We start from the raw sequence: 47,494 nt of genomic DNA, 5'->3' as shown, positions 1-47,494 counted from the left end.
AATCTTCATATCGATCAGATTAAGCCAGCTGTCTGTGACACCGGCGTGATCTTGAAAAAAAGCTTTAATGTTGTCAGCGCCTTTACCTGAAAACTCACTGTCATCCAAGTCAGCCATTCCCTGAAAAGCTTTCCTGAGATTGATAAATTGTTCTCTAATCTGATCGTATTCTTTTGCTCGTTTCTCCGCTGCTGAAATGAACGAGGATGCTTCAAATACCTTCATTTACGTCTCCTTTCCGCTTCTTTCTGTCTAAATTTTACCATAGGATATAAGATTAGATGAATCTCTTGCATTTGTCGAACTGCTTTATTTAAGATCATAAAATTTCAAACAAAACCTTACACGAAGGAATCTGGGATCGGCAAAACAAAGCCAAATATAACATATGTTGAAAAATCTCTTGCATTTCCACACCCGCCATGCTATATTGATATAGCGATGAGCTGAATTGTGTAAGCCGATGCACATGCCCTTGCGGCACACACGAATGTGGCGTGTGGTGTATCGCCTCAATACGCAAAAGACGTTTGCTTCTGCAAACGTCTTTTTTTATTATCCGATTTTCGTTCCGTTCGGTACTGTCTGCTCTGGCGTAAGCAGGACAACATCTCCTTTTTCCGGGATGCCGCCGAGAACGAGAACTTCTGACTTAAATCCGGCGATCCGCCGCGGCGGAAAGTTGACAATAGCGGTAACCTGTCTGCCCGTCAGATCACCCGGTTCGTACCGTTTTGTAATCTGGGCGCTTGATTGTTTCATGCCGATCTCTTCGCCGAAATCTATTGTCATCTTAATGGCCGGCACCTTTGCTTCCGGGAATACTTCCGCTTTTACGACCGTTCCTATTCTAAGATCAAGCTTGATAAAATCTTCGATGACTGCCATATCAAAAACTCCTTTTTTACAATCATGATACCAAAAAAAGAAGCAGTTTATTTAACCGATTTTCAGGATTATTTATCAGATTGAAAGGTGTTTCGGAAGACGCGCGGCGTTATTCCCTTATGTCTGACAAACCATCTGGTAAAGGAAGACAAATTTTGAAAGCCGACCTCCTGACTGATGTCTGTCAGCCGGCATTTTGTTTCAATAAGCATTTGTTCCGCTTTCTTCATACGGAGCTCAGCAATATAAGCTTGCGGGCTTTTTCCCGTCTGCTTTTTAAACCAGTCGGAATAATACGCCGGGTGGTAATGTTCCATTGCGGCGAGCTCTTTAATTGTAAAAGTCTTTGAGAGATTTCGGCGGATATACGCAATTGAATCATTCGTACGGTTTTCTTGTATCTTTTCAGCAATATATTCTGCAAGCAGACTCAATGAATGAGCCGACTGCTGCTTTGTCTCTTCTGTCAGCAGAAACCGAATCGATGTCCAAAAAGGATCAAGCTTATTCAGAACGCCGGGGTCAAAGGAACCTTTGAAAAAAAATGCCGGTATGTCGAGAACAAGACATTCATTTCGCTCCAAAGAACGGAACCGATGTTCATGCCCGGGCGGAATATACAGCATTTGATCAGGTTTTAATCTGATTTCACGTCTTTCTGTCTCCAGGTCCAGCTGTCCTTCGAGCGGAAAGAGCATTTGGCAGTATGTGTGTGCATGAGAATCAAAAATATGTGAATAGGTGCGCCGCTCACAAATGATATGTTGTAATGAATCCATTTGTCCCTCCTTTTTATTTAGTTTACATAATAATATTATTGTTCCCTCTCCTGCAAACCTCTTAGGAACGCAACAACTGCAAACTTCCGGCTTTCCTTAATTGATTCGGTTAATTCAAATGCACTCTGTTTTCTCAACACGGCAAATCCGTGAAGAAGGCTCCTCAGTCCTCTCGCAGCATGAATCGCAGTGTCAGACTGTGCATAACCGTTCGCTGTCAGCTGCCTGACAACAAGCTCTACAAGCAGGCTTGACAGATTCTCAATCCGGCCGTCTTTTATCTTTTGAAATGTTGCGTCATATAATCCGGGATTGGCTTCGGCGAAATTGATATAGGCATCGGCAAGAGCAAGCAAAGCCGTTTCACCCGTCAGTCCTTCTGCAGAGGCCGCCATTCTTTCATATAACATAGTTAAACCGGAGACAGCCAGCTCTGTTTTAATTCCTTGAAGGCCATTGACAAAATTGTAAAGGGAAGGCGGTTTTACGTTTAAGGACTTTGCAACAGCCGCAAGCGTCACTTCGTTCAGCCCTTTTTCGTCAGCGATGCCTGCTGCGGCTCTCAATATCATGTCAAGGCTCATTCCGACTCTCGGTGACATTATGATCGGCCTCCCGGCAGGCTTCGTTCGGCTTCCTCAGCAGCCTCAGCCATCATTTCAACGGGATTGCAGAGAACATTTCCATGTCCGGCGGCCAGACTGCTTGGTTGATGAGCGATAAGCGTTCTTGCTGTTTTTACAGCTTCTTCTTTATTCCACGTAGCAAAAGCCGGAAACGGAAATTTCCATTTCAGCTTCCCAGAAACAGCAAGGCCTCCCCGTACTTGAAAGGCATCTCCGACGATCAGCATATCATTTCTCATATCTTTAAAAGCGAGGCTTCCCGGCGTATGACCGGGAGCGGGAATGACAAGTAAAGATCCGATCCGCTCGCCGCCTTTCAGCAGGCGATCAGGTTCGGTCTGAACATTTTTCGGCACTCCCCCCTTTATCGGCGTTTGTGCTTCATGCTCAAATAAAGAAGTGTCACCTTTCAGCAAGAAAGAATCCCGCTCAGAAATACAGACGGAAGCATCCGGAAATTCCGCAGCTAATGAGTCAAGCGAACCGATGTGATCCCCGTGCGCGTGGGTGAGTAATATGTCATTCAGCGGCTTCCCAAGCTGCCGCAATGCTTGTTTAATTCCTTTATGACTGTTAGGCAGTCCGGCGTCAATCAGGGTTACTCCTTCTTCTTCTTCAACCAAATAACAATTCACCGGGAAAAGCGCTGGAAAAAAAGTCAACTGCCAAACGGTTCCGTATTGTAAGATTCTCATCAACATCCCCCTAAAACTAATATCATTAGTTTCATTATAACTAATACCGTTAGTTTATCAAGAGTTTTCTGACTAAATCCTGAAAAAGGCGCGGGCGCTTCTCTTATGCAAAAAAAAGAAACGCGCATACTGTGATAAAAGATGCTTTCAGCCTGCGAATAAATCACACTACTAAAACCAGCCGGATAAGCATACACTACTCAACGGAGGGGGAGTTCCACACCATGCATATCACACTTCAAAGCATCTGCCCTGTCTTAATGATTGCCTTTTTCCTGTATAAAAAGGTGAAACGGTCTGTCGGCTTTCAGCCTTTGAAACCCCGCTGGCTTTATACCAGAATGATTTTGTTTTCATTGCTGGCCGCAGCTCTGGCGTTTTTCAGCATCACACACCCGGCTTTATACGGCCATCTTATATTCGGCACTTTTTGCGGCTGGCTTCTGGTCCTGTTTGCCAAACGGAACATTTCTTTTGAAGAACGCCGCGGAAAAATGTATTTTCGCACTCACCTATGGATTGAACTTATTCTATTAACGTTATTCCTATCGAGATTTGTTTATCGCGTTATTGAAATTTACCGGGTCACAGCGGACTTTACCCATCCGGAGGCATACAGCCAAACGGTCGGGGCCGATCCGCTGACCATCAGTATCTTTTATTTCATCGCAGTGTATTACAGCGGCTTCTCTTTTTATGTTTTAAAAACGAGCAGAGACCAAACCAATAACAGTCAGTACGGCTGACATCCCTGTCTAAAAAGCAGGGATGTTTTTTAATCGTGCCGCGTATGGTGAATCATTTGCTGAAGCACATCTAACACATGTTCATCCTCAGGAGAATAATAGATGGATGTTCCTTCTCTGCGTGATTTGACGAGGCGCAGATTTTTAAGAAAACGCAGCTGATGAGAAACGGTAGACTGCAGCAAATTCAGCTTTTCTGCGATATCATTTACCGCGTGCTCACCCTGTGACAGCAAATGGAGAATTCTGATTCTGGTCGGATCAGACAGCGCCTTAAAAGTCTGGGCAACCAAAAATAAAGTTTCCTCATCTAAATCGACAGCGGGGTCATTCGTGTTTCCGGATTCGTGAAATTCAGTCATATACCTCACCCTTCTTTTCTCAAGTAGCCCAATTATACCAAATGTCAATTGATGCAGATACATCCTGCGCCTGACAAAAGAACCGTTATTTTAAATTTATGTTTCAAATACGGGTTTCCGCTTGGTTTCGCGCATTCATCTGTGTCATAATGAAAAAGTCATAATGCTCCTGAAATTGAGGGTGAAACACAGTGGAGAAAAAGAAAAAAGGCTGTTTCGCTGCCGCGGGTCTTATGATGATATGTGTTTTTGTCATGGTTTCCTTCTTCCTCATTCTGTTATTTTCAAATAATGAATTGCTCAAAAGTCTTCCGTTTGATGTCAAACCGATCGTACTTGAACGGCTGACAGATTACAAACCGCTTGTTGAAGACGAGCTGGATGAAAAAGGACTCACCAAATATACATCCCTTGTACTCGGCATGATATATCAGGAGTCAAAAGGAAGAGGAAATGATCCCATGCAGTCTTCAGAATCTCTGGGTTTAAAGCGAAATGAGATTAAAAACCCTCAAACCAGTATCAAACAGGGAATCAAACAATTCACTCTCATGTACCAAACAGGCAAGAAAAAAGGCGTAGACTTGGATACGATTATACAAAGCTACAACATGGGAGCCGGCTATATTGATTTTGTGGCTGAACATGGAGGATCGCATACTGAGGAACTGGCAAAACAATACTCCGAGCAGCAGGTCAAAAAGAATCCGAAACTTTACACTTGCGGAGGGAACAAAGACAATTTCCGTTATCCCTACTGCTATGGTGATTACACGTACGCAGAAAAAGTAAAAGCAAAAACAAAAACCGTTGAACAATCCTTAAATGTAACAACACTTGAAACGCTTGAAGAGTAAAAGGCGCCCTGATGAGGCGCCTTTTTCAATCAATAGAAAAAAGCCGCGCAGAGCACGGCTTTTTTTAATAATACGGTGAGATCATTAAGTATACAATGACACCCGTCAGACTGACATACAGCCAGAGCGGCATCGTCCATCTGGCGATTTTTTTGTGGCGCTCCACCTGCATACTGAATCCTCTGATCAGCGTAAACAGCGCAAGCGGCACGATGATGAAGGAAAGGCAAATATGCGTAATTAAAATAAAGAAGTAAATCCCGCGCATGATGCCGTGGCCGCCGAATAAAGTATTCTCAGCTATCGAGTGGTACACGACATAGCAGATCAAAAACAGCAAAGTCGTCGTAAACGCCGCTAAAATAAAACGTTTATGCGCTTGAATGTTTTTTTGCTTAATCATAAAGAGCGCTGCCAGCAAAAAGATAAAAGTAAAGCTGTTAAAAATGGCATTTAACATCGGCAGAATATGAATATTGGCAATGCTGACCTGTCCCGATTTCGGCATAAAAAACAGCACCGCAATTAACCCGTTGATCAGAACGGTCAATGTCAGCACGATACCGGTATAACTTTTAGGTTTGTTTTCTGTCTGATTCATCTTATGACCTCTCTCAATTTTACTGACTATCCAAATGGTATGAGAATTCAGCTTTGATGTCAACGGTTTCGTCCGCTTCGTCAGAAATTAGACAAACTTAAGTCCTAAAAAGACCGGGTGTTTGAGACCCGGCCTTTCGTCATATTATGCTTCCTTCAACAGTTCTTCTATCACCTTATGTTCGTTTTCATTCAACAGATTTTTTGGAATGATCCGATCTATCGGTTTATTCATGTGCTGATCGAGAATATCGGCTGTTTCTTTGTCCCCTGCGATTACGAGACGCTCCCATTGGTGTGAAGCGGCCTTCTGATCAAGGTTCGAAGCCAATCGTTTATACAGCCTGTTTTGGTTTTCTTCGACGTGGGCTTTGGCGGCGTCCTCGTCCATCGATACGGAACTTCCGCTTACATCCTGCGGTTTCCACGATTCATTGATGACGTCGTATTGATAATGCTCCACCCCTTCAATTTTTCCGAGTACGGTTTCTATAATCTTCACTTCATTCTGCTGGGTGAGAATAAAAGCCGTGCTCGGAAATTGTTCACGGAGAAGTTCTAATTGATCAAGGACAGCCGTTTCTTCCCAATAAAATCGTGTTTCGACAGGCACCTGCAATTCAATCGTCTCCCAAATACCGCCTTCTCCCGATGCAAAAAATACGAGACTTCGCGGCATCTCTTTACCAAGCCCATCGATATATTGATAGACACGTTCCATGATGCGGACGAGAGATTTTTCTTCTTCCGGATCACTGGCAGACAGATACTCTTTTAATCTCCGAAAACCGGTTTTCAAGGCGATTTTCCACTCTCCCCCCTGCTGATCCGGATTTCTCATATCCGTATTTACATATAAGGAAAGCATTTTATCAGGAGATTCCGTCATTACGTACTTCAATTTGCCGATGAGTGAGTCAATTGCCATTATAGATTCCTCCTTTTTCCGCTGCTCACTGTTCCTTTCCCTATCCGCACCGCCTTAAAAACGTCAATCCACATATAAACGGCAGACTTTTCTAAAAAAGTTTTTACAAAACCCATTTACAAACCAAGACATCATTTACTACAATGGATACTTGTGTTTAACTAAGACTTTTACGCTGTGAAAGGAGTATGATTTTGTTTACTGCAGAAGAAAGAGATCAGAAAGAGCTGGAAAAAGAGCTTCATAAACTTGAATTTCAGATTTTCAGAATGCGGGAAAATCTGATAGATGTATCAAAAGACGCGCGAGTGCTTGGTATTGATCAATCGAACAATGACGATTGGATCATTGTTTCCTCGATTGATGATGGCCAAACATGTAAGATTATGCTGACTGATTGTGAATCAGCCTACCGGGGAAGAGGCTGTTTTTCACTGATCGCCTCTTATTATGACAATGCCATTCATATCGGAGACATTAAAGGCCCGCCGAACCACGGCTACGGCTCGATCTGCATGAAATTTTTAAAACATATCGCCAGAGAGCAGAATATCCCGAAAGTGACGGGCGACATCGCTAAGCGTGATTGGGATCATGTCGACAGACTCGTTCATTTTTATGAAAAGCATCACTTTGATGTCTGGATTGACAATGATACGCAATCAGGCGGCATTAAATGGGTCGACTTGTAAAAAAATAATAGAGAAACCCTCTTTTATATGGTGTAATAGATTAAACCATATAAGGAGGGTTTTTTTTGTATCCGGAAAAATTGAAAAAAGGTGACGGCATTCGTATTGTGTCTCCGGCCACAAGCATGTCCGTTATGTCAGATGAAAATATAAATGCCGCAAAGTCAAAATTGGAGGAGCTCGGCTTTCGTGTCTCTTTTTCAGAGCATGCGAAAGAAATAAATGAATTTGATTCATCATCCATTGAATCGCGTGTACAGGATCTGCACGAAGCTTTCGCTGATCCTGACATCAAAGCGATTTTGACGACACTCGGCGGGTTCCAATCAAATCAGCTGCTTCGCTATCTTGATTATGAAAACATCAAGCGGCATCCGAAAATCCTTTGCGGCTATTCAGATATTACCGCTCTCGGTCATGCCATATATCAAAAAACCGGCCTTATTACATATTCCGGTCCCCATTTTTCTTCATTTGCCATGAAAAAAGGGCTGGACTATACGATTAACTCTTTCTTGGCCTGCTGTGCTTCTGACAACCCGTATGAGATAAAGCCTTCATCCGAGTGGAGTGATGATAAATGGTATTTGAACCAGGAGGACAGACGTTTTTATCGGAATCCGGGACCGCTCGTTATTCAACCCGGATATGCGGAAGGAACACTGATCGGAGGAAATCTATGCACGCTGAATCTTCTGCAGGGCACCGAATACTTTCCGGAGATGGAACAAGTGATTCTGTTTATAGAAGATGATCATATGTCGGACATTCATATGTTTGACCGGGATTTGCAGTCACTCATCCACCTTCCCGCTTTTTCAGCTGTGAAGGGAATTGTCATCGGACGTTTCCAGCATGCTTCAAATGTGTCTGAGGAGGCTCTGCGTGCCGTCATCCGTACAAAAGAAGAACTGTCATCCATGCCTGTTATCGCAAATGCTGATTTCGGCCATACCTCCCCTTTGATGACATTCCCGATCGGAGGAACATGCAGAATAGAAGCCGGCTCAGAAGGCGTAAGGATATGGATCGATCGGCATTAATACATAAAGACGGGAAAACCGCCCCGTCTTTTTATTTTGATGCCTTATGCCGCGGCGTGCGCGGAGCGATCATAATTCGTCCGCCAGCCGCTGCCGTCACCCATACGGAAGCTCCTTCATAAAAACGGCTGATCTCTTCATTATATACGGCATGTGTCAGTTCACGTTTATCATGCGTTCCGTCTTGGTTTTTTACGTTTAAAATAAGCACAAGCTCGTGCCTGCCATTCTTCATCACACCAGTACGTCTCACCTTTTCAATAATGGCTGGCCTTCCTCTCCCTCTGTCAAGCGCCTGAAACAGCCTGACAGCCGGCATAGACAGTCCGATAACGATCACAATGGCCAAAGCGGTACAGATACATGCTTGAAACACCGGTGATTCTGTGAAGGCATTCCATAAACATATAAATTCCGGCTCCATCAGATTCATACACCCCTTCAGATTCCGTTTTCACATCCATTCCTTCTATATAATATATTAGAGAAACGCTTTTTCTTTTTCCGCATATAACGATTATATACAGTCAAAAAAGGGAAGAAAAAAAGAACACAAAGCATTTCGCCTTGTGTTCTTCATCTCTATATGAAACTAGTCTAATACTTTAACATTTACTGTTCTGACGCCCCAGTTGTTAGCGTCACTTTTCTTTGCAACAAATACGTCAATTTTATTTCCTTTAATTGCGCCGCCTGTATCTGCTGCTGTTGCCACTCCGTAACCTTCAACATAAACCTTAGAGCCAAGCGGAATGACACTAGGGTCTACCGCGATGACTTTTGCATCAGGGTTTTTGTTTAAGTCAACACCGGTTGCCGTTACACCGGAAATGCCGCCGTCGTTAGCAGAGTAAGCAGTTGCAGTCATTGTCAGCTGCTTTTTAGGCTCTTGTTGGTTTGTATTTGATTGAACAGGCTGCTGTTTTGCTTCGACAGCCTTCGCTTCTTGTTTAGGTTGTTGTTCTTGAACAGGTTCTTGTTTAGGCTGCTCGTTTTTAACAGCTTCTTGTTTCGGCTGTTCTGTCTCGGCAGCTGGTTTTTGTTCAGTTTGCGGCTGGCTGGCTTCTTGAGCCGGCTGTGCAGCCTGAGCCTGACCTTTCACATTTAACGTTGTGCCTGCGTAAATTATATCTGATTGCAAGTTATTCAAGCTTTTCAGATTGCCGACTGATGTTCCGAATTTCTGAGCAATTTTCCAGAGGCTGTCGCCCTGCTTCACTGTGTACTGCCCAGATGTGGTTGTTTCTACTGAAGAAATAGTCAGTTTCTCTCCTTCAATGATTAAATCAGAAGATAACTGATTCCATTCTTTTAAGTCCTTTAGGTTCACTCCGTTTTTTTGCGAGATCCCCCAGAGCGTGTCACCCTTTTGCACCGTGATTTCTTTAGCAGAAGCGTGAGCTCCGAATGCAGTTGTTGAAATTGCTGCAACTGCGACAAAGGACATAATCGTCTTCTTCATAAGTAAATCCTCCCTTGTTAGCTTTTTATTGGCGGCTAACAGGTGATATCGTAACATATGAAAATGTCAGTTCAATAACAAAACGATTTGAATTAGATTACAGTTCCTTTACATGAAACATTTCTCTCGCTTGGTAAGTCTTGCTGAAACCTTGATACAGCAAGGGTTTTCAAGCTTCTGATTTTTCCGGCGCCAATGAAAAACACAATGTGCAAATTTCTAAAAAAAACTTTTTTTCACTCTGTTTCTCTTACATAATTTCGGATTTCTTCTAAAAAAACCGCTCCGTATTTCAATCTTTTTTGTTCCCCGACCCCTTTTACGGAAAGAAGATCCTGATCTGTTTTCGGAAGTTTCGCCGACATTTCTTTTAACGTCTGATCCGAGAACACGACAAATGGAGGCACACCCTGTTCAGCTGCAATCTCTTTGCGGAGACGCCGGAGAAGCTCAAATAATTCATCATTTTCGGTAACGGCGGCGGCCTGTAAGGCTTCTTTTCTCGAGACTGCGCTTTTTCCAAGCAGAACGTCCCTGCCTTTTTGGGTGACCATAAGCGTCGGAAATGTGCCGTCCGCCATTCTGATATATTCATCTGAAATAAGGAATTCGATAAAATCACTGATTTCCGCTGCGGATTGATGCTTCATAATGCCGTAAGTGGACAGGCTGCTGAAGCTGTTTTCCAGCACTTTTTTATTTTTTGAGCCGCTAAGCACCTGCGCCACCATCGTTTTTCCGAAGCGCTCATTCATTCTGATGATGCATGATAATACCATCTGCGCTTCTTTTGTGACGTCATGGGCGGTCCTTGTATCAGTGCAATTGCCGCATGCTTCGCAAGCTTCCGCCTCATTCTCGCCGAAATACTTCAGAATAAACCGCTGCAGGCAATCTTCCGTATGACAGTAATCCACCATCTGTCTCAGTTTTTTGAGATCCTGCTTTTGTTTTTCTTCTCCGGCGGCCGATTGGTCTATTAAAAAACGCTGCACCATAATATCCTGCGGCGAAAATAAGAGCACACACTCGCTGTTAAGACCATCGCGCCCGGCCCGTCCGGCTTCCTGGTAATAGCTCTCCATATCTTTCGGAATCTGCGCGTGCAAAACGAACCTGATGTTGCTCTTATCGATTCCCATTCCGAAAGCGGACGTAGCTACCATCACTTGTATCTGATCGTTAAGAAACCGCTCCTGCTGGTCTTTTCTGTCATCATCCGCCAATCCGCCGTGATAACGGCCGGCATTGATGCCGCTGCGCTTTAATTTCTCATATAAACGGTCGGTTTCTTTTCTTGTCGCTGTATATATAATGCCGGCTTCGTGTTTATTTTTTTCCAGATACCGCTCGATAAACCGGTCTTTGTTTTCGCCCTTTACTACTTTAAACGTTAAATTCTCTCTGGCAAAACCGGTATATACAGTTTGTTCTTTCTTAATATGAAGCTGCTTGCAGATATCATCATGAACCTCAGGCGTAGCCGTCGCCGTTAATGCGATGATGACGGGCGGTTCTTTTAATTCATTAAAAAGGATTTCGATATTCCGGTAACTCGGCCTGAAATCATGTCCCCATTGCGATATACAGTGAGCTTCGTCAATGGCGACAAGAGGAACCGTAATATTCTGCAGGATGTGAATGAATTCAGAAGAAGTCAAACGCTCCGGTGTAATGTAAAAGAGCCGGTAAGCCCCTTGTTTCAAACCGGTCAGGCGCTCATGAATGTCACGGCTTGTCTGGGTGCTGTTAATATAAGCTGCCGCGATACCCGCTTCTTCAAGCGCGTCGACTTGATCTTTCATTAAGGAAATAAGAGGGGAAATAACGATTGTGGTTCCTTCAAACAGCAGTGCGGGAATCTGATAGCAGATTGATTTTCCGCCCCCCGTCGGCATAATGCAGACCGTGTTTTTTCTCTCCTCTGCAACTGATTGTATCGCCTGCTTTTGGCCCGCGCGTAGACTGTCGTAACCAAAATAATGCGCCAGAAGGGATTGGGCTTTATCCAGCATAAGTTGTAAAACCTCACTTTGTCTTTGATTCTTTCATTTTATCATACAGATAAAGTACGCTGCTCAAGGGCAATTCAAAATAAAAAGCCATCTCCGCAAGGGAAATGGCTTTCGCTACGTATGCCGTACGCAAGTAAGAAAGTTTTAAACCACCACTCCTCAAAGTGGGTGTTTGCAGAAGCGTTCCTGTCGTCCTCTGCAATGGAGGCATGACATTCCGGCTTCGATATAAAACTCCCTATTACAGCTTAAAGGTTAAAACTTAATTAACAATACGAACAATGTAGCTTCTCTTATATCCTACACCATCAGTCGTATTTTGGCAAGAGGGTTAATTCTTTTACAGAAAACCTTTTTTCTTTGTGAAAAATGCTTTATTCTACATAAAAATTGTTTTTTCGACAAAATATCAATATATCAATATAAGATCAGATCGAAAGCTGCCGCCAGTTTCTTCTATAATATAAAAAACTCTCACACCCTGTATGGGCGCAAGAGTTAATGGAAATTAGAATTTTGCAGCCAGATCTTTCGCTTCTTGCAGTCCTTTTTCAATGATCGCTTGAGCGTTATCCGGTGCAGCATTATGGCCTTCAACGACAACAGTATGAAGATCTTGGACACCCCAGAAACCGAGAACGGTTTTCATGAAGTTTAATGACATTTCAAGAGATGCCATCGGTCCTTCAGAATATACGCCGCCGCGTGCGTTTAAGAGCGCTACTTTTTTATCTCCCATCAGACCTTTAGGGCCTTCAGGCGTGTATGTGAAAGTAACTCCTGCGCGAGACAGGTAATCAACATAAGTATGAAGCACAGCAGGCACTGTGAAGTTCCAAAGTGGGAATGCAAACACGACTTTGTCAGCTTTGACGAATTGATTTAAGTAAATGTCAGCAGTTGACGCTTGTTTTTTCTCTTCGTCTGTCATTTCAATTCCTTTTGAAGCTTTGAATGTTCCGTTAATCATATCTCTTCCGAGGTAAGGAAGGTTTTCTTTATGAAGATCAAGTTCGATCACTTCATCATTCGGATTGTTTTCTTTATAAGCAGCCAGAAACGCTTCGTATAATTTTACGGATACGCCTTCTTCAGCCGTACGATCACTTGATTTTACAAATAATACTTGAGACATTCTAAATTCCTCCCGGTAATCTTTTAATATTTACTTACAAATAGTATGTTACTTTCTTTTTTATATAAAGTCAATGATTTTATTTCGATTCTGAGATTTTTTATGGAATAAAAAAACAGGTACATATGAATGTACCTGCTGCTATTATTGTGAATCCTGCTCGCGATCCAGGATTTCGTAAGTTTGTGAGCTTTTTTGATCAACGGTTTCTTTATTTGAGAGGTCTTTCACCTGCTCGTGAAATTCCCTTTCATATGACGGAGCGTCTGTTTTCACATCCCCTTCTGTTTCTCGCTGCGCTTCGACGGTCATTCTGGCGTACGGCACAGCTTCAAGTCTTTCATAAGGAATTTCTTTTCCCGTTTTCTCGCAAATCCCGTATGTTCCTTTATCCATTCGTTCAAGCGCGGCGTGCACCTCATCTAAAAGATTCTGATCGACACCGTCCAGCGTCTGATTCGTGACCCTGTCCAAATAAATGCTTCCGTGATCAGCTAAGTGATTATCTACTCCGTTCGACAGTTCTCCTGTGTCTTCGCTCATTGAATGATTTTCTTTTGATTCTCCCTGAAGACTTTCCTTTAAATCGATTAATTTATGATAAAGGCTGTCCTGCTGTTCTTTTGATAATGACATATTCATCATCTCCTTTTTCGTCTGTATTCTTCGCTGCATCTGTTAATACATACCCTCGAAAAAGGAGGCTGAAACAACGGGGTCAATGCTTTCTTCCCCTGATGGTGACATTGGGTGTCTGCTGCTTTGTCTGGCTTTTTTCTTTCGCAGCATCATTTTGCGGGTTGTCCCGACATTCTTCAGCGCAGGCTTGTTTAAGCCTGTGCACCGGTGTATGGTAAGTGGCGCCGATATTCAGCATACCGCTCAGCTCTTCTATACTCAGCTTTTCAAAATCAATATTGTATTCAACCTTGTCCACTTTGACGTGCTCAATATGGACATATGTTTTTTCCCCTTCAACCGTTTGCGGCTCAAAATGACACTTATCCTGAAGCTCATCAAGCTGTTGTTCCACTTTCTTAAGCCGGTCTAATTCTTCTTCACACACTTTTTTGAAAATCTCTTTCATTATTTTTTTCAAAGAAAATCACTTCTTTCCCCGTCACTCTTGGAAAGTTCTATGCGTCCCGCATTGCGAATATATAAACATGATATACAAAAAGGAGGCGAATCATGATGTTTTTTCCATCCGTTATCAACTTTGAGTATATAAAAATGAACGGAATCAGCGGCGGAGCAGCTTTTAACACCGGCTCTTCCGTTATGGTGAGAAACACAGCAGCCAATAAAAGAAATGAAGGGTACGGTGAACAAAACGGTGATTGCACCGTTGTCGTCATCCCTATCATGAGTATCGATGATTCAGATCTGATAGATGGCACAGCAAACAAGGTCAGCCTTCGATAATGATCTGGCTTGCCTCCCCCAGATGTTTAGCAATCGATATATATAAAATCCCGTCTTTGAATACCGCCTGCATTCCCTTCGTTCCCTGAGCGGAATGCGGAAGGTCGAGTTTTTTTTCAAAATCGCCGTATTTTCCGGTCTTCTGTTTAAAATCCTGTTCATTAAAAAAGGATTTTCTCGTGCCTTTTACGACGATATATTCTCCGTAGGACAGCAGCTGAACATCTTGTTTGCGGTAGCCGGGCAGATACAGTAAAAATTGGAGCTCATCATGGGTTTCCACAATATCTATAAGAGGAAAAGCATCCTCATTTCTTCTCATTTGCCCATCTCCCTGTTGAAAGGGAAAATGAGAATGGCCGTTTTGAAATGATTTCAGTTGTTCATCATCAAAAACGTTTTTCCAAAAGTCGCCGCCGGACATGTTTTGCGCCATTTCCATCCATTGCTTCATCTTATCGAAATCCATTTTTATCGCCCCCTGTCTAAGCATACGGTCATAACAGCCGGCATACACCTGTATTAAAGGAGGTTTGCCTGTGGTTCAACCAACTCCATATATCAATATTAATATTTTCATGTTGAAAATTAATTCCTTTGAAAATGCTTCAGCGGTGAATGTCGGACAAAATTTACTGGCGGAATGGCAGAATTCTGATAAAAAGAATCAGGGATACGGACAGAACTTCGGAGATGCAAGCGGCTTCATCGGCACGAACGGCAAAGTGGATGACCGGGATCAAATTGATTCTCCATCTACCTTTGAGTCTGCATGCGATAAAATTCCTGCCGGAAAAGGAGGCCCATTATGATGTTTTCGCCGGTTTTGGTAAATGTAGGGGGCTTTAAAGTAAATGCAGTCGACCGCGGTTCTTCCATTACGATCGGCCCGTATCAGCAAATCGATTATTTTTTATCCAATAAGATCAACTACGGATTCGGTGAAGAAAATGGTGATTTGGCGCCGATTTATATCCCCATCAGTTCTATTGCTGATCCGGATCTCATTGATTCGAACTCCGGAAAAACAAGCATTATATAATAAAAAGGCCATCCGCATGCATTCGGATGGCTTTTATGTGATATTTAACTGCATAAGTATTTTGTTAAGATGGCTTGAACCTCAGTCAAGTCCGTTTCTTTTGCAAATTCCAATTCGAAAGTTTTTCCCCTTGTCATTAATACAAGCCCGGTATCGGGATCAAACATCCCTGCTTCTTGAATGGCGAAGCTTTCAATTGTTTTATATGGAAGAAATACGCGCACTTTCTTTTTGGAGAACATTTTATTATCAAAGAAAATCACTCGTTTATTCGTAAAGCATATTTGGTCAACCCGCAGTTTATAAATCGTTTCGATCCGTTCTCCCTCAACGAGCAAAGCCTCCAGCTTTTTTGTGTCGGTTGATCTGCTGACAGAAAAAATTCCCAATGAAGAACCCCACTTTCTGCTTCTATACTATTGTTTTATTACAATCATAAAAAAATAAGTTCTTTATCCCTATATAAGAATACGACATAGACGGCATTTAAACCATTACGAACAGATTACATTTTTAGAACGTTCATCAAAAAAGCTCTTCGCGAAAGGTGCCGCTGTTATGAAGTAGTACGGTTCAGCGAAAGAAAAGGTTTCAATAAAACGGTGTTTTTTTCGAAAAGTCAGTTTTTTATTTTCGCCATAAAAAACCGCGGCTTCTTCAATGCCGCGGTTTCAACAAAACATCAACGATCCGTATCTTCAATTGTTCCTTCTTTATAGGTATCTGAAATTTGTTCCATCGTCGTGTCGGTGCCTTCTTCAGGTTGCACTTGCTGAAGCTGATCTGATGTTTTATTTTGTTTGTCTTGCTCTGTTTTTTTCATTTTGCAACCACCCTTTATATGTAGTCTTTTTTAGTATGGCTCAGGCAAAATAAATTCATTCAGCTTTAAACTTCTTCAAAATACTCTTTGTAGAAGCCTCCGACTTTGTTTGTATTGTCTACAACAAAAATGAATTCTTCTGTTTCATTTTTGACTTTATACTCTTTACCCGGCGTCAGCACATTTTTGACAATGTATTTTTTCGCATCTGTATGTACGCATTTGACCTTTTTGACGCTTTCTTTTGTCTGCCAATTATTATGAATCATTTATAAAACTCCTTTTCTTAATCGATAAGCTTATTGTAGCCGTTTTTTCTTGTGAATTGCAATAACGGTTATCGATTGATTTTACCGGAGGTGTTATTATAGAATGACTGTATGCGCTTACTTTGCGCGGACATCAAGATGCTCAAAACAGACCATAAAAAAATTTCGGGAGGTTTGTTACGAATGAGTTCTTTAACGATGCAGATCACAAAAAGGCTGGAAACATTTTTACAGGGCACGAAGAAGCTTTATATTGACGGAAAATTTGTTCCGAGCGCTTCAGGATCAACATTTGTCACACCGAATCCGGCAACCGGGGAAACGCTGATGACGCTTTACGAGGCACAGTCAGAAGACATTGACAGTGCAGTGAAAGCGGCACGCAAAGCCTTTGATCACGGCGAATGGCGCACTATGCCGGCCGCTTCCAGAAGCAGGCTGATGTATAAGCTTGCCGATTTAATGGAAGAGCACAAAACGGAACTCGCGCAGCTTGAAACACTTGATAATGGAAAACCGATTAATGAAACGACGAATGGGGATATCCCGCTCGCAATTGAGCATATGCGTTATTATGCCGGGTGGTCTACAAAGATAACCGGACAAACGATTCCGGTCGCCGGCTCATATTTTAATTACACCCGCCATGAGCCTGTCGGCGTCGTGGGGCAGATCATCCCTTGGAACTTCCCGCTCCTTATGGCGATGTGGAAAATGGGCGCCGCCCTTACCACAGGCTGCACAATCGTTTTGAAACCGGCGGAGCAGACACCGCTGACTGCCCTCTATTTAGCGGAATTAATAGATCAGGCGGGCTTCCCTGACGGCGTCATCAATATTGTCCCAGGGTTCGGCGAAACGGCCGGGGAAGCGCTGACCAACCATGACGATGTCGATAAACTCGCTTTTACCGGTTCTACACAAATCGGCAAAAAAATCATGGAAAAAGCCGCAAAAAAAATTAAACGCGTGACACTGGAGCTTGGCGGAAAGTCACCTAACATCATTTTGCCTGACGCCAATTTGAAGAAAGCCATTCCCGGCGCTTTAAACGGGGTCATGTTTAATCAGGGGCAGGTATGCTGTGCAGGCTCCCGTGTCTTCATTCACAAAGACAAATATGATGAGGTCGTCAGCGAAATGGTTTCATATGCGAAATCGCTTCAGCAAGGCGCCGGCCTTCACCAAGATACACAAATCGGCCCGCTCGTCAGTAAGGAACAGCATGAGCGCGTGCTTTCATATATTGAAAAAGGAAAAGCGGAAGGAGCCAAAGCTGTCGCGGGCGGCAGCTGCCCGTTTGAAGAAGGGTATTTTGTCTCCCCGACTGTATTTGCGGATGTGGATGACAGCATGACCATCGCAAAAGAAGAAATTTTCGGCCCGGTTTTAGCCGCCATTCCGTATGATACGGTAGATGAAGTGATTGAGCGGGCGAACCGCTCGGAATACGGCCTTGCAGCCGGACTTTGGACTGAGAATGTCAAAAACGCCCATTACATTGCTGACCGTCTCCAAGCCGGCACCGTTTGGGTCAACTGCTACAATGTTTTCGATGCGGCATCTCCTTTCGGCGGCTATAAGCAATCCGGCCTCGGGCGGGAAATGGGCTCTTACGCTCTGGATAATTATACAGAAGTGAAAAGCGTCTGGATCAATCTGGAAGATTAATCAAACAAGAAACTGCTGCCTGTCAGCAGTTTCTTTCTTTTGTCATGCGGCCTTTTACATATGAATATATATGCTTCTGAAGGAGTTGAGCGAGTGTGAGCACAATTCATGAAAACGTCAGAAGCCGCCAAAAGAAAACCATCTCCCTATTAAGAGAAACGCAAAATGCGGACGGCTCATGGTCATTTTGTTTTGAAGGACCGATTTTGACAAACGCCTTTCTGATCCTCCTCCTCACTTCTCTTGGAGACAATGATAAAGAACTGATCGCTGAGCTTGCAGAAGGCATTCGCGCTAAACAGCGCCCGGACGGAACTTTTGCCAACTATCCTGATGACCGGAAAGGAAATGTGACCGCCACTGTACAGGGCTATGCCGGCTTGCTGGCTTCCGGTTTATATAGCCGTTCTGAGGCGCATATGATTCAGGCCGAACGCTTTATCATCTCAAATGGCGGCTTGCGCAACGTACACTTCATGACAAAGTGGATGCTTGCGGCAAACGGCCTTTATCCATGGCCCGCGCTGCATCTGCCATTATCTTTCTTAGTCATTCCCCCATCCTTCCCGCTGCATTTTTACCAGTTCAGTACATACGCCCGTATTCATTTTGTACCGATGGCCGTGACGCTTAACAAAAGATTTTCGCTGAAAAATCCCAACGTTCCGTCTCTCGCGCATTTAGATCGGCATATGACTAAAAATCCGTTTACATGGCTTCGTTCCGATCAGGATGAGAACAGAGACCTCTCTTCTCTTTTCGCGCACTGGAAGCGGCTTTTGCAGATTCCTGCCGCTTTTCACCAGCTCGGTCTGCGTACGGCCAAAACGTATATGCTTGACCGGATTGAAGAAGACGGCACATTATACAGCTATGCGAGCGCCACTATTTTTATGGTGTACGGCCTGCTCGCTCTCGGTGTATCGCGCCACTCCCCCGTTATCAGAAAAGCGCTTGCCGGCACGAAAGCTCTGCTCACGTCTTGCGGCAATATACCGTACCTGGAAAATTCAACGTCGACCGTTTGGGATACGGCGCTTCTCAGCTATGCGCTTATGAAAAGCGGCATCCCAGATAACGATCAGATGATAACCAGCGCCGCCCGGTTTCTGCGTGAACGGCAGCAGACGAAAGTCGCTGATTGGGCCGTTCACAACCCGCATGCTGAACCGGGAGGATGGGGTTTTTCAAACATTAATACAAATAATCCTGATTGTGATGACACAGCCGCAGTGCTCAAAGCCATTCCGCGAAAACTTTATCCCGCCTCATGGGAACGCGGACTGAGCTGGCTTTTGTCCATGCAAAACAGTGACGGCGGCTTCTCTGCTTTTGAGAAAAATGTCAATCATCCGCTGGTCCGCCTGCTGCCGCTGGAATCGGCTGAGGAAGCTGCCATCGATCCTTCAACAAGCGACTTAACCGGACGGGTGCTGCACTGTTTAGGAGAAGCGGGGCTTTCTTCTGATCACCCTCAGATTGAAAAAGCCGTCCAATGGCTGATCCGCCATCAAGAAGAGGACGGATCGTGGTACGGCAGATGGGGTGTCTGCTATATTTACGGCACATGGGCGGCGCTGACAGGGATGAAGGCTTGCGGCGTGAGCCAAAACCACCCGGCCGTAAAAAAAGCGATCCGCTGGCTGAAGTCCATTCAAAACGAGGACGGAAGCTGGGGGGAATCCTGTAAAAGTGCAGAAGAGAAAACCTATGTTCCGCTTTCTTACGGGACGCTTATACAGACGGCTTGGGCGGCCGAAGCTTTGCTGCAATACGAAAAACCTCATCATCAAGCCGTCACAAAAGGCATATCTTTTCTTATTGAAAACCGGCATTACGAAGGAGCCGCTTTCAGCTATCCGACTGGAATCGGCCTGCCGAAACAGTTTTACATCAGATATCACAGCTACCCGTATGTGTTTTCTTTGCTTGCGCTCAGCACTTTTATGAAAATGAGTGAAAAGGAGGAAGAAAAATGAAACGGCACGCTTATCAAACCGAGATGCTGAATTGGTGTGAAACCTTGAAGGAACAAGTCATTCAACAAGGTCGGTTCGATCGCTTCGCGGCACAAATCGACCGGATTTTTCACACCCTTCAGGATGATGGATTAACGGAGGCGGAATGGTACGAACAGGCATCAGCACTTTACCGGGACATTACTGAACCCGAAGAGCCGGATGAGCGCAGAGCCTATGTGCCGATCGGCAAGCATGTCCTCCCTAAACTGCCTTACAGTTATTCCGCACTGGAACCGTATATTTCAAGAGAGATTATGAAACTCCACCATACCAAACACCATCAGAGCTATGTTGACGGTCTGAATAAAGCAGAACTGGAGCTCAAAAAAGCGAGACAGACGAAACAGTACGACTTAGTGGCACATTGGGAGCGGCAATTGGCGTTTCACGGCGCGGGCCATTATTTGCACAGTATTTTCTGGTTTTCGATGAATCCAAACGGAAAAAGACGGCCGACGGGTGCACTCTTTCAAATGATTGATGTGTCATTCGGAAGCTATTCCGCTTTTAAAGAGCAATTTTCTCAAGCGGCGAAAAAAGTCGAAGGAGTCGGCTGGGCTATCCTAGTCTGGGCGCCGCGCGCCGGGCGGCTGGAGATTTTGGCCGCTGAGAAGCATCAGCTCTACAGCCAGTGGGACGTCATTCCTTTGCTTCCGCTGGATGTGTGGGAACACGCTTATTATTTACAATATAAAAACGACCGCGCGGCTTACGTGGATCAATGGTGGAATGTCGTTGATTGGCGGGAGGCGGAGAAACGGTTCGAGCAAGCGCACCGCGTGATATGGCCGCTTTATTAAAAAAGCCCCCGTCTTGAACGGGGGCGTGCTTCTTTTGGTTTAAAAAATACCAAGCACGTGCAGAAAAACGATAATAATGGCTACAGGAGCCACATAACGGATTAATAGGAGCCAGACTGCAAACCATTTTCGTTTTATACCGGAACCGCTTTTCAGTTCGTCAAACAACATCTGTTTCGGAATTTTCAGCGGTACGAAAACGGCAATTAAAAGCGCGCCCAGCGGCATTAAGACATTGCTGACCAGAAAATCCGCAGCGTCAAAAATACTGCGGTGAAAAATAGAAACATCACTCAAAATTCCGTACGACAGCGCCGAAGGGACCCCGACAATAAATATAGCAAGTCCCCCGATCCATGCATACCGCTTCCGTTTTGCCGAATCGCCTTTTGACAAAACAGCAACTAAAATTTCAAGCATTGAAAAAGCCGATGTCAGCGTCGCAAATAAAAACAGCAGCAAAAAGGCGAGTAAAAACACGATGCCCAACGGCATTTGGTTAAAGACAGTCGGCAGCACGTTAAATAAAAGCTGCGGGCCTTGATCCGGCTTGAGGCCGAATGCAAACACCGCCGGAAAAATCGCCACTCCCGCCATCACAGCAACAAGGACATTTAATACCGTCACCGATACGGCGGATTGAACAATATTTTCTTCTTTTTCTAAATATGCGCTGTATGTAACCATTACGGACACTCCGACGCTTAACGAGAAAAATGATTGTCCCATCGCATATAAAATGGTATTGGCATCCATCGCGCCAAAATCAGGCATGAAGAAGAATTTTAATCCCTTCGCTGCATCATGCAGCGTAACGGAGCGGATCATTAAAAGAATAAACAGAATAAACAGAGCCGGCATCAGCACCTGGCTTACCTTTTCGATGCCGCTGCTCACCCCTTTTGCCACAACTAAAATCGTCAGCACGATAAACAGCAGCTGGCCGAAAACGGCTGCATAAGGGTTTGAAATGGTATCGATAAATAACGTATCAAATCCCGAAGAAAGCGATAAACCGCCTGTAAAGCCTTTTATAATGTAGATTAATATCCATCCCCCCACTACGCTGTAGAAGGATAATAGAATAAAACACGTAATGATTCCGAGATATCCGATCCAGTGCCACTTTTTCCCCGGCGCGAGCGCCTTATAGGATTCAACGGCGTTTTTTTGTGTTTTTCTGCCGATAATAAATTCAGCAAGCAAAAGCGGCAGTCCGATTAAAACAGTAAATAAAATAAAAACAAGCAGAAAAGCGCCGCCTCCGCTGGTTCCCGCTACGTAAGGGAACTTCCATATTGCGCCGAGCCCGATTGCAGAGCCGGCCGTAGCTAAAATAAATCCCAGCTTAGATGACCATTGATTAGCTTCTTTCACTTCAGCACTCCCAATTCATTTCAGTATAAAAATCAATTGTAAGAATATATGTCTGAATAGTCAAGAAGATGTTAGTTTACATAATAATTTTATTGAAAACTTATATTTAATATTGAATTATTCAGAAAATTATTTATAATGGAATACAGAAAAGTCAGTCATATTTTCTGACTGATTGATTGAATGTAAAAGGAGCTGTGTTTATGGAATGGCTGAAAAAAACAAGCGGGTTTGCGGGCCAAACCTTTGGCTTGTGGGTTATCGTCTTTGCCGGTTTAGGATTCGCCTGCCCTGATTTGTTTTCTTGGATCAGTTCTTATATGACGATTTTCCTTGGTATTATTATGTTTGGGATGGGGCTTACTCTTCAAGCAGACGATTTTAAAGAATTAATCAGAAAGCCTTGGCATGTCGTGATCGGAGTCGCTGCCCAGTTTACGATTATGCCGCTTACGGCTTTCTGTTTATCAATCGGGCTCCGCCTCCCCGCAGAAATCGCCGCGGGCGTCATTCTGGTCGGATGCTGTCCGGGCGGTACGGCATCAAACGTCATGACGTTTTTGGCGAAAGGCAATACGGCGCTTTCTGTTGCGGTCACCACGATCTCAACATTGCTTGCTCCTATTGTAACGCCGGCACTTATTATGCTGTTTGCGAAAGAGTGGCTCCCCGTTTCTTTCGGTTCACTGTTTGTTTCCATTATGCAAGCCGTGCTTTTGCCGATCGTCCTCGGGGTGATTGTGAAGCTGTTCTTCAAAAAACAGGTCGGACAAGCCGTGCACGCGCTTCCTCTCGTGTCGGTAATCGGCATCGTAGCGATTGTATCCTCTGTCGTCAGCGTAAATCGTGAGCATCTGCTTCAATCAGGACTGCTGATTGTGTCTGTCGTCATCTTACATAACGGAATCGGATATTTGTTAGGATTCCTGACTGCAAAGCTGTTCAAAATGGATTATGCTTCACAAAAAGCGATTGCGATCGAAGTCGGAATGCAAAACTCCGGACTGGGCGCAGCGCTTGCGACAGCGCATTTCTCCCCTTTGTCAGCCGTGCCGAGCGCAATTTTCAGCATATGGCACAATCTGTCGGGGTCTGTTCTTGCCACCTACTGGTCTAAGAAAAAAGAGAAAAACAGCGCCGAGGTAGAAGAAACGGCAAAGATTCCGTTTTCATAACTGAACAAGGATAGGATAGACTGGCCGCTCCTATCCTTTTTTATTCTGCAAATCACGAAACAGACGCAAAAGCGCTTTTTTCACATCCCCCTGAAATAGACCTCCATGATAACAAATCAATTGGCGGATATCGTAATCGAGCAGCCGCCGCACAGAACGGACCGCATCATCCATATGTAACGTATAGCTAGGATTAGCAAGGTTCAGCTTTCCGTCTTCAATGACGACCGCATCACCTGTGACCATTGTTTTTTCGGCAGGCAGATAAAGACTGATATGGCCGGGTGTATGACCCGGCGTGGCTACAACGCGAATGCCTCCGCACCAAGGCAGCAGCTCGCCGTCAGTAACTGTCCGGTGAACTGGAGCCGATTCGACTGATTGAAGCGAGCGGATGAACTGTTTTGCATAAGGCTTTGCATCCTCTGGCAATGAACAAAACGTTGATTCAGCCTGCTCAAGCCGTAAAGATTTTTTAGAGCCATCAATATACGGCGCTTCACGCTCATGTGCTGTCACGCTGACATCCGGATGCAAACGGTATAATGCAGCGAGTGAGCCGATATGGTCTATGTCGTGATGCGTTACAATAATTTTTGTCAATGAATGAAGCGACATTCCATGCCGGGCGGCAGCATGTTGAAGATGGTTTGTAAAACCGGGATATCCGCAGTCTATTAATATCGTGTCATGTTCGTCTTGCAGAAGAACCGGAGTGATAGAATGCAATTCTTCATTATATTCAAATTCGATCTCAAGCGGATAACAGCTTTGCATATAAATTCTCCCCTTCTCTCAATAAAAAAAGTACACTGCTTGTAAGGGCAGTGTACTTTTTGTCTGTCTCAAATTATCCTTCCAGCAACAGCTGTTCCGGATCTTCAAGCAGGTTTTTAATGGTGACGAGGAATCCGACCGCTTCTTTACCATCTACAATTCTGTGATCATATGATAAAGCGATGTACATCATCGGACGGTTTTCAGAGCGCTCCGCATCAATCGCTACTGGGCGCAGCTGAATTTTGTGCATACCTAAGATCCCAACCTGAGGGCTGTTTAGGATCGGTGTTGACATAAGCGATCCGAATGTACCTCCGTTTGTGATCGTGAAGGAGCCTCCTTGCAGCTCACCTAATGTTAATTTATTGTTTCGCGCTTTTTTCGCAAGTTCGCCGATCTCTCTTTCAATGCCGGCAAACGTCAGGCGGTCAGCGTCACGCACGACTGGGACGACAAGCCCTTCTTCAGCCGCGACAGCGATACCGATGTCATAGAATTTTTTCACGATCAGCTCATCGCCTTGAATTTCAGCGTTAAGGAGCGGGAATTTTTTCAATGCAGCCACGACGGCTTTTGTAAAGAACGACATGAAACCGAGTTTTACATCGTTTTGCTCAAGGAATTGGTCTTTACGGCGTTTTCTTAGATTCATAACGGCCGTCATGTCAACTTCGTTAAATGTAGTCAGCATCGCAGAAGTCTGCTGCACTTCAACCAATCGTTTCGCGATCGTCTGTCTGCGGCGGGACATTTTTTGCACTTCGACAGGTTTGTCAAAGCTTTGCTGTGTTTTTTGAGCCTGCTGTTTCGGCTGTGCCGCAGGTTTTGAAGCCGGTTTTTCATAAGCTTCCACATCTTGCTTGCGCACGCGGCCGAGCGGGTCCCCCGTCGGAATTTGTGATAGATCAATCCCTTTTTCCCTTGCCAGCTTGCGTGCAGCCGGAGACGCTATCGTTCTGGATTTCGCTTCTGATTGTGCTTCCTGGCTGACTTCTTGTGCAGCAGGTTCAGCTTTTGCTTCCTCTTTCGTTTGTTCATTGGCTGGAGCACTTTCTGAAGGGGCGGGTGCAGAACTTTCGCCAGCGCCTTCTGTAATGGTACCGATAATTTCTCCTACTTGGACGGTATCACCCGAATCTTTCAATACCTCTTTTAGAACACCCGATTCTTCTGCTGTCAATTCAACATTTACTTTGTCCGTCTCCAGTTCAAGCAAGTACTCACCCTGTTCTACATAATCACCGGGCTGCTTTAACCATTGGGCTATCGTTCCTTCTGAGATTGATTCTGCTAATTCAGGTACCTTAATTTCCGCCATTTTTACATTTCCCCCTTAGTTTTTGCGAGTCAAGCTATCAGATACAATGCGTTCCTGTTCTTTTTTGTGGACTGTCGGATCTCCTTCTGCGGGACTGGATCGTCTTCTTCGGCCGATGTATTGGACATTTACTCCTTTTGGCGCGATTTCCGTCAGATACGGGCTGATATAACTCCATGCCCCCATGTTCTGCGGCTCTTCCTGAACCCAAACGATCTCTTGCAGGTTCGGCAGTTTGGCGAAAAGCTCCTTCGTATCTTTTGCCGGGAACGGATACAGCTGTTCGATTCTGGCAATATGAAGCCAATCCTTATCGCCTTCCATTTTGTTGAAGTGATCGCTGATATCAATTGACACTTTTCCGCTTGATAATACGACGCGAGTCACTTTTTCGTAAGCATGGGAAAGTCCGGACTGCTCATAGACAGGCTTGAATCGGCTTTCGCTCAGTTCCTGCACTTCAGATACCGTATTCGGGTTGCGCAGCAGGCTCTTCGGCGTCATGATCACAAGCGGGCGGATTTCCTCACGAAGCAGCATTTTCGCTTGTCTTCTTAAAATGTGGAAATACTGAGCCGCACTTGTCAGGTTGGCCACCGTCCAGTTGTTTTCCGCCGCCAGCTGCAGGAACCGCTCGACGCGGCCGCTGGAGTGTTCAGGGCCCTGCCCTTCGTAACCGTGAGGCAGCAGCATGACCAGGCCTGATTTTTGTCCCCATTTTGCCCGTCCTGCAGATATGAATTGATCAAAATAGACTTGAGCCGCATTGGCAAAGTCCCCGTACTGCGCCTCCCACATCACAAGCGTTTCAGGCGAATACACGTTGTATCCATATTCAAAGCCGAGAACCGATCCTTCAGAGAGCGGGCTGTTATGCACCGTAAATGAAGCAGCGCAGTCGTCTAAGTGATGGAGGGCAACAAATTCTTCTCCTGTTTCGCTGTCATGCAGCACAAGGTTTCTTTGAGCGAACGTTCCGCGCTCTGAATCCTGTCCGGTCAGCCGGATCGGCGTGCCGTCTTTCAAAATGGAAGCAAACGCAAGTGATTCAGCCAATGACCATTCAACTTTACGGTCATCATCAAACGCTTTTGCACGTCTTTCCAGGATTCTTTTCAGCTTGCCGAACACGTTAAAAGATTCCGGCCAGTTGATAAGTTCGCCGTTCAGCTTGCGGAGAACATCAAAATCAATGGCTGTGTCAACGTCTGGAAAACCGTTGGACACCGGTTCCGGCAATTCAATTTCCCGTACGGCGTCTTCTTTTTTGGCGGGCACCTTTTTATAGGCGTCTTCAATTCGTTTTGTCACTGCCGTTTCGATGTTTTGCGCTTGTTCCTCGCTGATCAGTCCTTCACTTACGAGTTTTTCCGCAAAGATCCGCTTGACAGTCGGGTGTTTTCTGACGGCGTCATACAGCATCGGCTGTGTCGTTGACGGCTCATCCATTTCATTGTGGCCGTACCGTCTGTATCCGATTAAATCGATTAAGAAATCTTTATTGAACCGCTTCCGGTATTCAACCGCAAATTTAACGGCTGACAGGCATGCTTCCGGATCATCCGCGTTGACGTGAACGATCGGGATTTCGTAGCCCTTCGCCAAATCACTGGCATATTTCGTGGACCGTGATTCATCGCTTTCTGTTGTAAAGCCGATCATATTATTGGCGATGATATGAATGGCCCCGCCGACCTGATAGCCTTTCAGAGAGCTTAAGTTCAGCGTCTCGGCGACAATGCCTTCTCCCGGAAACGCTGCGTCACCGTGAATTAAAATGGCGAGCGATTTTGTTTCGTCTTGAACCGGGTACCCCTTTTGCGTTCTTGTTTCCTGTGCCGCCCGCGTGCTTCCTTCCACAATCGGATTGATGAATTCCAAGTGGCTCGGGTTATTTGCAAGCGTAATCCGCGCGCTTTTGGTTTCAGCATCCTGAAGCTGTCTGTCTGCACCGAGGTGATATTTTACATCGCCCGTCCAGCCGTAGCTGATGCCGGTCGATCCTTCAGACGGCACAAGGTCTTTATTCGGCGCGTGCTGGAATTCTGAGAAAATAATCTCATACGGTTTGCCGAGCACATGCGCAAGCACATTTAAACGGCCTCTGTGCGCCATCCCGATATTGACATTGGTTGTGCCCGCTTTCACAGACTGGGCGATAATGTCGTCAAGAACCGGCACAAGCGCGTCTAATCCCTCAATTGAGAAACGCTTCTGACCGACGAATGTCCGGTGTAAAAATTGTTCAAATCCTTCTACTTCCGTCAGTCTTTCTAAAACGGCTGACAGTTTTTCCGGTGAATTTTTCCGGAACAGTTCTCCGGATTCGACCATTTTTGTAATCCATGCGCGCTCTTCGAAATCATGCACATGGTCAAACTCGAAGGAGATGGTTCTTTTATAGGTATTGCGTAAATGCTGGATGGCTTCTAAGCCGTTTGTTATATTGGCAGGTGCGTCTTTACAGATGACAGACGCGGGTATTGCTTTCATTTCTTCTTCTGTAAGCCCGTACTCGGATAACGGAAAGAGCTCGCTCTTTTTCGGATCCTTTCTGAGCGGATTGACGGAAGCGTTCAGATGGCCATAGGTTCGAATATCTTCTGCAAGTTTAACTGCTGCTGCGATCTTTTGAATCAGATCTGCGGTGACGCGTCCCTGTTCCTTTGTTCCCGATGCCTCTTTTATTTGGCTTGGCGGAGCGCCGAGTTCGTCAAACATGTCTTTCAGATCCGGATCAATGCTGTCTGGATCTTCAGCATATTGGTCGTACAGCTCCAGTGCGTAGCCGAGGTTCGGTCCGTAAAAATCTTCCCAATTCATTCTTTGTTTCATATTATTTTGAAACATTTGAATATTACCCCCAACCTAGATAATCAAGTGATCAATTCACTATCTTGAAATAACTTTTGAACGCTGTGCCCAAAATTATGTAATAAAAACGCTTCCAAGGATATTTTACCACTGATTGCGTTTGGATTCTACCTTGATTGTTCACAAAATAGTAAAAAAAACAGATCAATACCGAAAAAATTAAATCATTTTAAAATAAAAAGCGAAAAAGCATAGGAAAAAGCCTATCCTATGCTTTTATGAAGCAGTTTTTTCAAGAGCGGATACAGCACATCGGGCAGCTGATCGACATCCGGAACAAAAATACTGTACTTTCCGTACATATCCTGAATGGTTTTCATCTGTGATTCTTCTATCGCAGTATTGGACAGAAAAACATTTATGACTTCTATCCCTTTTTTTCTCGCTTCGATGACAGCCTCGCTCGTATCGACGATGCCGTTTTGTTCGTATCCGAATGCTGCCGGCTCTCCGTCTGAAAACACGATTAAAAATTTTTGCGCCTCACTCCGCCGCATCAGCTGTTTCGTCATTTGTCTGATGGCGTATCCGTCTCTGTTATCTTCTTCAGGCGCAAGCTGCATGATCAGCGGACCCGCCGCCTGCAGCAGCGACTCTTCAAACGGAATGACGGTATTGAAGAAATTCGGCTGGCTCGTTTCGGTCGCTTCGTTCGTATCCTCCCAAAATCCGACGATCTGGTGCGGTACGGACACTGATTTCAAGGCTTCATGAAAAAGAACGATCCCTCTTTTTGTTTCATCCATTTTGTCGAACATGCTGGCCGAACAATCGACAAGCAATGTAAAAACGGCGTCAATGTCTGAAGATGGGTCCTGCTTTTTATAGAAAAGGCGCGGGTTCCGCTCCGTAAAATAACGGATCAGTTTGCGATTCAGCCGGCCTGCGTGAAGGTCGGTCCGCGGGAGCGTTTTTTTGTGCTCAAGTGTTTTTTGTATCATCTGCTTCAGGCGTTTTTGATATGATTCTATCGTTTTTGCCTGTTCTTTATAAGACTGCTCCTCTTCAGGAGACGCTTTATGAGGCGTTTGATAAACCGGGAAGGCAAATTTATTTTCTTTTCCGTCAGCCAGCCCCGTGCCCTCATGTTCATCCTGAATGGATTCAAGCGCTTCCAGTTTGGAGTAATCCTCTCTTTTCGTCTGACGTGCGGAACCTTGAACGGAGCCGAGCGCCTGGTCACCGTCATCGCCTTCTCTGGCCGCGTCTTTCCCAAGATCTGATTTCGCGCCGTGCTCAATATCAAATTGAAGGAAACTTTTTGCCGGCGCTTCGGTTTCCCGGTGCCACGTATTCATTTTCTCTTCAAGGATTTCTTCATCTCCGTCGGAAGACTCAGGGAGCGTGAGATCGTCACTTAACGAAGGCGCTTTTTTTACACTTTCGAATAAAGGCTCTTCAGCCGCTTTTTCGTAATCAAGTTCCGGCAGAAAAAAGTACGTGTTCAGCATATCTTTCTCGAGCACTTCATCAAGGCCTTCCATGAGGTCTTCCGTTATTCTTGCGATTTGTTCCGTAGAATCCGCCTCATACACCCGGATGAGCTGACGTTCAATATACGGTATCATCATATCAATATGTTCATGCATGGAAGGAATGCCTTCAAGCGGAGACTCAGCCGTCAGCTTGACAAACATCGCGCAATACAAAGCGTCGGTGAAAATGCTCCGTTCTAAATTCAATGTCAGCTGCGTCGTGAAATATTTCCTGTACATCTCCCTCCGCTTCTGAAAAACACGTTTCGTTCCCGGCCGTTCTTTTTTGATCAGCTCTTCAATTCTGATATCCTCAAGCAGCATAAACAGCTGCTTGGCAAAGCTTTGGCGGGTAAAGTGCCGGTGAACGTCATTTAAAAACCCCGCAAATTCCCGAAATGAGCTGCTGCGTGTTCCGACAGCGCGCAAATAGACATCGCTTTTCAGGCCGGCTTCCATATCCCCGGCTGAGCGGTCTTTCCAAAAGTGGCTCATGTAAATTTTCTTTTCAAAGGGATTGTAGTAAGACTGCACGCCGTATTCCACTTCAACTTCACTGCTTCTGGTCAGTGTTTTGGCCAGATCAGTCAGCATCATGAACAAAAACGAATCAATCGTGCTGTCGTTAAATTTGATAAACTTCATTGTATGTCCCTCATTCGAACAGCGTTTCTGCAATATTTCTGACAGCGGCTTTTTCCCTGTCGTCGTCAAGTTTTTCTACGATGCCTCTTTCAATCGCCCGTTTCGGCGGGATGTACGCAGCCAAGTCGCACGTATCAATGAGAGCCCTGATGGACGCCGCTTCTTCTGACACTTGTCCGTTATGCGCTTGTGCGATTAAATCAGAAGACAGCGTCATAAAGCGTTCAATTAATTTCTCATCTTTTAAGACAGACTGAGAGGTCAGCACCTGTTTCAGGAGGCTTCCTTTAATATACGGAACATCAATGATGACAAAACGGTTTTTAAGGGCTTCGTTCAGCGGAACGGTGCCGACGTAGCCTTCATTAATCGCGGCGATAACACCGAATCCTTCGCTTGCCTTAATCACTTCTCCTGTAAAGGGATTTGTCATCATTTTTCTGTAATCAAGCACGCCGTTTAGAATCGGAAGGGTTTCAGGCTTTGCCATATTGATTTCGTCAATGTATAAAAAATGTCCCTCGTTCATTGCGGTTGTTACAGGTCCGGGAACGAATTCAATTGTCGCCTGTCCCTGTTCATTTTCAATCGTTTTATAGCCGACAAGCGCTTCTGCATCAAGGTCTACGGAGCAGTTGACGCTGTGCATCGGTTTATGAAAATAGTTCGAAAGCGTTTCCGCCAATTTTGTTTTCCCTGAGCCCGTCGGTCCTTTTAATAAGATATTTTTTCCCATTGTCAAAGCGATGACGGCATCGAATACAATCGCTTTATCTTCGGCCTCATAGCCTGATGATCCGATTAAATCCCGGAATTCTTGGGAAACGGGATGATTTTGATAAGCCTGCAGTTTGTTTTGTATATCTTCCGGAAGTGATAGGTGCTGTAATTCTGAAGTCATAGGTGATGTTTCCTTTCCATTTGTATTCCATAACCGAGTATACTAAAAAAGCCCTTGTATACTCAATACAAAAGGGCTCATTCCCTGCGGGCGCTTTTTGTCAGGGGAGCGCAGGCGATTCTGGCTCCGGAATTTCCGCTCGGGTTTGTTAAATAATCGTCCGTATGTTCATGAATGACGAACGCGCTTCCGTCCCGGTCGAGCAGGCTGAGTCTGCTCCCTTCTTTTAATGAAGTTTGCGGCGCATTCATAATGACATCCACTTTACCGTCAGCCCCCACTTCAAGATTGGGGAGATCCCCGGCGTGATGACCCATCGGATTGTTAAAGCCGTGTTCTTTGTTCAAAGGGTTGAACGGACCGCCGGCTGATTCGAAATCAGGTGCCTGACAAGTCCCTTTTTCATAAATATGAAATCCGAGAGAAGTACCGGGCGGCAGATGCCCCGCTGATATATGAATGTCTGATCCTTCATCATCAGATTCCCTCACTTCGATATATCCGATCGTTTTTCCGTTTTGATTGATGAGTCCGGCATGCTCACGGTATGCAGATGCTTCCAATGCGCGGCTTTCCTCATGTTTTTTGGGCGGAACAGGAGCGGGTCCCCCCCCGCAGCCGCAAAGCGTAATTGATGCGAGCATGAGAAAAAGCAAGAGACGATTCATGCTTCCTCCCCCTTATTTTTTTACCCATCAGTCTTGTCAAAACGTAAAAATGGTAAACAAAAAAAGCCCCGAAAGGCTTTTTTTAAAAATAACTGCGCGCTCCTAAATACGCTTTTTTCCAATATGGGTTGCTTAAGTTTGAAATTTCAACCCCGGAGGAGCTTGCGTGAATAAAATTTCCTCCGCCCAAATACATTCCCATATGAGAAGGGCCCGCTTTATATGTCGTAAAGAAGACGAAGTCGCCAGCTGACGGCTGGCTGATATGTTTCATCGTATTCCAATATCCGGCCGTGCTCAGACGGGAAACAGAGGTTACCTTATTTAAAAGGTAATAGATGTAACCGCTGCAATCGAAGCCCGCAGGCGTATTGCCTCCCCAGCGGTAAGGCACGCCGACATGTTTTTTCGCCTCGCCTATCATTCTGTCAATCTTTGACCCTGTCACCGGAGGTTCGGGAGTATTCGGCTTGTTTGGCTTTGCCGGTTTGTTATCCGGCTGCCGCACAGGATCTTCTGTTTTTCCCGTTCCGTTAATCACCAGAACTTGTCCGATTTGAAGCACATCAGTTGTCAATTTATTTTTTTCTCTGATGAGCTGAGCTGTGATGCCGAACCGATTAGCAATTTTCCAGAGGGAATCGCCTGCTTTTACTTTGTAAGTGGATGGCTTCTCAGAAGGGTTTGAATGAGATGGCGGTGTTGTGCCGCTGTTTCCGTTATGTGAAGAACCTTTGATCTTTAACACTTGATTCGGATACAGCATGTCTGATGTTAATTGATTCAGCTTTTTCAGTTCGGCGATGGTGACGCCGGTTTGATTGGCGATTTTCCACAGCGAGTCACCCGGCTTCACAGTGTAAGCCCCTGATGCGCCTTTATCAGGCTTTGTCTGTCTGCCGCCTCCGTCCGTGCCGCCGGCAGACCCTTTAATTTTCAGTTTCTGGCCGGGATAGATGACATCTGAATTCAAACGGTTCAGGCTTCTCAGCTCAGAAACGCTCATTTTGTATTTTTTTGCGATCACCCATAATGAGTCTCCGTATGTAACTGTGTAAGCACCCGTACTTCGTTTTCCTTTTTGACCCGTTTTATGTGTGCCGCTGCCGTCAGGAATGTGCAGCCGCTGTCCTGGGTGGAGTATCGTTGATTTCAGTTTATTTTCCGCCTGCAGGGCTGAAATACTTGTATGATATTGCCGGGAAAGCTTCCAAAGAGAGTCGCCGCTTTTTACTTGAATGGTTTTTGCTTCAGCTGGATGCACGGCGAAGGTTGAAGTCATTACTGCAGATACAGCCAGACCGGCTGCGATTTTTTTCTTCATATAACGAAAAACCTCCTATTTATCATTGCTGAAAGGGACGTTCCTTTTCTTTGGACGCCGCCTGTTATGCAGGATTCATTCAGAAGTCGACATTAATTCCGATTCATTTGGCCTTAGATCATCACCAATGCCACACATTTTACATAAATTGAGAACATTTCACAAAAGACTTTAGAATCATTTTCATAACATGGCTTTTTTCCGCGACATTCCACCTTTCTTGTCTGTTTTTCATACAATTCTCTTTACGGCGTGAAAAATCCTCCCGAAAAACAATCAAAAAAAGCCCGCTTCCTTTAAAGGAAGCGGGTGACGGCTGTGATTACAGAACCCGGGTCTCGGCAGTTTTCACGTCTTCTGCTATCAATTCCGCTGCACGCTGTGCTCCGCCGGCCGCTTTCAGGGATTCTCCGATTTCAGAAGCTTTTGTCTGATATTCAGGATTTTCGCTCAATTCTTTTATTGCTTCAGTGAGCAGTTCGGCTGTTACATCTTCTTTTTTAAACATCTTGCCCGCGCCCGTGTTTTCCACTTGGCTTCCGACGGCGAACTGATCTGCGCCCATCGGAATGACGATCATCGGGGTTTTGTAGTAAAGCCCTTCGCTCGTACTGTTCATTCCGCCGTGAGTGATAAATAAGTCCGCTCTCTTCAGGATCTCAAGCTGCGGAACATAAGGCTTTACAATGACATTCTCAGGAATTTCATCAAGCTCCGCCGGGTCAAGATGTTTGCCGATTGACATGACGGCTTTTCCGTTAAAGTTTCTGGCCGCTTTTAAGCATTTATTAAACAATTCCTTCTGATTGTTAAAAATCGTGCCCATGGAAATAAACAGGACTTTTTCTCCTTCAAGCTGTTCAAACGGGAAATCTTGAGCCGCCGCCCTTTTGGTTATGGACGGGCCGACAAAGAGATAAGAATCGCCAAACTCTTCTTCTTTCGGCTGAAACGCTCTTGAAGTAAACACGATGGTTTTTCTGCCGTCATTTGAGAAAATATCATACGGCGTTTTAATGTCTGCGCTGAATTCTTCATTGAGCCGGCTGACCGCTTCGGTATAAGCCGGATAATGAGATGATTCCTCTGATACAAGGTTTGTATTTGAAAACACTTCTTTAATAAATGCTTCATTCATTGCAAATGTCGTACAAAGTGAATATGCCGGCAGTTTCAGCTGGTTTCTCACGAGCCTTCCTGCCAGAAAATGATGATCATACAGGATGTAGTCGTAGGATTCATCCTTTACTTCTTCAAGAATACGGAGAGCGGCTTTTTTGGAAGTCTCAATCATTAATAGTAAAAACTCGGTAGCGTCCCGCTGTTCATCACCCGTTGCGTTTTTTCCGAATTCATCTTTTCGGAAATCTTCATATTCACGGAATTCCGCTCCGCTTGACGCGATTTTGTTCTCATATTCCTTCACGCCGTAATATACGACATGTTCCCCTTTTGCCTTCAGTTCTTTTACGACGCCTAAAGACGGATTGATATGGCCTTCTCCCGGAAAACCGATCATCAATACATTTGCCATCTTTCCACTCCCTATTCTTTTAAATTTTATGTATATTTAAACGATAACATCAATACAGAAAAAGGTAAAGATGTTCACCTTATTAATATTAAATGGGTACAATATTCCCATTTTCTTATTATTTCGTATGAAGCGCCCGCGGCGAAACAAGCGGATACAGTCCGCCGTCTTTAGCAAAGGACATTTTTCCCGTTTCTTCTGAAACAACGAGCACGAGTGCATCAGTCACGGCCGAAAGACCCATCGCGGCCCTGTGGCGCGTCCCGTATTTGAGATCGACATGTTTTGTTGTGAGCGGAAGCACATTGGCTGCTGATACAACCCGGTTTTCTCTGACCAATACGGCTCCGTCGTGAAGCGGATTGCCAGGATAAAAAATACTCTCAATTAAAGCCGCACTGATCTCGGCATGCAGGCTGGTCCCTTTTTGTATTATTCCGTCCAGCGGATCTGCACGTTCAATCACAATCAGCGCTCCGTGTTTTTCTTCCGCCAGATGCTGCACGGCCCTCGCCAGCTCTGTATAGGAAGGCGTAAAATGTTCGATATATGTCTGCAGGTAAAACGACGAAGCGACAGCCTGCATTTCCTGAAACGTATGTCCCAGTTCATCTAATTCGCAAAGAAGGCATTGGTCTTTTTCATCCAATGTCCGCAGTATCATTCCGGCATCCTCCGTAATTTGTTTCAAATACGTTTGAACGGCAGCGGTAAACGCGCTTTCCGTCATTTGAGTGTGGCGCATGTCACATCAGCTCCTTTCCCTTATTTTCTGCATCGCGCGCATGGATATGCGCCGCTGTGTGCACCATAATCATGAAAGGAGGCGCACATCATATGGAATTCGCACGGCTGATGCAATATATCTGCACTTTTTTAGGGGTCATTTCACTTTCATTCATTTATGCCAAGATGTTTAAAAAGCCGAAACCGGACAAAAAAGAGTAGGCCGGCTTTCATTGCTTTTTATACATAAAATGTTATAATTTCTCTCGTTAAAATAAAGAAACGGGGAACCTAACTTGAGAGAAACGAACACGATCGGCCAAAAGGTCAGACAGCTGTTACATATCTTCATTCCGATTTTAATCACACAGGCGGGCCTTTCCCTGATCACCTTTTTGGATACGGTGATGTCAGGAAAAGTGAGCGCCGCCGATTTAGCCGGGGTTGCAATCGGTTCAAGCCTGTGGACACCGGTTTATACGGGCCTTGCAGGAATATTAATGGCCGTTACGCCCGTTGTTTCGCAGCTGTTTGGAGCCGGCAGACAAAAGGAAGTGCCGTTTTCCGTCATCCAGGCCGTTTATGTAGCGGCCGTTCTCAGTGCGGCGGTTATCCTGATCGGCTTTTTCACCGTTGATATGATCTTGGGACATTTGGGACTGGAACCTCGTGTCCGGACGATCGCAAAACACTTTTTAGGCTTTTTATCCCTCGGTATTTTTCCTTTGTTTGTGTACACCGTTTTGCGCTCGTTTATTGATGCACTCGGCAAAACGCGAGTCACAATGCTTATTACGCTTTGCTCATTGCCTATTAATTTTGTTTTAAATTATGTATTTATTTTCGGGAAATTCAACATGCCGGCATTGGGCGGAGTCGGTGCGGGGCTCGCTTCTGCCCTGACTTACTGGTGTATTTGCGCCATCAGCTTTTTTATCGTCTGCAGATTTGAGCCGTTTGCCGGGTACTCTGTATTTCGGAAACTGTACCGTTTTTCTCCGTCTGAATGCAGAAAGCTTTTGAAAATCGGTTTGCCTATCGGTTTTGCGGTATTTTTTGAAACGAGCATTTTTGCGGCTGTCACACTGCTTATGAGCCATTTTCAGACGGTGACGATTGCAGCTCACCAGGCGGCAATGAATTTTGCTTCCCTCTTGTATATGCTGCCGCTCAGCGTATCCATGGCCATGACCATTTTAGTCGGCTTTGAAGCAGGCGCAAATCGCTATAGAGATGCCCGCTCATACAGCTATATCGGGATCGTGATGGCGCTTAGTTTTTCTTTATGCACGGCGGCTTTCATTTTACTGTTCAGGCCGCAAATCGCCGGAATGTATACATCAGATCCGGCGGTGCTCATGTTGACGCAGCACTTTTTAATCTATGCGCTGTTTTTCCAGCTTTCTGATGCCGTAGCAGCTCCGATACAAGGCGCTCTGAGAGGATATAAGGATGTCAACTATACACTCGGCGCGGCTTTTGTGTCGTATTGGATTATCGGGCTTCCGCTCGGTTACGCAGTCGGCACTTATACGGGCCTCGGGGCATACGGCTACTGGATCGGGTTAATTGCAGGACTTGCCGCAGGAGCTGTCGGTTTATTCTTCAGACTGATGAAACTGCAAAAGCGTTATGTGAAAAAAATGATGATTTTATAAAGGAGGAGCAGCAATGCCAAAACATAAACTGCTGTACGATTATTTAACTGAACGGGCGGAGGACATCAGTCAGACATGGTTTGATACGCTTCATGAAACGGATCCTGATTCTGTTTATGCTTCTACTGACCCGGCTGTACTCACAAATCTGAAAAAACAAAATCTGGCGTTTAATTATCAACTCAATCGGATTTTTTCTGAAGAGAAGGAAGTATATACAGCGGCCTTGGAAAAGTGGGCGTTTAAAGCCGCACGGGATAAAGAACATTTAAAAACTCCCATCCATTATATTATTCGCGAGTTTATCAGAGTTCGTGATTTGTATGTCGGCCATGTCAAGCAGTTTACCAGACTTCATACGGACACCGTGACAGAAGAAGATGCCGAAGATATATTCCATACGCTGATCAAATCGTTTGATGTGGTCATTCATATTTTCATAGAGGAAATGTATAAAAACACAAACATTCAGCTTGAAGCGCAAAAAGAATTGATCACCGAGCTGAGCTCGCCGGTAATTGTGCTTTTTGACAATGTCGGACTGCTGCCGCTGATCGGGGATATTGACACGGCAAGAGCCAAAATGATTTTGGAGAATACGCTGCACCAGTGTTCAGAGAAGCGCATCACTCAGCTGTACATTGATTTATCGGGCGTAGCCATGATTGATACGATGGTTGCCCAACAGCTTTTCACCTTAATTGAATCACTCGGAATGCTCGGCGTGAAAGCGACATTATCCGGAATCCGTCCTGAAATCGCCCAAACCGCGGTGCAGCTCGGACTGAGTTTTTCAAATTTATCAATACGGTCTTCGCTTGCGGAAGCGATCGCTTCCGATCTGGCACAAAAAAAGGGATAAGGCATTTCAGCCTTATCCCTTTTTTATCAGTCTTTCCACGGATATGTCCAATACACTTCTTCTTCAAACCATGTCTGAAGAACCGGCTCGTTATTTTTTATTTTTTCTTCCAGCTCTCTCAGCATGCCTTCCGTTTGGGTGCGGTGCGCTTTTAAGGCATTCATTTTTATATCGGCAACCTCTTTAATATCAAGAATGACATCAGGCTTGCCGACGGCTTCCTCCCTGTTGCGGGTGATTGCCATGCAAAGCGTGCGCGGGCGGTCCTCTTTTTTCTTTCTGTAAAGCGCTCTGATGACCGCTTCGCCGCATGCATCATGATCCGGATGGACTCCGTGCTCCGGATAGAATGTGACAATCAGACTCGGTTTTACATCGTCGATAATCTCTTCCATCATATCCGCGAGCCACTCGTCATCTTCAAATTCAAGTGTTTTATCACGAAGCCCGAGCATTCTCAGGTCAGTAACGTCCATTGCTTTGCATGCGTCAATCAGCTCTTGCTTTCTTAACAGCGGCAGTGTTTCACGGTTCGCGAAAAAGGGATCTCCCATGTTCCGGCCCATTTCGCCAAGCGTTGCGCATGCATACGTAACGGGAATATCTTTTTGTCTGTGTAAAGCAATCAGCCCTGCCACTCCGTATGATTCATCATCAGGGTGAGGCAGGATGACGAGTACATGTTCTTTCATGATTTTCACCCTTTTCTTTAAACTGTAAACGGCTTTTCGCTGATTTGAAGCGAAATCGCCAATTTTCCGCCCGGCAGATGCCCAGCCATTAACAGACGGTCTTCGTCATCTACTGTATACTCAGTCAGACCTTCTGCGTAAATCCAGCCCTCTTCTGTTTTCAAACCGACGCGGTACGGGCCGTTTCCTTTGATTTTCGCCTGATGGTACGTCACTTTTGCATTGCGTATATAGGCTACAACCGTCATGTTTTTCTCATTCAGATGCGCTGAATAAGAACCGGTCGTTGTTTCCAAATGGATATATACAGGACGATCGGCATATCGCTCTAAAGAAGTTTGCACATCTTCTTTTATGATCGCTTTCATAGCTGCTCCCCTCTTTCTTCTTTTAAAAATTGCAAACGCTTCGTATGTAGTTCAACCAATTCATATTTCTCAATCGGCCGCAGCCGGGAATCTACAATTCGCTGCACCGCCAGAGCAAACTTTTCCTCGGGTGACTTCCGGAGCCTCGGATGTGTTCTTTGATCAAGCAGTTCAAGATCAATTGCCTTCTCCGCTTCTTCAAGAGTTGAAGCCGGGAGAGTGCGGTTATTCCACAGTGCCTGATAGGCTTTTGCTATGTCTTTATCAGTGCCCATTGTACAGCTCCTTTACATACTCGTAATGATTATACATAATTTAAGCTATCGCTGGAAAGCGAAAGGCTTAGCGGCTTTTTATCGGCCGCTTCCATTTGATCTGTGAAAAGGTAAACAAAAGCAATGCTGCCCATATACAAATGAAGGTAAACGCTTTTTGCCCGGAAAATGGTTCATGATACACAAATACGCCGAGCATAAGGGTAATGGTCGGCGCTATATATTGCAAAATGCCGACTTGATACAGCGGCAGACGCTTTGCCCCCTCTGCAAACAGTAACAGCGGCAAGGCCGTAAATACGCCTGCGAAAAATAGGAGCGCCCATGTTCCTGCCCCCAAGGACCCGGAAGTGCTCCCGTCAGCTGTATATCCTAAATAAATAAGTGCAGCCGGGGTAATCAAAAGCGTCTCCAGCGTCAATCCGATCGTGCTGGACATGCGGGTTCTTTTTTTACATAAGCCGTACAGGCCGAAGCTGAATGCAAGCAGCAATGCGATATAAGGAACCGCGCCATATTGAAACGCAGATATGATCACGGCCGCCCCGGCAATAGAAACGGCTGCTGTTTGCATCTTGTTAAGCTTTTCTTTTAAGAATAGGATGCCCAAAAGAACGGAAACGAGCGGATTAATGTAGTACCCGAGACTTGCTTCAAGCAAAAAGCCGTGATTGACGGCCCATATGTACACAAACCAATTAACGGAAATTAAAACGGAAGCGAAAAAAAGCGCCAGCAGGCCCCCTTCCGATTTCAAAAGACGCAGTTCACGCCATCCGGTTTTCCACTTCTTAAGCACAGTTAAAAGCACACACATGAAAACAAATGACCATAAAATCCGGTGAGCTAAAATGTCCAATGCGGGTATTTGTTCAAGAAGTTTCCAATAGACCGGAAACAGCCCCCACATGGCGAAAGAACAAGCGGTATAAATGATTCCTTTTCTTGCGTTATTCCCTTGCACGGCCTTCCCCTTCCTTTCTGTAAACAGATTATATTATATCACGGGAAGCTTCCGGCGGGCATATACTATGTTGTCCGTTAAGAAAGGGTGAGATGCCGTGTTTGATTGGAACAGATATTTTCCCTTCCAAAATCAGTTCTCTAAAGAAACGTTTAAAAATGCTGATCCGAAAGATGTCGAGACATATGTCAACCGAGTGATGGAAAGCGTATTCGGCGCCGGTTATGCCGGACAGTTCCCTTTTCGCGACCCAATGTCCAAAAAGGCCGATCCGGTCGAAGCGGAACCGCCCAAGCCGGAAATTGACCTTTTTGAAACATCCGATCATGTTTTTGCGAAAATTCCCGCAGAACAAGAGGAACTCGACCGTATCAGGATTAAGCATACGTCACACAGCCTCGTTGTAGAGAACAGCAGTCTGGGAGAAGGAAAAAAAGAAATCATCCTTCCGAGCCTCGTCAAACGGAAAGGAACAAAAGCAGTCTATAAAGACGGGATGATTGAAGTTATGTTTTCAAAACAGGAAGACTACAATTTATCGGAAGTGGAGATTTTAAGATAAAAAAAACGGCCCGCGCGATGCAGGCCGTTTTTTCTTTAATAAAATGGCGGATAACCGCCGGCTCCCGGACCGAAACCGCCGTATGGGACGCCTCCGTATCCGTAACCGGCGAACCCGTACGGATAGCGGGGTCTTGTAAAACCTGTGGCAATTACGCCTCCGAGAAGACCGCCTAAAAATCCGCCGAATAAAGGAGCGCCGAACAAAAAAGGACTTCTCGCCGGAAATCCGGCAGGACCGAAATTCCCGCGATACAATGCATGACGAGGGTACATGTTTTTCCTCCTTTATGTCTGCCTATTCTTAAGCGTATTCATAAAATGAGGAAATTGATTGGGCGATTGTAACAACATGTGCCTCTCTCTGATATTGCATTAATGTATAAATATTTTGGTTATAATTTGATTACATTTTGATTAACTGTTATACTTTTTTACAAGTTGCGACATTATAAAACCATCAGGGGGAATAAAATATGCCATTACTTCGTTTTGACGTTATTGAAGGCCGGGATGACGCAGCATTAAAAAAATTACTGGATACCGCCCATTACGCCATGGTTAAAGCTTTTGACGTCCCTGTAACGGACCGTTATCAGATCGTTCACCAGCATCGGCCTCATGAGCTTATCATTGAAGATACCGGGCTCGGTTTCAAAAGAAGCAAAGATCTTGTCATCATCAGCATTGTCAGCAAAGCGCGCACCGAACATCAAAAAGAAACATTATATCAACTGATGGCTGATCAGCTTAAAACAGAATGCGGCATATCACCCGAGGACGTCATGATTTCCATTACAGAAAACGGGAACGCCGATTGGAGCTTCGGGCTTGGTGAGGCTCAGTTTTTAACCGGGAAACTGTAAAAGGCCTCCCCGCTTGTTCTGAATGATTGCAAACTGAATAAAAGAGGGATGTATGTTGGTTAGTGAGTTGTACCCTTGTTTAATATGCGGATTTAAAGGATTAGAGACAAGTCCCGTTTATAACGGGGAATATCAAAAAACATTTGATATTTGCCCCTGCTGCGGGTTTGAATTCGGCTACAGTGAGGACCATGACGTAAGCTTAGGGTTTATTGTAACGCCTGATCATTTAATTGAAGCGGCATTTCAGTTATACCGGAAACAGTGGATTGAGGGGGGAATGAAACTATTTTCTCCAAATGATGTTCCGGCGGAATGTAAAAATGATCATTTCCTTACATTCGATGCTTTATTAAAGCAATTAAAAGGCTTGAACCTCAATCTGAACAATTTTGATATTAATGGTTTTTATGACGAGTAAACATTATTATTAAGAAAAGGCTGCCTTGGGCAGCCTTTGTTATTCATCACATGTGTCGTTGGCAGATCCCCCGGGCTCGCAAAAACTGTCTGCCCATTTTTGCATTTCCTGAAAAACGGCTTGCAGGGCCATGCCTTTATCAGTCAGTTTATAAATGACTTTGACAGGTGTTTCAGGCAGCACCTGACGCTCGACGATTTCATTTTGTTCCAGCTCTTTGAGCCGCTCCGCGAGCATTTTTTGGCTGATTGTCGGTATCGTTTCGGTCATATCTTTAAATCGTTTCGGCCCGTCCATCAGTACATGGATAATGAGGCCGTTCCAGCGCTTTCCCAAAAGGGAAAAAGCGGATTCCATTTTAGGACACATTGTATATCCCACGTGAGTTCATCCCTTCATCTATGAATTGACAAGTTTTTTGTGATCCATTAAAATTAGTTTTCGAGTTACATTTAGTAAGCTTCTAACTTTTCTATTATGATAACACGTTTATCCGAAGGAGGAAACATGATGACATCCGTATTAGACGTTTTAAAGGAACGCGCATCTGTTAAAGAATACGATAAAGACGCGGTCATTACAAAAGAGGAATTAACAGAACTCCTTGAAATCACAACGCAAGCGCCTTCCGCCTGGAACCTTCAGCATTGGCATTTTCAAGTCTTTCACAGTGATGAAGCAAAAGCTGCCCTGCTTCCGGTTGCTTTTAATCAAAAACAGATTATTGATTCATCAGCAGTTATTGCCGTATTAGGCGATTTAAAAGCAAATGAAAATGGTGAAGACGTTTATGCTGAACTGGCTGAGCAAGGCAATATCACAGAAGAGATTAAACAAACGCTTTTAGGCCAGATTAACGGTGCATACCAAAATGATCAGTTTGCCCGTGATTCAGCATTTTTAAACGCTTCTTTAGCAGCGATGCAGCTGATGCTTGCCGCTAAAGCAAAAGGTTACGATACTTGCGCGATCGGCGGATTCAATAAAGAGCAATTCGTTAAGGAATTCGACGTGAGCGAGCGTTTCGTGCCCGTCATGCTGATTTCAATCGGCAAAGCCGTTAAGCCGGCGCATAAAAGCAACCGGCTGCCTGTATCTAAAGTGTCAACTTGGCTGTAAAATGAAAGAAACCCTTAGTCCGCTTAAGCAGACTAAGGGTTTTTTATAGGAATCGCTCACTGTACCAGGTTCTTGCCTGCTCTGCTTCCTGCTGTGTGAGCTGATGACCGCCCTCCTGCCAAACAAGAGAAACGGATGCATGAGCATCTGTCAGATACTGATAAAGCTCCTCCGATTCTTCTTTTGTACATAGGGGATCGCGTTTTCCCGCACCGATAAACACAGGCAGCCCTTCCATATCAGGCAGCTTCACTCCGCGTATCGGCACCATCGGATGATGCAGAACCGCTCCTTTCAGTACATCTTTATAATGAAACAAAAGACTTGCTGCAATATTGGCGCCGTTTGAATAGCCGGCAGCAATCACGTTTTCTCTGCTGAATCCGTACATTTGCGCCGCTTCATCAATAAAATTCTTTAATTCTTCCGTCCGTTCAATTAAATCTTTCTCGTCAAATACGCCTTCTTTCAGCCGCTTAAAAAAACGGGGCATGCCGTTTTCCGACACTGATCCTCTGACCCCGAGCAGACTTGCTTTCGGATCGATAAAACGTCCGAGCGACAGAAGATCATGTTCATTTCCCCCCGTTCCGTGCAAAAGCAGCAGAACATTTTCTGACGTCCCCTGTTCAAACACATGTTTCATCATCATTCTCCTTTCTCCATTTTGGGCAGAACAGCTGTAATCTGGCTGCGATGCTCTTCCAGCCATTCCGGAAGCTTCAGCTCTGTTCCGAGATTTTCAAAGGATTCATCCGTCATAAAGCCCGGTTCATCGGTTGCCATTTCAAATAAAATGCCGCCGCTTTCTCTGAAATAGATTGAAGTAAAGTAAGACCTGTCAAGAATGTCAGATGAAGCAAGATGAGAAGCAGCAAGAATGTCCTTCCACTCCGCCTGCTCTTTTTCGGTAGTGCGGAAAGCGACATGATGGACTGTCCCGTAACCGCCGATACCTGCTTCTTTCGGCGCGAGATCAACATCTATAATATGTCCGATCCGGGCCTCCGATTGCAGCCTGACAATCTGATTTTCTTCTCCTGTCTTTGAATAACCGAAGCGTTCTATGAGAAATTGAATGGTTGCTTCAGGACGGTACGAGTACAAAAGAACACCTCTCATGCCTGTGATCGCTTCTTTTTCAGTAATGCCCGCAGGCGTCCATTCACTCTGTCCGCTTCTTTCATCTTCCATTATGGCAAGCGGCAGGTCTTCTGTATCATTAAAGAGAAGCACTTGTTCAGACAGTATGATCTGCTCTTTTACAGACAAGCCGTTTTCTTCAAGCCGGCGCTTCCAAAACGCGAGTGCTCCTTTCGGCACGGAGAAATAAATTCTTCCGGCCTGCCCTTTTCCCACGGTTCCCGGGCGGCTTCCCTGAAAAGGAAAAAATGTAATGATCGTGCCCGGCTCTCCGTTTTGGTTGCCGAAATAAAAGTGATAAGTGGCCGGGTCGTCAAAATTAACGGTTTTTTTAACGAGCCGCAAACCCAGCACTTCAGTATAAAACCGAAGATTTTCAGCAGGATCTTTTGCAAATGCGGTAACATGGTGCAATCCTTGTGTATTCAATGTATTCACTCCTAAATATCTTGATTTCGAGATATTAACTATTCTAATTTAATATGAATGAAGATGCAACTAAAGTGTTTCAGTTAAAAAAGTAATAGAATTCTTTTTTTTCTGAAAAATATCTTGTGATCTTTTCTGACACCTGCTATGATAAGGAGCATTATCAAGTTTCAGGAGGAAAGTAAATGGTCAGAAAAGCACTAATTTTCGTTCTCATCTTAATCCCTTTCAGCCAGCTGGCCCTGCTGTCAGTCGCTAATCGGGTTCATCCGATCATTATCGGGCTGCCTTTTTTTCATTTCTGGCTGCTTTTATGGATCGCAGTCACTCCATTATGTTCGTTTCTTATTTATAGGCTGCAGAAGAAACAAGGAGGACTGGACTGATGCCCGCAAATATAACAGCATTGATCATTACAGCCGTCATCGTTTTAACCGTTGTCTGCATCGGCTTTATAGCCGGGAGAGACAAATCATCACGCACTTCTGTTGAGGAATGGTCTGTCGGCGGCAGACGGTTCGGGGGGCTCCTCGTCTGGTTTTTAGTCGGCGCGGATCTTTATACGGCTTATACGTTTTTAGGCTTAACAAGCACAGCCTACACAGGGGGAAGCGTTGCTTTTTTTGCAATCCCGTATTCTGTTTTGGCGTATTTTATCGCTTATTTCTTTCTGCCGAAGCTGTGGAAAGTGGCAAAAATACACAAATTAACGACACTTGCCGATTATGCCCGTGAGCGTTTTGACAGTAAACTTTTGGCCAGTCTTGTCGCGATTGTCGGCGTTCTTATGCTCATTCCTTATATTTGTCTCCAGTTGAGCGGAATTCAAGATACGCTTCAGGTGGCCGGAACGGGTGTCATTAATGTCAATATGGTCGTCATCATCTCTTTTATTCTTGTAGCGCTGTATACTTTTTTCAGCGGAATTAAAGGGCCGACGTTTACGGCGATTATTAAAGACATTCTCGTGTGGGTGATTATGCTGTTTATGGTCGTCTCACTCCCGCTGATCCATTTTCACGGCTGGACGCCGATGATTCACACTTTGGCTGAAAAAGCGCCGCAAATGCTGACGATCCCGGACTCGGGGCCGAAAGGAATTCCTTGGTTTATCACAGCTTCCATCGTATCTGCGCTGGCGCTCTTTATGTGGGCGCATGCGGCAACCGGCGTATTTACGGCAAAAAGCGCAGATGCCGTCCGCAAAAACAGCATGTTTCTGCCGCTTTATAATATTGTTTTGATTCTTGTTATTTTTCTCGGCTTTATCGCGTTTCTTGTCCTGCCGGAAGATACCAATCCGCGGCTCGCTTTATTGAAGCTGATTCAAACGTCTTACGGCGGGGTCGCGCAGGGCTTTGCTTACTCCACGATTGCCCTTGCGTCATTGATTCCCTGCTCTATCATGGCCATCGGAGCATCAAACTTATTTGCGAATAACTTATATCGGGATTTGATTCACCCGAATGTGTCACCAAGCAAGCTGACGATGATCACCCGTTCAATGGTATTTGTCGTCATCGGGCTCGCGCTTTTATTCGGCATGCTGTTCCCGACTGCGCTCGTTACCCTTCAGCTTCTCGGTGTTTCCGGCATGGTTCAGATCTTTCCGGCTATCGCCGTCAGTCTGTTTTGGAAGAATCAAACGAAAGAAGCGACAATTATCGGTCTTCTCGTCGGTCTTATCGTGACATTCACGGTAAATATCACCCAATCCGCCCACGGTATATATGAAGGCTTTTGGGGTTTGACCGCTAACATGGCAGCCGTTATTATCCTTAACCCGTTTTTTGTAAAAAAAGCGGCTTCAAACGCCGTCAAAGACGGTTTATTCAATAAAGCGCCTTCTGATCAACTGAACCAAAAAGGCGCTTAACAGAAAGAAGCCGGCACGTAAATGTGCCGGTTTTTACTTTTTTTGCTTCCATTTGTAGGTAGCCACGGTTTTAGCCGGGATGACGGCTTCAAACTGCCGATTTTCTGAAACGACATGGAATTTTTGGTCGGCGGATGTCTGGTTGATTACGACTGTCACAATGGATTGATCAGGATTAAGGAACGATACATTCGAGACTGTGTTTTTGGAGCCGTAATTACTTTCTATCCGCTTTGCTCCCCGGTCGATAAATTTTGAAAAGTTGCCTGTCATATGAAAGATCGGGATATTCCAATAGCGGTCAGGGTTTTTAGCATCCTGAATAAACAGCGTCGGGTCTGGGGTGCCTATCCAATGATGCGTCTTGATTTGACTGTCGAGCATCGTCACCCACGCATTGTAGCTCGACGCGCCGTTGCGGAAATACTGCGCGATCCGGTCCGCCCCTGCCGTCCCCCAGATAGACCGCTCCGTTAAGTGAATAGATTGATCAGGATATCTCTTTCCGATCTCCGACATGACGGAAAGGTCACCGTCATAATCGTGAAAAGCGATGCCGTCTGCCGCCCGGTTTCCTTTTTTAT

The 47,494-nt window shown here is 45.0% G+C and carries 56 protein-coding genes and 1 other RNA gene (1 of these 57 only partly in view); 19 read left to right on the top strand and 38 right to left on the bottom strand.

The genetic code is table 11. The features are described 5' to 3' along the window. From AR442_RS08645 to AR442_RS08625, 5 genes are all read right to left on the bottom strand, one after another. The coding region (locus AR442_RS08645; RefSeq protein ID WP_239689778.1) for a T7SS effector LXG polymorphic toxin at positions 1 to 225 on the bottom strand (225 nt) is incomplete at its 3' end. A gap of 330 nt (positions 226 to 555) precedes the next feature. Continuing rightward, positions 556 to 888, bottom strand: coding sequence for a chaperone CsaA (csaA, locus tag AR442_RS08640; RefSeq protein ID WP_007611940.1), 333 nt, complete (start codon positions 886 to 888; stop codon positions 556 to 558). Between the two features lie 68 nt (positions 889 to 956). Then, the gene (locus AR442_RS08635) at positions 957 to 1,667 is read right to left on the bottom strand and encodes an AraC family transcriptional regulator (RefSeq protein ID WP_014418102.1); all 711 of its coding nucleotides are present in this window, start codon (positions 1,665 to 1,667) and stop codon (positions 957 to 959) included. A 35-nt stretch (positions 1,668 to 1,702) separates the two neighbouring features. Further along, positions 1,703 to 2,269, bottom strand: coding sequence for a TetR/AcrR family transcriptional regulator (locus AR442_RS08630; RefSeq protein ID WP_014418103.1), 567 nt, complete (start codon positions 2,267 to 2,269; stop codon positions 1,703 to 1,705). Continuing rightward, positions 2,269 to 2,988, bottom strand: a complete 720-nt coding sequence (locus tag AR442_RS08625) for an MBL fold metallo-hydrolase (RefSeq protein ID WP_014418104.1) — start codon at positions 2,986 to 2,988, stop codon at positions 2,269 to 2,271. Before AR442_RS08625 ends, AR442_RS08630 begins: the two co-directional genes overlap by 1 nt. Positions 2,989 to 3,212: 224 nt before the next feature. Between AR442_RS08625 and AR442_RS08620 the strand changes: the two genes are divergently transcribed. Further along, positions 3,213 to 3,734 (top strand): CcdC protein domain-containing protein, encoded by a 522-nt coding sequence (locus tag AR442_RS08620; RefSeq protein ID WP_007407994.1) that lies wholly within the window; start codon positions 3,213 to 3,215, stop codon positions 3,732 to 3,734. 29 nt (positions 3,735 to 3,763) lie between these two features. Here the strand turns inward: AR442_RS08620 and czrA are convergent, their stop codons facing one another. Continuing rightward, positions 3,764 to 4,096, bottom strand: a complete 333-nt coding sequence (gene czrA / locus AR442_RS08615; RefSeq protein WP_007407993.1) for a Zn(II)-responsive metalloregulatory transcriptional repressor CzrA — start codon at positions 4,094 to 4,096, stop codon at positions 3,764 to 3,766. Positions 4,097 to 4,287: 191 nt separating this feature from the next. Between czrA and AR442_RS08610 the strand changes: the two genes are divergently transcribed. Next, positions 4,288 to 4,953: a lysozyme family protein gene (locus AR442_RS08610; RefSeq protein ID WP_017417956.1), complete on the top strand. Its 666-nt coding sequence runs from the start codon at positions 4,288 to 4,290 to the stop codon at positions 4,951 to 4,953. A gap of 64 nt (positions 4,954 to 5,017) precedes the next feature. Here AR442_RS08610 and AR442_RS08605 read toward each other — a convergent pair whose 3' ends face one another. Then, on the bottom strand, positions 5,018 to 5,554 hold the full coding sequence (locus tag AR442_RS08605; RefSeq protein WP_007611945.1) for a DUF420 domain-containing protein: 537 nt from the start codon (positions 5,552 to 5,554) through the stop codon (positions 5,018 to 5,020). A gap of 144 nt (positions 5,555 to 5,698) precedes the next feature. Continuing rightward, complete coding sequence (locus tag AR442_RS08600) at positions 5,699 to 6,481, bottom strand: VLRF1 family aeRF1-type release factor (protein WP_014418106.1); 783 nt, start codon at positions 6,479 to 6,481, stop codon at positions 5,699 to 5,701. Between the two features lie 188 nt (positions 6,482 to 6,669). On the opposite strand from AR442_RS08600, the gene AR442_RS08595 reads away from it, so the two are divergent. Both AR442_RS08595 and AR442_RS08590 read left to right on the top strand, forming a co-directional pair. After that, positions 6,670 to 7,173: an N-acetyltransferase gene (locus AR442_RS08595; protein ID WP_014418107.1), complete on the top strand. Its 504-nt coding sequence runs from the start codon at positions 6,670 to 6,672 to the stop codon at positions 7,171 to 7,173. A 65-nt stretch (positions 7,174 to 7,238) separates the two neighbouring features. Beyond that, positions 7,239 to 8,216 (top strand): S66 family peptidase, encoded by a 978-nt coding sequence (locus AR442_RS08590; RefSeq protein WP_014418108.1) that lies wholly within the window; start codon positions 7,239 to 7,241, stop codon positions 8,214 to 8,216. Positions 8,217 to 8,247: 31 nt separating this feature from the next. Here AR442_RS08590 and AR442_RS08585 read toward each other — a convergent pair whose 3' ends face one another. From AR442_RS08585 to gerPC, 7 genes are all read right to left on the bottom strand, one after another. Next, complete coding sequence (locus AR442_RS08585) at positions 8,248 to 8,640, bottom strand: hypothetical protein (RefSeq protein ID WP_014418109.1); 393 nt, start codon at positions 8,638 to 8,640, stop codon at positions 8,248 to 8,250. A gap of 168 nt (positions 8,641 to 8,808) precedes the next feature. Then, the gene (locus tag AR442_RS08580) at positions 8,809 to 9,678 is read right to left on the bottom strand and encodes a 3D domain-containing protein (protein ID WP_007407985.1); all 870 of its coding nucleotides are present in this window, start codon (positions 9,676 to 9,678) and stop codon (positions 8,809 to 8,811) included. Positions 9,679 to 9,914: 236 nt separating this feature from the next. After that, entirely contained in the window at positions 9,915 to 11,693 is a 1,779-nt protein-coding gene (recQ, locus tag AR442_RS08575) for a DNA helicase RecQ (RefSeq protein ID WP_014418110.1), read from the bottom strand. A 107-nt stretch (positions 11,694 to 11,800) separates the two neighbouring features. Continuing rightward, a non-coding RNA gene (ssrS, locus tag AR442_RS08570) (6S RNA) lies at positions 11,801 to 11,986 on the bottom strand. A gap of 215 nt (positions 11,987 to 12,201) precedes the next feature. Then, complete coding sequence (locus AR442_RS08565; protein ID WP_003153791.1) at positions 12,202 to 12,828, bottom strand: FMN-dependent NADH-azoreductase; 627 nt, start codon at positions 12,826 to 12,828, stop codon at positions 12,202 to 12,204. Between the two features lie 144 nt (positions 12,829 to 12,972). Continuing rightward, positions 12,973 to 13,464, bottom strand: coding sequence for a TraR/DksA family transcriptional regulator (locus tag AR442_RS08560; protein WP_017417961.1), 492 nt, complete (start codon positions 13,462 to 13,464; stop codon positions 12,973 to 12,975). A gap of 82 nt (positions 13,465 to 13,546) precedes the next feature. Beyond that, complete coding sequence (gene gerPC / locus AR442_RS08555; RefSeq protein WP_014418112.1) at positions 13,547 to 13,927, bottom strand: spore germination protein GerPC; 381 nt, start codon at positions 13,925 to 13,927, stop codon at positions 13,547 to 13,549. Between the two features lie 92 nt (positions 13,928 to 14,019). Here gerPC and AR442_RS08550 point away from each other — a divergent pair, with 92 nt between their 5' ends. Beyond that, positions 14,020 to 14,253 (top strand): hypothetical protein, encoded by a 234-nt coding sequence (locus AR442_RS08550; RefSeq protein ID WP_021493905.1) that lies wholly within the window; start codon positions 14,020 to 14,022, stop codon positions 14,251 to 14,253. Here the strand turns inward: AR442_RS08550 and AR442_RS08545 are convergent. Beyond that, positions 14,240 to 14,722 (bottom strand): Hsp20/alpha crystallin family protein, encoded by a 483-nt coding sequence (locus AR442_RS08545; RefSeq protein WP_021493906.1) that lies wholly within the window; start codon positions 14,720 to 14,722, stop codon positions 14,240 to 14,242. The two genes, AR442_RS08550 and AR442_RS08545, sit on opposite strands and share 14 nt — an antisense overlap. 70 nt (positions 14,723 to 14,792) lie before the next feature. On the opposite strand from AR442_RS08545, the gene AR442_RS08540 reads away from it, so the two are divergent. Both AR442_RS08540 and AR442_RS08535 read left to right on the top strand, forming a co-directional pair. Then, on the top strand, positions 14,793 to 15,065 hold the full coding sequence (locus AR442_RS08540) for a hypothetical protein (RefSeq protein ID WP_003153786.1): 273 nt from the start codon (positions 14,793 to 14,795) through the stop codon (positions 15,063 to 15,065). Continuing rightward, the gene (locus AR442_RS08535; RefSeq protein ID WP_003153785.1) at positions 15,062 to 15,295 is read left to right on the top strand and encodes a hypothetical protein; all 234 of its coding nucleotides are present in this window, start codon (positions 15,062 to 15,064) and stop codon (positions 15,293 to 15,295) included. Before AR442_RS08540 ends, AR442_RS08535 begins: the two co-directional genes overlap by 4 nt. 44 nt (positions 15,296 to 15,339) lie before the next feature. Here AR442_RS08535 and AR442_RS08530 read toward each other — a convergent pair whose 3' ends face one another. From AR442_RS08530 to AR442_RS08525, 3 genes are all read right to left on the bottom strand, one after another. Then, complete coding sequence (locus tag AR442_RS08530) at positions 15,340 to 15,684, bottom strand: PH domain-containing protein (RefSeq protein ID WP_003153783.1); 345 nt, start codon at positions 15,682 to 15,684, stop codon at positions 15,340 to 15,342. A gap of 293 nt (positions 15,685 to 15,977) precedes the next feature. Further along, positions 15,978 to 16,118, bottom strand: a complete 141-nt coding sequence (locus AR442_RS20305; RefSeq protein ID WP_003153781.1) for a DUF4025 domain-containing protein — start codon at positions 16,116 to 16,118, stop codon at positions 15,978 to 15,980. Between the two features lie 65 nt (positions 16,119 to 16,183). Continuing rightward, positions 16,184 to 16,387, bottom strand: a complete 204-nt coding sequence (locus AR442_RS08525; RefSeq protein WP_029974235.1) for a DUF6501 family protein — start codon at positions 16,385 to 16,387, stop codon at positions 16,184 to 16,186. A 183-nt stretch (positions 16,388 to 16,570) separates the two neighbouring features. Between AR442_RS08525 and AR442_RS08520 the strand changes: the two genes are divergently transcribed. The 3 genes from AR442_RS08520 to AR442_RS08510 all read left to right on the top strand — a co-directional run bounded on the left by AR442_RS08520 (position 16,571) and on the right by AR442_RS08510 (position 20,879). Next, positions 16,571 to 18,058: an aldehyde dehydrogenase family protein gene (locus AR442_RS08520; RefSeq protein WP_014418115.1), complete on the top strand. Its 1,488-nt coding sequence runs from the start codon at positions 16,571 to 16,573 to the stop codon at positions 18,056 to 18,058. Positions 18,059 to 18,153: 95 nt separating this feature from the next. After that, positions 18,154 to 20,037, top strand: a complete 1,884-nt coding sequence (locus AR442_RS08515) for a terpene cyclase/mutase family protein (RefSeq protein ID WP_014418116.1) — start codon at positions 18,154 to 18,156, stop codon at positions 20,035 to 20,037. After that, on the top strand, positions 20,034 to 20,879 hold the full coding sequence (locus AR442_RS08510) for a superoxide dismutase (RefSeq protein ID WP_007611962.1): 846 nt from the start codon (positions 20,034 to 20,036) through the stop codon (positions 20,877 to 20,879). Before AR442_RS08515 ends, AR442_RS08510 begins: the two co-directional genes overlap by 4 nt. Positions 20,880 to 20,918: 39 nt before the next feature. On the opposite strand, the gene AR442_RS08505 is transcribed toward AR442_RS08510, so the two are convergent. Beyond that, complete coding sequence (locus tag AR442_RS08505) at positions 20,919 to 22,256, bottom strand: sodium-dependent transporter (protein WP_007407975.1); 1,338 nt, start codon at positions 22,254 to 22,256, stop codon at positions 20,919 to 20,921. Positions 22,257 to 22,459: 203 nt separating this feature from the next. Here AR442_RS08505 and AR442_RS08500 point away from each other — a divergent pair, with 203 nt between their 5' ends. Further along, positions 22,460 to 23,431, top strand: coding sequence for a bile acid:sodium symporter family transporter (locus tag AR442_RS08500; RefSeq protein WP_014418117.1), 972 nt, complete (start codon positions 22,460 to 22,462; stop codon positions 23,429 to 23,431). Positions 23,432 to 23,461: 30 nt separating this feature from the next. Here AR442_RS08500 and AR442_RS08495 read toward each other — a convergent pair whose 3' ends face one another. From AR442_RS08495 to cdaS, 9 genes are all read right to left on the bottom strand, one after another. Beyond that, positions 23,462 to 24,208: an MBL fold metallo-hydrolase gene (locus AR442_RS08495; protein ID WP_053284880.1), complete on the bottom strand. Its 747-nt coding sequence runs from the start codon at positions 24,206 to 24,208 to the stop codon at positions 23,462 to 23,464. A gap of 73 nt (positions 24,209 to 24,281) precedes the next feature. Then, entirely contained in the window at positions 24,282 to 25,529 is a 1,248-nt protein-coding gene (gene odhB, locus AR442_RS08490; RefSeq protein ID WP_014418119.1) for a 2-oxoglutarate dehydrogenase complex dihydrolipoyllysine-residue succinyltransferase, read from the bottom strand. Positions 25,530 to 25,544: 15 nt separating this feature from the next. Continuing rightward, the gene (gene sucA, locus AR442_RS08485; protein ID WP_014418120.1) at positions 25,545 to 28,379 is read right to left on the bottom strand and encodes a 2-oxoglutarate dehydrogenase E1 component; all 2,835 of its coding nucleotides are present in this window, start codon (positions 28,377 to 28,379) and stop codon (positions 25,545 to 25,547) included. 227 nt (positions 28,380 to 28,606) lie between these two features. Further along, positions 28,607 to 30,523 (bottom strand): vWA domain-containing protein, encoded by a 1,917-nt coding sequence (locus AR442_RS08480; RefSeq protein ID WP_014418121.1) that lies wholly within the window; start codon positions 30,521 to 30,523, stop codon positions 28,607 to 28,609. Between the two features lie 10 nt (positions 30,524 to 30,533). Continuing rightward, positions 30,534 to 31,424 carry an AAA family ATPase gene (locus AR442_RS08475; protein WP_003153758.1) on the bottom strand — a complete coding sequence of 297 codons (891 nt, stop codon included), beginning with the start codon at positions 31,422 to 31,424 and terminating at the stop codon, positions 30,534 to 30,536. Between the two features lie 77 nt (positions 31,425 to 31,501). After that, entirely contained in the window at positions 31,502 to 32,092 is a 591-nt protein-coding gene (locus tag AR442_RS08470) for a superoxide dismutase family protein (protein WP_014418122.1), read from the bottom strand. Positions 32,093 to 32,174: 82 nt separating this feature from the next. Then, a complete protein-coding gene (locus AR442_RS08465) occupies positions 32,175 to 33,416 on the bottom strand; it encodes a C40 family peptidase (protein WP_014418123.1) in 1,242 nt (413 codons plus the stop codon). A gap of 322 nt (positions 33,417 to 33,738) precedes the next feature. Then, on the bottom strand, positions 33,739 to 34,950 hold the full coding sequence (locus AR442_RS08460) for a macrolide family glycosyltransferase (protein WP_014418124.1): 1,212 nt from the start codon (positions 34,948 to 34,950) through the stop codon (positions 33,739 to 33,741). A 118-nt stretch (positions 34,951 to 35,068) separates the two neighbouring features. Further along, a complete protein-coding gene (cdaS, locus tag AR442_RS08455; protein ID WP_014418125.1) occupies positions 35,069 to 35,695 on the bottom strand; it encodes a sporulation-specific diadenylate cyclase CdaS in 627 nt (208 codons plus the stop codon). Between the two features lie 277 nt (positions 35,696 to 35,972). Here cdaS and AR442_RS08450 point away from each other — a divergent pair, with 277 nt between their 5' ends. Both AR442_RS08450 and AR442_RS08445 read left to right on the top strand, forming a co-directional pair. Next, complete coding sequence (locus tag AR442_RS08450; RefSeq protein WP_014418126.1) at positions 35,973 to 37,334, top strand: MATE family efflux transporter; 1,362 nt, start codon at positions 35,973 to 35,975, stop codon at positions 37,332 to 37,334. A 13-nt stretch (positions 37,335 to 37,347) separates the two neighbouring features. Further along, complete coding sequence (locus tag AR442_RS08445) at positions 37,348 to 38,196, top strand: STAS domain-containing protein (protein WP_014418127.1); 849 nt, start codon at positions 37,348 to 37,350, stop codon at positions 38,194 to 38,196. 26 nt (positions 38,197 to 38,222) lie between these two features. On the opposite strand, the gene bshB2 is transcribed toward AR442_RS08445, so the two are convergent. The 4 genes from bshB2 to rarD all read right to left on the bottom strand — a co-directional run bounded on the left by bshB2 (position 38,223) and on the right by rarD (position 40,495). Next, the gene (gene bshB2, locus AR442_RS08440; RefSeq protein WP_007407961.1) at positions 38,223 to 38,888 is read right to left on the bottom strand and encodes a bacillithiol biosynthesis deacetylase BshB2; all 666 of its coding nucleotides are present in this window, start codon (positions 38,886 to 38,888) and stop codon (positions 38,223 to 38,225) included. A 17-nt stretch (positions 38,889 to 38,905) separates the two neighbouring features. Further along, positions 38,906 to 39,256, bottom strand: coding sequence for a YojF family protein (locus tag AR442_RS08435; protein WP_007611980.1), 351 nt, complete (start codon positions 39,254 to 39,256; stop codon positions 38,906 to 38,908). Next, positions 39,253 to 39,531 (bottom strand): hypothetical protein, encoded by a 279-nt coding sequence (locus AR442_RS08430; RefSeq protein ID WP_003153742.1) that lies wholly within the window; start codon positions 39,529 to 39,531, stop codon positions 39,253 to 39,255. The genes AR442_RS08435 and AR442_RS08430 overlap by 4 nt, the downstream gene beginning before the upstream one ends. 67 nt (positions 39,532 to 39,598) lie before the next feature. After that, on the bottom strand, positions 39,599 to 40,495 hold the full coding sequence (gene rarD / locus AR442_RS08425) for an EamA family transporter RarD (RefSeq protein ID WP_012117756.1): 897 nt from the start codon (positions 40,493 to 40,495) through the stop codon (positions 39,599 to 39,601). Between the two features lie 97 nt (positions 40,496 to 40,592). Here rarD and AR442_RS08420 point away from each other — a divergent pair, with 97 nt between their 5' ends. Continuing rightward, complete coding sequence (locus AR442_RS08420; RefSeq protein ID WP_014418128.1) at positions 40,593 to 41,057, top strand: hypothetical protein; 465 nt, start codon at positions 40,593 to 40,595, stop codon at positions 41,055 to 41,057. Between the two features lie 35 nt (positions 41,058 to 41,092). Here AR442_RS08420 and AR442_RS08415 read toward each other — a convergent pair whose 3' ends face one another. After that, positions 41,093 to 41,332: a hypothetical protein gene (locus tag AR442_RS08415; RefSeq protein ID WP_003153736.1), complete on the bottom strand. Its 240-nt coding sequence runs from the start codon at positions 41,330 to 41,332 to the stop codon at positions 41,093 to 41,095. 200 nt (positions 41,333 to 41,532) lie between these two features. Between AR442_RS08415 and AR442_RS08410 the strand changes: the two genes are divergently transcribed. Together AR442_RS08410 and AR442_RS08405 are read left to right on the top strand one after the other, a co-directional pair. Beyond that, positions 41,533 to 41,922, top strand: a complete 390-nt coding sequence (locus tag AR442_RS08410; protein WP_003153733.1) for a tautomerase family protein — start codon at positions 41,533 to 41,535, stop codon at positions 41,920 to 41,922. A gap of 52 nt (positions 41,923 to 41,974) precedes the next feature. Next, the gene (locus tag AR442_RS08405) at positions 41,975 to 42,343 is read left to right on the top strand and encodes a hypothetical protein (protein ID WP_012117758.1); all 369 of its coding nucleotides are present in this window, start codon (positions 41,975 to 41,977) and stop codon (positions 42,341 to 42,343) included. A 39-nt stretch (positions 42,344 to 42,382) separates the two neighbouring features. On the opposite strand, the gene yodB is transcribed toward AR442_RS08405, so the two are convergent. Beyond that, positions 42,383 to 42,724, bottom strand: coding sequence for a transcriptional regulator YodB (gene yodB / locus AR442_RS08400; protein ID WP_003153729.1), 342 nt, complete (start codon positions 42,722 to 42,724; stop codon positions 42,383 to 42,385). A gap of 129 nt (positions 42,725 to 42,853) precedes the next feature. On the opposite strand from yodB, the gene AR442_RS08395 reads away from it, so the two are divergent. Then, a complete protein-coding gene (locus AR442_RS08395) occupies positions 42,854 to 43,462 on the top strand; it encodes a nitroreductase family protein (RefSeq protein ID WP_003153727.1) in 609 nt (202 codons plus the stop codon). 43 nt (positions 43,463 to 43,505) lie between these two features. Here AR442_RS08395 and AR442_RS08390 read toward each other — a convergent pair whose 3' ends face one another. Together AR442_RS08390 and AR442_RS08385 are read right to left on the bottom strand one after the other, a co-directional pair. Next, positions 43,506 to 44,108, bottom strand: coding sequence for an alpha/beta hydrolase (locus tag AR442_RS08390; RefSeq protein ID WP_021493917.1), 603 nt, complete (start codon positions 44,106 to 44,108; stop codon positions 43,506 to 43,508). A gap of 2 nt (positions 44,109 to 44,110) precedes the next feature. Continuing rightward, a complete protein-coding gene (locus AR442_RS08385) occupies positions 44,111 to 45,034 on the bottom strand; it encodes a ring-cleaving dioxygenase (protein ID WP_014418130.1) in 924 nt (307 codons plus the stop codon). A gap of 185 nt (positions 45,035 to 45,219) precedes the next feature. Here AR442_RS08385 and AR442_RS08380 point away from each other — a divergent pair, with 185 nt between their 5' ends. Together AR442_RS08380 and AR442_RS08375 are read left to right on the top strand one after the other, a co-directional pair. Continuing rightward, positions 45,220 to 45,420, top strand: a complete 201-nt coding sequence (locus AR442_RS08380; RefSeq protein WP_003153716.1) for a DUF3311 domain-containing protein — start codon at positions 45,220 to 45,222, stop codon at positions 45,418 to 45,420. After that, positions 45,420 to 46,910, top strand: coding sequence for a sodium:solute symporter family protein (locus AR442_RS08375; RefSeq protein WP_012117763.1), 1,491 nt, complete (start codon positions 45,420 to 45,422; stop codon positions 46,908 to 46,910). The genes AR442_RS08380 and AR442_RS08375 overlap by 1 nt, the downstream gene beginning before the upstream one ends. A 33-nt stretch (positions 46,911 to 46,943) precedes the next feature. Here the strand turns inward: AR442_RS08375 and AR442_RS08370 are convergent, their stop codons facing one another. Then, positions 46,944 to 47,494, bottom strand: the 3' end of a protein-coding gene (locus AR442_RS08370) for a glycoside hydrolase family 30 protein (protein ID WP_053284881.1). 925 nt of this gene lie beyond the right edge of the window; the window shows 551 of its 1,476 coding nt (coding positions 926-1,476); its start codon lies beyond the right edge, outside the window; its stop codon occupies positions 46,944 to 46,946.

This window comes from Bacillus velezensis, assembly GCF_001461825.1.
Lineage (GTDB): Bacteria > Bacillota > Bacilli > Bacillales > Bacillaceae > Bacillus > Bacillus velezensis.
The sequence above is the reverse complement of the archived record's forward strand: the minus strand, read 5'-3'. Positions and strand labels throughout refer to the sequence as shown.

Bases quoted from the DNA above. Each gene is read 5' to 3' on its own strand.
- odhB (WP_014418119.1), bottom strand. From the start codon at position 25,529: ATGGCGGAAATTAAGGTACCTGAATTAGCAGAATCAATCTCAGAAGGA.
- AR442_RS08435 (WP_007611980.1), bottom strand. From the start codon at position 39,256: ATGAAAGCGATCATAAAAGAAGATGTGCAAACTTCTTTAGAGCGATAT.
- AR442_RS08595 (WP_014418107.1), top strand. From the start codon at position 6,670: ATGATTTTGTTTACTGCAGAAGAAAGAGATCAGAAAGAGCTGGAAAAA.
- AR442_RS08525 (WP_029974235.1), bottom strand. From the start codon at position 16,387: ATGATTCATAATAATTGGCAGACAAAAGAAAGCGTCAAAAAGGTCAAA.
- AR442_RS08475 (WP_003153758.1), bottom strand. From the start codon at position 31,424: ATGACTTCAGAATTACAGCACCTATCACTTCCGGAAGATATACAAAAC.
- AR442_RS08560 (WP_017417961.1), bottom strand. From the start codon at position 13,464: ATGTCATTATCAAAAGAACAGCAGGACAGCCTTTATCATAAATTAATC.
- AR442_RS08545 (WP_021493906.1), bottom strand. From the start codon at position 14,722: ATGGATTTCGATAAGATGAAGCAATGGATGGAAATGGCGCAAAACATG.
- AR442_RS20305 (WP_003153781.1), bottom strand. From the start codon at position 16,118: ATGAAAAAAACAGAGCAAGACAAACAAAATAAAACATCAGATCAGCTT.
- AR442_RS08535 (WP_003153785.1), top strand. From the start codon at position 15,062: ATGATGTTTTCGCCGGTTTTGGTAAATGTAGGGGGCTTTAAAGTAAAT.
- csaA (WP_007611940.1), bottom strand. From the start codon at position 888: ATGGCAGTCATCGAAGATTTTATCAAGCTTGATCTTAGAATAGGAACG.
- AR442_RS08600 (WP_014418106.1), bottom strand. From the start codon at position 6,481: ATGGCAATTGACTCACTCATCGGCAAATTGAAGTACGTAATGACGGAA.
- AR442_RS08630 (WP_014418103.1), bottom strand. From the start codon at position 2,269: ATGTCACCGAGAGTCGGAATGAGCCTTGACATGATATTGAGAGCCGCA.
- sucA (WP_014418120.1), bottom strand. From the start codon at position 28,379: ATGTTTCAAAATAATATGAAACAAAGAATGAATTGGGAAGATTTTTAC.
- AR442_RS08375 (WP_012117763.1), top strand. From the start codon at position 45,420: ATGCCCGCAAATATAACAGCATTGATCATTACAGCCGTCATCGTTTTA.
- AR442_RS08395 (WP_003153727.1), top strand. From the start codon at position 42,854: ATGACATCCGTATTAGACGTTTTAAAGGAACGCGCATCTGTTAAAGAA.
- AR442_RS08405 (WP_012117758.1), top strand. From the start codon at position 41,975: ATGTTGGTTAGTGAGTTGTACCCTTGTTTAATATGCGGATTTAAAGGA.
- recQ (WP_014418110.1), bottom strand. From the start codon at position 11,693: ATGCTGGATAAAGCCCAATCCCTTCTGGCGCATTATTTTGGTTACGAC.
- AR442_RS08445 (WP_014418127.1), top strand. From the start codon at position 37,348: ATGCCAAAACATAAACTGCTGTACGATTATTTAACTGAACGGGCGGAG.
- cdaS (WP_014418125.1), bottom strand. From the start codon at position 35,695: ATGCGCCACACTCAAATGACGGAAAGCGCGTTTACCGCTGCCGTTCAA.
- AR442_RS08550 (WP_021493905.1), top strand. From the start codon at position 14,020: ATGATGTTTTTTCCATCCGTTATCAACTTTGAGTATATAAAAATGAAC.
- bshB2 (WP_007407961.1), bottom strand. From the start codon at position 38,888: ATGAAAGAACATGTACTCGTCATCCTGCCTCACCCTGATGATGAATCA.
- AR442_RS08520 (WP_014418115.1), top strand. From the start codon at position 16,571: ATGAGTTCTTTAACGATGCAGATCACAAAAAGGCTGGAAACATTTTTA.
- AR442_RS08415 (WP_003153736.1), bottom strand. From the start codon at position 41,332: ATGTACCCTCGTCATGCATTGTATCGCGGGAATTTCGGTCCTGCCGGA.
- AR442_RS08605 (WP_007611945.1), bottom strand. From the start codon at position 5,554: ATGAATCAGACAGAAAACAAACCTAAAAGTTATACCGGTATCGTGCTG.
- AR442_RS08430 (WP_003153742.1), bottom strand. From the start codon at position 39,531: ATGGGCACTGATAAAGACATAGCAAAAGCCTATCAGGCACTGTGGAAT.
- AR442_RS08390 (WP_021493917.1), bottom strand. From the start codon at position 44,108: ATGAAACATGTGTTTGAACAGGGGACGTCAGAAAATGTTCTGCTGCTT.
- AR442_RS08380 (WP_003153716.1), top strand. From the start codon at position 45,220: ATGGTCAGAAAAGCACTAATTTTCGTTCTCATCTTAATCCCTTTCAGC.
- AR442_RS08465 (WP_014418123.1), bottom strand. From the start codon at position 33,416: ATGAAGAAAAAAATCGCAGCCGGTCTGGCTGTATCTGCAGTAATGACT.
- AR442_RS08460 (WP_014418124.1), bottom strand. From the start codon at position 34,950: ATGGCAAATGTATTGATGATCGGTTTTCCGGGAGAAGGCCATATCAAT.
- AR442_RS08500 (WP_014418117.1), top strand. From the start codon at position 22,460: ATGGAATGGCTGAAAAAAACAAGCGGGTTTGCGGGCCAAACCTTTGGC.
- AR442_RS08625 (WP_014418104.1), bottom strand. From the start codon at position 2,988: ATGAGAATCTTACAATACGGAACCGTTTGGCAGTTGACTTTTTTTCCA.
- AR442_RS08580 (WP_007407985.1), bottom strand. From the start codon at position 9,678: ATGAAGAAGACGATTATGTCCTTTGTCGCAGTTGCAGCAATTTCAACA.
- AR442_RS08620 (WP_007407994.1), top strand. From the start codon at position 3,213: ATGCATATCACACTTCAAAGCATCTGCCCTGTCTTAATGATTGCCTTT.
- AR442_RS08565 (WP_003153791.1), bottom strand. From the start codon at position 12,828: ATGTCTCAAGTATTATTTGTAAAATCAAGTGATCGTACGGCTGAAGAA.
- AR442_RS08495 (WP_053284880.1), bottom strand. From the start codon at position 24,208: ATGCAAAGCTGTTATCCGCTTGAGATCGAATTTGAATATAATGAAGAA.
- AR442_RS08470 (WP_014418122.1), bottom strand. From the start codon at position 32,092: ATGAATCGTCTCTTGCTTTTTCTCATGCTCGCATCAATTACGCTTTGC.
- AR442_RS08410 (WP_003153733.1), top strand. From the start codon at position 41,533: ATGCCATTACTTCGTTTTGACGTTATTGAAGGCCGGGATGACGCAGCA.
- AR442_RS08480 (WP_014418121.1), bottom strand. From the start codon at position 30,523: ATGAAGTTTATCAAATTTAACGACAGCACGATTGATTCGTTTTTGTTC.
- AR442_RS08510 (WP_007611962.1), top strand. From the start codon at position 20,034: ATGAAACGGCACGCTTATCAAACCGAGATGCTGAATTGGTGTGAAACC.
- AR442_RS08585 (WP_014418109.1), bottom strand. From the start codon at position 8,640: ATGGAGCCGGAATTTATATGTTTATGGAATGCCTTCACAGAATCACCG.
- czrA (WP_007407993.1), bottom strand. From the start codon at position 4,096: ATGACTGAATTTCACGAATCCGGAAACACGAATGACCCCGCTGTCGAT.
- AR442_RS08635 (WP_014418102.1), bottom strand. From the start codon at position 1,667: ATGGATTCATTACAACATATCATTTGTGAGCGGCGCACCTATTCACAT.